The following is a 57671-nucleotide window of genomic DNA, read 5'->3' on the forward strand; positions in this document are numbered from 1 at the left end:
TCGATATCGACGGGAGGAGCCGCGATGAAGGCAATGATGAAGCAGATGGTGGCGGAGAGCAGGGTGGGGATCATCAGGACGCCGAACCAGCCTACATAGAGGCGGTTGTCGGTACTGGTGACCCATCCACAAAATCGCTCCCACAGGTTACCGCTTTCGCGTCTTTGTAGAGTAGTTGTCATAGTTGGATAAGTGCTGAATTAACTTGCTTGAATGTATTGTGATTAAGCAGCTAAGGGAGCCAAAACTTGACTGCCTAATATATAGGTTTAACCTAACTTCTTTCCTTAATGCCGTTAAATAATGTTTACTATTTGAGAGCGCTCAGTCAGAGGGAAATGAACTTCTGTAAAGAGATTTTAGCCTCCCGGCTTAGGTTATTTCTGTGCCAATAGTTTCAACATTCAATTAACCGTTTAGGATGGCGATCGGTCTTTTTAGAGGCAATCATAAAAATATTCTGAAGCGGATACCTATAAGCTTTGGGTAACGAATGGGTAGGTTAACCCTAGCCTCAAAGCCAGAAGTTAGCGAAGATACGTTTAGAGATAAAAACAAATAAAAACCGCTAGCGTCTTGTATAAATTAGCTAGCATTTAATAAATAGAAGCCCTGGTCAAGTTGATCGGGGCTTCCTTGTTTTAATAGAACTCCCTAGAGAGTGCTCTAGAAATCAAAGTAGATGTAGGGCAGACTGCCTTGAGGCGCTAACATCCAGACCAGGAAGAAGAACAACGGCACCAGCAGAAGCTTCAGCGGCCAATTAATTTGTAATTTTAGACCGCGATTGAAGGCATAGGCAACGCCCATTAAAGCCACAATTAACCACAACAGTAAGGCTATCTGCGGTCGCTCCATTTTTAACCCTTCCAGATAAATCTTTTGGGTAAATTGAGCATCTGCTGCATGGCCCCAGAGATGTTGCACGACCCAAGTGGAGTCCTTCAGGTTAGGTAAGCGGAAGAAGATCCAGGCTATAAACACCATCAGTTGCGTGATTAGCCAAGCAATGACTGCTCCCGGAATACTAAGCCAAAAAGCTTTGAGGCTAGGTGTGCGATCGCTATAAACCTGGGTCAGCCGATGTACGACCAAAGCGAGGCCGTGGATAGCGCCCCAAACCACGAAACCCCAAGCGGCTCCATGCCAAATTCCCGCAATCAGCATCACAATCATCAAGTTGAGGCAAGTGCGCTGTAACCCTTGCCGGGAGCCACCCAGTGGAAAATAAAGGTAGTTTCGCAACCAATCGCCCAGCGTCATGTGCCACCGTCGCCAAAAGTCGGCAATGCTGGTGGAGAAGTAAGGGAAGTCAAAATTCTGCGGCAAGTTGAAGCCGAGCAACATGGCGCTGCCTCGGACAATATCCACGTAGCCGCTGAAGTCTAAATAAAGTTGCAGCCCATAGGCAAAGGTCGCTAACCACAAGTCGCCGCTACCTGCCCGCTGGATATTACCGAAGCAAAGATCCACAAAAGTGCCAATATTGTCGCTCAAAAGCCCTTTCTTCACTGCGCCACAAGCAATCAGCCAAACTCCTTCCACGATCTGATCGGGCTTAGGAAACTGCTGCGCCTTCAACTGGGTAGCAAATAGGTGAAATCGAGTAATTGGCCCAGAAATTAACTTGGGAAAAAACAGCTTATAAGCCGAGAACTTGAGAAATTGCTGGGTCGCAGGAGCGCCACGATAGACATCGACTAAATAGGCGATACATTCAAAAGTAAAAAAGCTCAGCCCTAACGGTACGACTAAGTTTTCGTCTAGCCAGCTAGCATTTTGCTGAGCGGCGGCCCAATTGAGGCCACCCCCCACACTAGAGAGCAAGAAGGGCACATACTTAAAGCCCACCAGCAATAAGACATTGGCGGCAATCCCGAACCACAACAGCTGAACTCGGCGACGATTCCAATCCTGTTGGGCAAACTGCCAATCTTCAATCCGCCAGTCTGGTGGCTCACCGATCGCCTGCCCAATGCGGAAATTTAGCCACAAACTTGCAAACAGTAGGGGAATATAAACCACCTGCAAGGAAGCATAGAACACCAGGCTGGCAATCAGCAGGGTCCATAATCGCCACCACGGTTCTCGCACCGACCAATAAATGCCAAGAACGAGGATCAGAAAAAGTCCGTAAGTCAGCGAGAGAAACGTCATGGGTAGGAGCAGAACTAGCTGGACCGAGAATAGACAGAATCATCTCGTGAGGGATTGCCATCCGAGATTGATTAGTTTAGGGGGTGTTAGAGGCTGAAGTTTGCAATCGCGGCCAAGGAACCAGAGGGTCTTGAGCCAAACGGTTCGAGACTTCGTAGGCACCATAGCGATTTAGGTGGCTAGGGTCAGAAAAATAGTCATTTTCAGCCGGCCAAAGCTGACTCAAATCTCGAAAGACAAATCCGTTCTCGGTGGCGAGTCGGAGCATCTGCTGCCGAAACTGTTCTTCATGTTCCATCCGCACCGCATCCAAGTAGTCTTTGGTCAGAGGTAAGTTCACAAAGACTAAAGGAATTTGCTTCGCCTGCGTAAATTGCACTAAAGACGCGAGCGCTTGTGCCTGCTTGCCTTTCAGCTCAAAAGAGTCATAGTCGCTATCGTAGTCACCCGAAACTTTGGCGTATTTCTGGTAATAGGTAGCAGGATTAAACCGCAGAGACAGCGGCAAGAAGCCATCAAAGTCGATCGCGTAGAGGAGTGAATCTGTCTCAACTCCTTCGGCATTGGGTGATGCTGATTTTGCCCCAAACTGGCCCTGAGTTGCCAGCAATTGCTCTAAAGTTGGCTCCGGCTTTAATACACCCGCCCACTGTTGGTGCAACAACTGTTTCAACTGGTCGCGCTGAGCATAGGTCGCAGAAAAAGCGCCTAGGGATTCATTCATCCATTGGTTCAAGGCTTGATAACTAGCCGCTAAAGAAGTGCCCACCGTTTTGTTGGTATCGGCGGGAGTTCCCGCTGGAGTTGCAGTACTCAGGTTGCTCGTTGCGACTGTAGTTGCAGCGGACGATGCAGTACCACTGGGTGTATCAGGCACTGTACCCGCTAAAACTTGCCGATACCCCTCAGAAGCCGCGATCGCATTGTAGGTAATATCAACTCGGCCACTGTTAAAGGCTCGGGCACCATCTGCCCACACAATCAACTTCGGCATCTGGGCAGGCGTGAGCACCTGGCGCAAAATCACATCTACCACTTGAGCCGTGGCCCCGTTCACGCCAAAGTTAAACACACTCAAGCCAGCATAGCCTTGAGCCGCCAAAGCTTTCTGTAAGGCGGCTGGATCAACGCCTCGCAAGGCTCTAGAACTCCCGATGATCAGGATATCGGGGGGGCCAGATTCCGCAAGACGCTGGTAGTAGAGGGCTAACTTTTCATCTAGTTGCCGACTGTTGAAGGTTGGATAAGGCGATCGCGCTGCGGCCAAAATCGCAACCGAGGTGGCAGTCGCTTTCAGCGGTTCGGCAGGTAAAGGCTTGGCGGCAATACCAGTCTCATCTGCCAAGGATGCTGGTGGAATCGACTCGGTAAAACCAGACGCATTAAAGGCTGTTTTATCCTCCCCCGGAGATTTCTTTAATGATGCTGGGGGTTTAGGCACAGCCAAGGGTGGGCGAGGTTTACTAGCAACAGACTTTGCGGCTGTAGATGCTTTCGTTGACGCAGTTTTGGGCCGAGCATCTACCGAAGCCACATTCGTTCTGACTTGGAGAATTTGACCCAAAACCCAGTCTGCTTGCAGGGTTAACAACAGCCCTAAGGTGCCCCAAACGACAGCGACTGCCGCGCCTTTGTAGCCTGCTTGTTGCCCTAAAGGTTGGTCGCTAGGCAAGAACAACTGCGATCGCAGCAAAAGTTGTTGTAGCCTGTGAGTCACCCGCTGGGTCGTTTGGCTCAGGGCTGCTTGTAAAGCTTCGGACGTTAGCTCTGGGCGGAGACCAATTTCATTCGGTTGGGTTAATAACTCATTGACATAGGCATCAGAAGCGGCAAACTCTGGGGTTGCCTCTGGCACGAGGCGATCGCGGGTGGCAAAGTCAGCGCCATAACTCCACAAGGGGCGCTTTTGACCCGCCCGACGACCATAAACTCGAATTCCCGACACATTCGGAATCTGGAGTTGCCGCACAAATTTAGCGACGGCTGGCCCCACCTGCTTTTGCTTGGGACAAACGGGCGCATCGCTCATGATGTGCAACAAATCCTCTCGATCTAGGACTTGAATGCGTACCCCTCCAGTTGCTAAGCGCCAATCGAGGTTAGGGTTCAGCAGGCGACTCAGCAAGAACTGTAAGGCGGGGCGATCGCCTTGTTGCGCCAATCCCAACGCTGACTCCGCCAAAGCCCCATGTTGAGCCGCAGGCAAGTTGAGCCAGTCTACCCAAGCAGGCGCTTCCTGACCCGCCACCTGACCGTAGAGAGTGGCAGCGTGAATACCCTGTGGGGCTAGGGCTTCTAGTAACGTTGAAATGGTGGGAACAACCGTTGCTTGGCTCGGTGCTCCACTCGCTGGCGTTGCCGATGAATTAGGTGAAGAGGGAGGTTTGGCACTTTTGACACTACAGAGTAAATGCAGCGTAGATTCTTTTAACTCGGCCACCACTTCAACTTGATCGGCAGCCAGGGGACGATTCAGCAGGCGGGCGATCGCTTGCACGTCCCCCCAACGCGCCCACTCTTTCAGCATTTCGTCAGGTGGAGTCAAGTCAACCTGCAACCGCCAATCTGGACGCGGCTCGCCACTGACTTGGCTAAAAACTAGCGCATCGCGAAAACTATCCAGTTCCAAGCCTCGAAGTTTCTGCGCGATCGGCTCTGCCAGAGACGCTGGATCGGGGCTATAAGGTGCTTCGCAAATAATCCAAAGCCGCTGGTTGCGGTGCTGGCTGTCTGTAGCCGCATCAGGCGTACAGGGAATTGCCTTAGCTGTCACTTCAACGGCAACTCCCATTGCCCCCAAGGTTTCACTCAAATAGCGAGCGATCGCATCAGGGCGACCTTGCTTAGCTAAAGTACGATTGGGGACTAGGAGGGCTGTGCCCGCTGCCGAGGTGGAGTGAGGAGGCGCGGATGGGACTGGAGCTTTGGGTTGAGTTGCTGTGGCTGGCGAGCCTGGAGGTCTATTAGATTTTTGAGTAGTTGGACCCGCTTTAACTGCTGTTGTAGTTGAGTCAGACGTAGTTGAATTGGAGCGGGAGCGGATAGGGGGTTGTCGTAAGGTAAAGCTAGAGAGGTCAGGAGGCGGGGGTTGTAGATGCTTAAGTTGTTCTAAATGGCGATCAAGCTGGTTGAGGTAAATTGGCTCTGACCAACTGGGGCGATCGCTACTAAAGCCACGACCATAGAGAAAAATCTGGTAAATCGGATGGGGGTCGGGGGGTAGCAAGGCCGCTAAATCTGCTTGTGAAAGTGCCTCCACCACGCGACTCATTACCACTACTGAGTCGGGAGCTTGGTGCCCTTCACATAAAATATGTACGAGATTGCCCCGAAACCTAACTTGAACCTGCACTCCTTGCAGATTAATCGCTCGGACAACCCACTGTGTTATGACGGCCTGACGACCTGAAGCCCGTTCATTTACATTCAACATCAAAGCCCCAACCCGTTGGATTGATTCAACTGAGCAAGCTTGCCCTTTACGAATAGCACACCCTGGCTGCGTTACACCCCTCAGACAGATGCGATCGCTCTCAGAAACGCTATACTGACGAAGACTATCTCATCCTGAGACGCTGTGCAAATACAGCTTAGTCTGCGATTACCAAGCAATATTAAGCTCCCCAAATGACTGGGGATCGGTAGAAAGCTTTACATCTGGTTTGTCTAGCCTGACTACAACAGGGTGAGCTTTGACGCAGCGTAGCACATGCTAGCTAAGACGAGTAAGAAGACTATTAAGCCGCCTCAACCTGACAATTTTCCAACTAAACGCTTGATTAGCAGTCTGTAGGCCTTGCTATGCCATCCACTTCAAAGCGACCTAACCCGGATCAATCCAAATCCAGCCCTTGGCTTAGTCTAGCTACCGTTCCTTTGCTTGCATTCTTGTTAAGCGGTAAAGCCTTAGCAGAGTGTGTGCAAGAGTTGGGGCAGATGAGTGAAGAACTATTTAGGGGCGATCGCCTACCTAATATAGACTTTCCGGTCACTCATACTTCTAACTCCGAAATTTCCGAGTAACTTTAAGTCACTCGAATTTGCTACTATTTTCTAGCTCTGAATCTAATTTGCCCCAGTTGTACTGCCTGAGCCTGGTCTCAATCATCACTTGAGACTAAATCTCAAATACTTCTGAACCGGGTCTTAGTTAATTTCTGACGTTGTTTTTGCGAACTGCCTCAGAAGTTACGAGGTGTAGATTCCAGAATTGACCTAACTAAGCGACGAATTGGGACAGAGTCAGGCTTTATTGACGCTAAAACCCCCCAAAATTAGAGCTTAACCCATAAAATTGTTGAGTATTTTCACTGGGCTGGAACAGACTCTATGAGTTCAACCTTCCATTCGTCAGATGATGCCTACAGCTCTGTAGCCATGTCAGCACCAGAGGCATCACAAACAATGGCTGTGAGCGCTACCTCAGAGCTGTTTCCGCATCAAAAAACGGCATTTCCCCTCCGCGAACGCTTAAAGGTCGTGGAAGACTTGTGGGAATCAGTGTTGCAGCAAGAGTGCGGCCAAGAGCTGGTGGACTTGTTAAACCAATTGCGAGCTATGTGCTCACCAGAAGGACAAGCCGCCAATGCCTTAGAGCCAGAAGTCTTAAAAGTAATCGAAAAGCTCGACCTCAACGAAGCGATTCGAGCCGCTCGGGCTTTCGCGCTGTACTTTCAATTAATCAACATTGTTGAGCAGCACTACGAGCAGCGGGGACAGCAGCAACAGTATCGAGCCGCTTACGAAGGCGGTGGAGCGCAGAATGGCGATCGCTCCCAAGATTTAATCGCTTCACTCATGGGCGAACCCCTTGATCAGCCTGCTGCCGAGCCACAACTAGATTTACAAGCCAATCTTTTAGAAAAGAGCTTGCAAGAAGCAAATCCACCTCGCCGGGAGATGGGGACATTTCACGGGCTATTTCCCAAGCTGCGAGAACTGAATGTGCCACCACAGCATATTCAAAGATTAATTGACCAGCTAGATGTGCGGCTTGTCTTCACCGCTCACCCAACTGAGATTGTTCGCCACACCATTCGGGATAAACAGCGACGGATTGCCAAAATTCTGCGCCAGCTCGATCGGATTGAAGAAGCAGGTAATGCAGCCAACTTAGTGTCTTCTTGGGAACTAGAGGCGCTACGAGAACAACTCACTGAGGAAATTCGCCTCTGGTGGCGCACTGACGAGTTGCACCAGTTTAAACCCACAGTTTTGGATGAAGTGGACTATACGTTGCACTACTTCCAAGAAGTGTTGTTTGATGTCATCCCTCAGCTCTATCAACGCTTCAAACGCGCCCTTGATACTTCATTCCCCCACCTGCGTCCACCCCAACACAGTTTTTGCAAGTTTGGTTCTTGGGTTGGATCAGACCGCGATGGCAACCCATCCGTCACACCTCAGATCACTTGGCAAACTGCTTGTTATCAGCGCAACTTAGTCTTAGAAAAATACCTCCAGTCGGTGCGGCGGCTGACCAACTTACTTAGCCTCTCGCTGCATTGGTGCGATGTTTTACCCGACCTGCTGGAATCCCTAGAGCAGGACCAGATGCAACTGCCCGATGTCTATGACCGATTGGCGATCCGCTATCGGCAAGAACCATATCGGCTCAAGCTGGCTTATGTACTTCAGCGCTTGGAAAATACTCAGGCCCGGAACTCCCGCTTGCAGACAGGGGATTACCTGCAAAACGAAATCTTAGAGAGCCAGCCTGCAAATACCTATCGCTCTGGAGCCGAGTTTTTAGCAGAACTGCAATTAATTCACCGCAACCTGACTGCGACTGGTCTGAGCTGCCGCGAGCTAGAGAATTTGATTTGTCAGGTGGAAATTTACGGCTTTAACTTAGCCCACCTGGATATCCGTCAAGAAAGCTCCCGCCACTCGGATGTGTTTAATGAAGTCGCGGAATATCTGCAAATTCTGCCCAAGTCTTACAACGAGATGTCGGAAGCTCAGCGATCGCTTTGGCTCGCGACTGAGTTGCAGACTAGACGACCGCTGATTCCCGCCGAGTTGCCCTTCTCCGAAAAAACCTGCGAGATTATTGAAACCTTCCGCGTGGTGCGGAAATTGCAGCAGGAGTTTGGCCCGGAAATTTGTCAAACCTACGTCATTAGCATGAGTCACAACGTTAGTGACCTGCTGGCAGTACTGTTATTGGCCAAAGAAGCAGGACTTTATGATCCAGCGACTGGTGTTGGCACCCTTCAAGTAGTTCCCTTGTTTGAAACTGTGGAAGACTTGAAGCAAGCTCCCTCGGTGATGTTGGATTTGTTTGAACTGCCTCTGTATCGGGCTTTTCTAGCAGGGGGCCACGCAGCAGCGACTAGCCCAGAGGAGGTGCACCCGATGCTGCAAGAAGTCATGCTGGGCTACTCCGACAGCAACAAAGACTCTGGCTTCCTCAGCAGCAACTGGGAAATTCATAAAGCTCAGCAAGCGTTGCAGCAGATCGCTGAAACCTACGGCATTCATCTGCGGATTTTCCACGGTCGGGGTGGCTCGGTCGGTCGGGGGGGTGGCCCTGCTTACGAAGCAATTTTGGCCCAGCCTGGTCGGAGCGTGAATGGTCGGATCAAGATTACCGAGCAGGGAGAGGTCTTAGCTTCTAAGTATTCTTTGCCAGAACTAGCGCTCTTTAACTTGGAAACCGTCACCACCGCGGTGATTCAAACTAGCTTGCTCCGTAATGGGTTTGATGACATTGAACCCTGGAACGAGATTATGGAGGAGTTGTCTCGGCGATCGCGGATTCACTATCGCGCCTTGATTTACGAGCAGGCTGACTTTGTTGACTTCTTCCACCAAGTCACCCCTATTGAAGAAATTAGTCAACTCCAAATCAGCTCTCGTCCGGCGCGACGGGGCGGCAAAAAAGATTTGGGCAGTTTGCGAGCCATCCCTTGGGTATTTAGCTGGACCCAAAGCCGTTTCCTAGTTCCATCTTGGTATGGCGTGGGCACTGCTTTAGAGCAGTTTTTACAAGAAGAGCCAGAAGAACATCTCAAGCTGTTGCGCTACTTCTACTACAAATGGCCCTTTTTCAAGATGGTGATTTCTAAGGTGGAAATGACCTTGGCCAAAGTGGACCTACAAATTGCTCATCACTATGTAGGAGAGCTGTCAGAACCAGAGGACCGAGCCCGATTCGAAACTTTGTACGAACAGATCGCCAAGGAATACCACCTAACGCGAGATTTGGTCCTGACTATCACAGGTCATAAGCGCTTACTCGATGGCGATCCAGAGCTACAGCGATCGGTGCAGCTTCGCAACGGCACGATTGTTCCGCTGGGATTCTTGCAAGTGTCCTTGCTCAAGCGTCTGCGCCAGCATCGTACTAGCTCCACTACGGCCATCATCCGCTCTCGCTATAGCAAAGGAGAACTGCTACGCGGTGCTCTACTAACTATCAACGGCATTGCGGCGGGCATGCGAAACACAGGCTGATCTAGGTTGACTAGCAAGCTGGCTTAGAATAAAACCTAAGTCAGCTTAATCAGCCCATCCACTAGTCTTGTAAGAGGCGCTGATGTCTCCTAGGCGTACCCTAATTTGCACGTTTACGGCGCTAACGTCCGGCATTTTTGGTGCGTATATGGGAGGGCAGCTTAGTCTGGCCGCACAGAACCGAACCTGTGAAACTCAATTTTGGGGACCTAAACTTGTTTGTCAAGCGGCAGGTGCTCCTGGAGCTATGTGGCGAGGTAGTCTCACAGGCCTTTGGACTGGGGCAGTTTTGGGAGCTTTTGTGGCTGGGCTAGCAACCCGCAAAGTACCAGCAAGCCCAACGCTGATCATTCATCCATCCAATCAGCCAGTTCAAAGTGCCACAGAGGGAGCCTCAGTTGTACCCGCTATTACTTCTGAACCCGCTACATTAGCAACACCTGCTGCTCTCACCTCGTTGCAAACAGAAGTTTTGTACTGTCTCTTGGCGCTTCTCACCACCAAGCAAATCAGTTCTGAAACCCTCAGATCTGAGACCGATCCAGACACGGCGATCGCATCACCCAACCTAGTAGAGCTGAAAACCTGGGCGGAAGACATAGCGCGATCGCAACCGGATACCTATGATGCAACCCAGCTTCCTAGTCTCCAGTCAGTCACCGTGGATGAAGCTCGGCACTTGTTAGTTGAAGCTGGCTTTTCAGTTCAAGCAGTAGACCAAGCTTGGCAACTCCTACAAGCCTCAGGCCAGATGCCTCCTCAGGCGTGAAACATAAAATCAGTTTGCCCGCTTCATGTTTGCCCGCTTTATAGCTGTTGCTCTAGAACCAGTGCCCTAAAACCAACGCCCTAAAACTAGTCAAACTTCCTGTCTAGCGATCTAGGTCATTTTCTTGAAGGGGTAGACAGTCAAGGCAGGGGTTTAAGATGCTATTGAGAAACCTGATGAAGTACCGATGCAATTCTTCCTTGTGAAAGCGATTCAACCTATTTTGCAGCGTTGTCTAGGCATCATTCTGCTACTGTGCTTGGCATGGCTATGGATCATCCTGTGGGCGACTCCCGCTTGGGCTCAGGTTGATACCGTCAACTACAACAATGCCAACTTAAACAACCAAGACTTTTCCCATGCCAACTTAGTTGGCAGAACTTTTGTCGCTGCGGAAATGCGAGAAATTAATTTTCAGGGAGCCGATTTAACTAACGCCATCATGACGAAAGGCGTGCTGCTCAATGCCAACTTAAGTGGCGTTAACTTCACTGGAGCCTTGGTCGATCGCGTCTTTTTGCAAGGCGCGGATCTTTCCAATGCGATTTTCCAAGAAGCCATTATGACCCGCACCAGCTTTGAGGGGGCAACCATCATTGGGGCAGACTTCACCGATGCTGTGCTCGATCGCTACGAGATTGCCCAGCTCTGCAAACGAGCTGAAGGAGTCAACCCAGTCACGGGAGTAGCGACGCGTGATAGCCTAGGCTGTCGCTAGCGGTTGCCCTGCCCACTGAGCCATTGCGGGCCAATTCAACACATCCTCTAGCAGCGATTGATATCCCGCTACATTGGGGTGAAGGCCATCCTCGCACAGGCGCGATCGCCACCAGTCTTCACCCCGATCTAGCCAATGCTGAAAAACGTCCAGATAGGGGATTTGGCGCTCTGCACAGGCCAATCGAGTCACTTCTTTGTAGCGCACTTGCTCGCTCTGGCTGTAATAAAAGCAGTCTAGGAATGGCATCTTGGCTTCATCGATTGGCACCATGCCAACAAATAAAACTGGGCACAACTGCTTTGCTTGGTCTAGCAAATTGCTAATCTCAGTTTGGAATAGCTCAAAATCGGTAAAGTTACGTCCCGTAGGTCGCCCCAAGCGGGCAGAATCGTTTACTCCGACGGAGAGAATAATTAAATCTGGAACGCGGTTTCGTAGCTCCCCACGATGGCGAAACTCCCCATCTAACCGTTGGATTATTTGCTGGACTCCATCGCCCCGCACACCAAGGTTATAAAGTACATGACCTGGGCTATCCGGGAGCATCCAACTGCGGCGTAGGCGTTCTACCCAACCACCCCCAGCTGGATCGCCAAATCCGTACACAATGCTGTCACCCAGGGCGACAATCTTCTGAGGGTGATGCTTAAAGACAAGCCCGCGTTGTTGCTGAGAAATAGGAGATTCAAGGGTTCGCATGCGATCGCCTGAACGCTGAATCGGACTTTATCATTCAAACAAAAACTTTGCAAATCTTGATGCATCTATAGAAGCAGACACAAATGCAACTTTTAAGGATCAAACAGCGTCTTGGAGACTCCTGATAGACTAGAGATTACTCTCCCAACTTAGAAATTCTATGCACAAGCGTTCTGTATTCGATACCACCCAAATCATGCGACGGGCTGAAGATTTGATTGGGGCCGCTTCTAATCGTTATCGGATCACTGTGCAAGTTGCCAATCGGGCGAAGCGTCGTCGGTTTGAAGATTTTGACAGCATTGATGACCCCAAGATGAAACCCGTGTTACGGGCGATCATGGAAATGTCGGATGAGTTAACTCAACCAGAAATTATTGGCGAGTGAAAAGACGAAATCGAGTTCTAAAGTTTATTGCCACTGTTCTAAGTGTTGCGGGCTTAACTGCGATCGCCGCGGTAATGAGTTTGGGCAACCATAGCTTGCTCAATCCATCCCCTGCTTTCTCTCAAAGCCCTGGTTTCTCCCAAAGCGTCGTCAGAGTTGATGATGCTTGGCAGCAAGTCTATAAGCAGATCCCTAACTTGCCCCGTGAGAACCAGTACACCAGCACAGAAACAGGTAAAGTAGACCCCAACAACACGTTGGTTCGACGCTTAATTCGCTATCACATCTATGTGAAGGGGCGACCCCCTGGATATCGCTTGGACTGGAAGCTAACCTTGGCTGATTACTTGGGTGCCAACAGCCTGATGCAGGAATCTCAGTATCCAGGGTACGACACCTTAAAGACTAATCCCCTAGAAGGCGATCGCGTAGCTATTGGTCGCTTAAATCGAGTCCAACGGAATGCGTTAGCTCAAGCTTTGACTAATGTGTTTAGTCCTCGGGCTAGTCAAGCGGCTCAACCCAACCCGAACCCAGCGAGTAATGTTCCATCAGGCTCAACTCGGCCTCAAGGGACCCCGACTTCACCAAGGCTCCCTCAACCAAAGCCAGGAGATGCGCGGTTGCTCTTGCCTTAGCAGTTAATGCAATTTAATTTAAGCGGGTAGTTGAGTGGATGTACGTCTGCTGAACTACCTTTACTTTTTAGGCTTAGTTTCTGGGCAGATACCACGGCATTTAAATGGAACGATTAGTCAAAAGTGGACCCGGTTGGCGACTGGGCTGGGACCCTAATGCTAAGGAATTTCAAGGGCTAGTCGGTGGGACAGACTGGGCCATTGAGTTAACCGAAGCGGAATTAAACGATCTCTGCCGCCTAACTGAGCAGCTTGCTGGCACCATGCAGCACATGGCTACAGAATTAATGGATGAAGAAAAGATTAGCTGTGAAGCGGAAAGCGAGCTCTTGTGGCTAGAAGCCGAAGGTTATCCCCATACCTACAGCTTGCGTTTCATTTTACAAACTGGACGCCGGGGAGAAGGCAGTTGGCCTGATTCGGCAGTGCCCGCTCTGCTGCAAGCTATTCAAGTCCTGAAAGTTTTCTAATTTTTTGTGCCGAATTGGGAAGTTATGGTATAGTCGTAAAGCACGACGGGGCGTAGCGCAGCTTGGTAGCGCACTACTTTGGGGTAGTAGGGGTCGTGGGTTCGAATCCCGCCGCTCCGATCGCATAAGGCCTGCTCATTAAATTGAGCGGGCTTTGTTGTTTTAAAACATTTTTTGGTAAAATCTGATTCTTCACACAGCTGGTCAAACTTCTAAGCAGAACGAGCTTCTAGATTTAAAGACTTAGGGTCGAGTTAGCAGAAAAAGCAGAGGGCGATCGCATTGTTAATTTGACAAGGAATATGTCTCTAATATTCTTCTGATCGCGGTTGTAGGCTATCTCTGCTTGAGTCAGTTTTTTCTCTTCCTATAATGACTAGGGATCTTCATCTAGGGGATTTATCCTTTCCTGCCTGCGTAGATTGAGGTTGCTTGAGGAGATAGTACGGAAGAACGGCTCCTTTATAAGACTTAGCTTGTTGAAGTTGAGACCAAGCTAATCTTTTAGCTGGTCTATCAAACCTGTATCTATCAGGTATCAAGCCTTTAAACCCTATTTCCCTTTGCAAACCTGGCCATGCAAATCGCACCTGTTCTAGGTTCGCTTCTACAAAGGATACTCCTCGTAAGTTTGCTCCCATAAGGAACGCACTTTGTAGATTCGCTTCTCTAAGGTCAGCTTCTTGTAAGTTCGTCCCTATGAGATCCGCGTTTTGTAAGTTCGCCTGTATTAGGTTTATCTCCGCCAGGTTCGCAAACCAAAGTCGTGCGTCTTGCAAGTTAGCTCCTTCAAGCTCTGCCTGCTTCAGATTTGCCCCCGTTAGATGCGCGCTGATAAGGCACGCTTGCACCAGGCATGCTTGGTATAGGTTTGACCTCAAAAGAGTTACCCCTTGTAGGTCTGCCCCTTGTAGCTTTGCCTGTCTCAGATTGGCTTCACAAAGCTTTGCCCATTGCAAGTTAGCACTGCAAAACTTCGCTTCTTGCAGATTCGCTCCGGTAAGTTCTACTTGTTGTAGATTAGCGTCTGAAAGCTCTGCTTGCTGGAAGTTGATTCCCGCAAGTTCTGCCTGTTGGAGACTAGAGCCTGAAAGGTCTGCTGATCTCAGTTGAGCGGTAGGAGGAAGGTGTAAACGTCGCAAGTCTACTGCTCGCAAATTGAGGCGATGGGGTTCAAGCTTGTGCCCATAGGTATGCTTCCGTCGAGCAAGTAAAGTCAGCACAGCCTGAATGTCAAGGGGCAGCGGTGGAATATTTGGTTGGCTTGCAAAGTTATCACCCTCAACTTTTTGAAGCGCTACTTGAATAAACGAGGTCGACTTCTTTTCAGTTTTAGGTGGGTAGGGTGACTTTTCTCGTGCGTAAGCAGTAAGAGTTTCCATTACTTGCCAGTAGTACTTTTCCTCCGCATCCTTGGCAATTTGCTCCAACGCATAAATGCCGCCAAGCCGAACGTGGATATTATCACTTCCCAGTTGCTCAATGGATTTGCTGAAGCGCTCCGCTACTTGTTTTTCTTGCGTAGCCTGATAGTTGAGCCAGGCAATAAAAGCAGTTGCAGCAGCGAAAATACCAACAACTCCTTGGATCAACCAACTTCGGGTAGCGTTCTCAGCATCAATTCGTGATTTTTCTAGAGCAGCAATTTTTTCAGGGTCGACAGGTTTGGATCGAGGCATCGAAGCTTTTGACGTTGGTGATCGCAGCGCATCAATCTGTTGTTGTAGAGGTTCTACCTGCCACTGTGGAACTTTCCAGAGTGCCCAAGGCATAAGAATAATAACCACACTTCCTATCGTCAACAAAATGAACTTTTGGGAGGGTAGAGATTTGGACATCCAATTAAAGCTGCCTTGAGTCCATGCATTTTCTCTAGATACAAATGTATCGATGTTGTTTTCGGCTGATCCTAAAATTAGAAGTACCACAGCCGTAAGGCGGAACAGCGATCTCAGCATGACAACGCGATCCCTGGTGGGGCATCCTGAATGGGTATTTGGCAGAACTTCTCGTCTTAAGCTTTTTGTATGTCTTTGACTTTCGTCTTTTATTCGGTGTTGGGTATATTCCTATTTGCTTTAGCCTTCTTTGTCATTTTTTGGCCAGTGTTACTACTGCTCAAGCATCTGGGAAAAGGCATTAACACCCGATACTTCATTACAGCACTCCTTACTCTCATTATTTCCGGAGTAGGGGTAGCCGCAGCCGATCTCCGATTTCTGGTGCCTCTAGTGATAGGCATCCCTGTCCTAACACTAATGTGGTGGGGCGATCACAGAGCTGAAGCGAGACAGCGATCGCGTCAGTAAACGTAAAACGTAGTAGGAAAGCGATTCGTACGGGTTCAATTTGTGAACGCCCGGTTTTATGGTCGCTTGCTTCCTCGCAATCTCGCTTTGACCTCACGAACAGCAACCGCTGCAAGTACACCCACCACAGCCACTATAGAGCCAGCAAAAAGTTGGGCGATCGGCCACATGGATGCTCCATCTCCTTGGTAGGGGACGAAATACTCGTTGTAGAGTAGCCACGCCAGCAGCCCAAACCAAGGAATTGCACCTCCCAGAATAACGGAACGGTACCCCTGGAAGATCCAGCCACAAATGCCTCCGGTGAGGGCAGCTAAAGAGATCAGCATTAACCACATGAATGGAATATACCCTCAAGATTGCATCAAGCCGTTTGGCTATATTTTCAATGGTGCTCTACGAAAAGAGCGTTTTAGCAAGCAGACATCCTGAAGCCTTGTATTGGAAAGCCCCTATTCAGCGACTAGAGCGTGACAGACGGTAAGGAAAGCGCAGGGCTGAAGCGAGGCAGCGATCGCGCCAATAAATGTAATAGGAGAGCGATGCCTACTTTCGGGAAAAACCATGCTGCCTAACTGATTAAACCGTGAAGGTATAAAATTTGCTCAAAGAGCGCAATTTTTACGCGATTTTGCTAACTATAGTTCGGCCAGTTCAGTGAGTACAACGAAAAAAATTGAACGCACAATATAGGAAGTTCGAAGCTTTACAGGAACTTGATAGAGATAGCGATGACAATCACTGAACTTCACAATTCAACCACTGTTAAAGAGCGAATCTTGATTGTTGAAGACAATGAGCTGCATCGCTTAATTACTCACGACTGTTTAGAGGCTGAAGGTTACACGGTTCTGAGCCTACCGGATGGCCTCAACTTCTTTTCAGCCTTAGCTGAGTTCCAACCTGAGCTGCTGCTTCTCGACCTGAAGCTACCTTGCATTGATGGATTGACTTTGCTTCAGCAATTAAAATCGTCTGTCTGGTCTGCTATTCCCGTCATCGTTGCCTCTGCCTACGCCTTCCAGAGCGAGAAGCAAAAAGCGATCGATTTGGGAGCATGTGCGTATCTCACAAAACCGATCGCTCTAGAGAATTTGGTGAAAACAATTGAAGTTGAACTGAAGACCGCTTACTCAATCATTTAACTAGCGGTTACGGCTCTTGTTGATCAATAAAATCTTCTACAATCTCATTGATTTTTGAGTAGTTTACTGGGATTTTATCTGCTAGCTCGCTGAATTTAGTTGCCAATTCGCTGAATTTTTTAGACAGACTTACTAGCGTTTGCAGATCATTTCCAAGGCCATTTTGAGCTGCTAGATAAGCCTCTCTGAATTCTTCCGGTGTCATATGGGTCAGATCTCTTCAAGTAAGAAAAAGTTTGCGCTTAACAACTCAATTCTCTCTTTACAGACCCCGAAACTCCCCTAGCCAAATGACTCAACCTATATCAGCGATTGCGCCTAACCACAGGAAATTAGCTAATTACTCTGACAAAAGACTCTACGGAAATTCTTATTAAAAACTTTTGGCTTTTTAGTAGCGATCGCCTAATCACATTCAATTAATCTTCATAAGCAAAAGAGGCAAAGCCTAAGCTTTACCTCTCTTACCTTAAAACTTATAAGCTACAAAACTAATTTAGTTCGCAGCTACAGTCAGTTTGGGTTCTGCACTAGTCTGACCATCAGGCTGGATTGACTGCCCTTCAATGAAGGAGCGCAACATCCAAGCCATTTCTTCGTGCTGTTCCATCAAACCTGTGAGGAAGTCAGCAGTTCCCTCATCATGGAAGCTTTCGGAGCACTGGTCTACATGGTCACGCAGATTACGAATCACCTGCTCGTGGTCACCGACCAAGTTAGAAACCATTTGCTCTGCTGTAGGAACGTCACCCCCATGCTCTTCAATGGATGCGTTTTCTAAGAAACCTTGAGCAGTTCCAACCGGGTAGCCGCCCAACATCCGGACGCGCTCAGCCAATGAATCAATGTTTTCGGTCAGAGCTTGGTAGTGCTCTTCCCACATTTGGTGTAGAGAGCGGAATTGAGGACCAACTACATCCCAGTGGTATTTCTTAGTTTTGATCAGAAGCAAATAAGCGTTAGACAGATCACGATTCAACAATCCAATCACGCCTTGACGCTGTTCTTCGGTCAAACCAATATTTAACTTACGCATTTTTATTTTTCTCCACGCTTCAGCTCTCTTTCTACTGCAACAAATCCACACAATTGCAGCATCAGTCAAATGAGAGATTGTTGAGCTGGCGTAGGTTCTGAATCTTGGAGGATGCTAAAACAAAGGTGTTTAGGGCTTAACTGCAACCACAGGACTCACCTTAGCGCGATAAAGCAGCTTCGCCTCTTGACGATAACCTGTGTAGCGGACTCGGACGCGATCGCCAGGTTGAGCAGTTCCTTCCATCAATTGATGCTGAGTTGGATCGTAGGGCAGTTCCATTCCCACTTCAGCGATCGCCTCGATTCCCCACTGCTGTAACAAAGTTTCAATCGGTCGCAGTAATGGTAGCAGTCTGACCGCTGGTGCTTGAGGGTTTTGTTGAGCTGCATAAGCCGCTGTCGGCCATTGCAGAAGCCAAGATTCGATCGCCTGCAAAATAGATTGTTGAAACTCTTGCCAAAGCGCCTCTCGTTGTTGAGCCAATTGCGCTTGCGATCGCTCATATTCCAACTTCACGGCTACCAGTTCCGCCTCCAAACCCGTTTCACTGACTGTCGGCGAAACAGGGCGTACCTCCGGCTCTAGGGCAACCTGAGAAAAAGTGCTAATCAGCTCAGGCAAGGAGATTTTTAGAGCTTGGCTGAGCTTAATCAAAGCTTCGGCTCGCATCTGAGTAGCTTGTCCTTGCCGCAGTTGCCGCACCTGCCACTCTGACACGTCGGCTTTTTGAGCTAATGCTTTAAAGCTGGAAACACCCATCGGTTGCATAAGCGATCGCAACTGATGGGTGTAGTCTGGAGAGTTCGCTGGGATCATCCTACTTACACTTCAACGGGTAGCTTTGAAGTAATACCATCTCATTTTCTACCCATTCGTGAGTCTGAAGTTGATGACGTCCCAAGTAATGATTCGAGATCTTACTGATCGAGTAGGCTTCTCAACATCCAAGCTGTTTTTTCATGAATTTGCATCCGCTGCGTTAGCAGGTCAGCCGTTGGTTCATCATTAACCCGCTCCGTGGCTGGAAAAACAGAGCGAGCAGTGCGAACCACAGCTTCCTGACCCTCTACCAAAAGACGAATCATTTCGTCGGCAGTGGGGACACCCGGAGTTTCTTCAATCGAGCTAAGTCGGGCAAAATCGCTGTAGGTGCCAGGAGCAGGAAATCCGAGGGCACGAATTCGCTCAGCAATTAGATCCACAGCCAAAGCTAATTCGGTGTACTGAGTCTCAAACATGAGGTGAAGAGTCTGGAACATGGGACCTGTCACGTTCCAGTGGAAGTTATGAGTTTTGAGGTAAAGCGTGTAAGTATCTGCGAGCAGACGGGAAAGTCCGTCCACAATCTCCTTGCGATCGGCTTCACTAATACCGATATTGATGGCGATACCTTTAGATTGGGCTTGCATAATATCTCCGTAGGTAACTCAAGGATTTTGTTAGCTAACCATCCAGCTTGCAACTAGATTATGCCAGTTAGATAGTCATCGCTAAATGTCAGGGTTAATACAAAAGGCAGTTTACTCGGTTGCTACTTTCAGCTTTAGGCTAAGTGCATCTGCAAAACTGAGCGAGGCGCACGACGAACGTTGCAGCGGATTGTTTCATGACCCAAGCGACTACAAGCCTCAAAACGGTGGCAACCCGAGAACCCGTAATACTCGCCCTCAACTTCTAAAACATCAATAGGTTCTCTTAAGCCTTCTGCCTCAATAGAAGTCATCAAAGCGACAACTTTAGCAGGGTCGTTTTGTCGGAACAAAGGACGACGGATTTTTTGGATGGGAATATTTTCAATTCTGGCCATCGGCTGCGGCGGAGAGATAATTGCTTATGTCCTAAATCATACTCATTCCGACTACGATTTGCAACATTTTTTATAATTTCTCTTGTCGCTGCGACTTGCTGAGCAGCTAGACAAGAGATTGTTAAGCCTGATGAAAATTACGGATCTTTTTCCCTGTTTTTTTCGTCGAACTGCCGTATTCTGTCAAAGAAGTCTTCTTGCGATGCCGCGACCTGTGAGCCAACCGCTTCAACCCATTGCTTCCTCTAAAGCTAAAAACCCCAAGGATCAGAGAAACCCACTGCGTCTCCCTTGGTTTGAGTTATCTGGTATGGCGATCGCTGCTTCCTGCTTAGCAGGCTTAGGAATCCAAGCGGGAGTCTCTGCTGCGCCTCCAGAACCAGAGCTACAACTTGGCGTTGTGCAACGATTTGGCACCAAACCCACCGATGAATTGACTTTGCAAGCCCCAGCGGGCGATCGCCTGACCTTAACTTTTACGACAGGCCCCATCCGCCAAACCCTGAGCACTACCAAGGTAAAGATGGATGTGGTGATGCAGCCACTGCCAGAACCTCAAGTCAATGAGCGAGTGGTCCTGAGTACTCACCGCAGCTTCGAGAGTGCTGAAGACAGCGCTGCCAAGTGGCAGGCTCAAGGGATTGAAGTTGAAGTCGCCCAGCCGGAACGCTGGCAAGTTTGGGCCAAGCGGGATGTGTACAGTTCCCCGCTCCTGCGGCGTTTACTACTGCAAAGCTTGCAAGACCAAGGTAATGCGACTGCGTATATTGATTCACAAGTTCTTTCCCAAGTCCCGAAAGCCTCGTTTATTGTAGATGGCTACCGCTACACCCGGGATCAGTTCCAAGTCAGTAGTAGTAGCAGTTTGGTTCAGGTCACACCAGGCAGTAAAGAGAAAAACAAAAGTCCCGAACAAATAGCCAAAGAACAGCAAACCAGTCGGCTTTATGCCGGGACAATACGCCTGCAACCCAACTCCTACGGCACCTATACCCTCGTTAATCAAGTTCCTATCGAAACGTACTTGCGAGGCGTTGTGCCGCACGAAATTGGGGCAGGAGCCCCCCAGCCTGCGGTCGAAGCCCAAGCAATTTTGGCTCGTACTTACGCCCTACGCAACTTACGCCGCTTCGCGATCGATGGTTACGAGCTTTGTGCCGATACTCAATGCCAAGTGTACTGGGGATTAACCGGAACTGTACCTGAGGCCGATCGCGCGATCGCAGCGACTCGGGGCTTGGTGCTGACTTACCAAAACGAACTCGTGGACGCTTTATACTCCTCGACCACAGGTGGAGTAACCGCGCCCTTTAGTGATGTCTGGAATGGAGCCCCTCGGCCTTACTTGCGAGCCGTGATCGATTCAGCCGCTAACATTTGGGATTTGTCGCAGCGTAGCTTAGCCAATGAGCAAAACTTCCGGACCTTTATTACTCAGCGTAAAGGCTTCAATGAAGAGGGGTGGGATATGTTCCGCTGGCGCGAAGAGGGCAGTTTAGCTCGGCTGACCACAGATCTGAAGCAATATTTGCAGAGCAATAAACATCCCTTAGCCGACTTTACAGCTATTCAACAACTCCAGGTCACCGAGCGATCGCCTGCGGGACGAGTGTTGAAGATGGTGGCACAAACGGATCGAGGCGCGATCGAGTTAGAAAAAGATGACATTCTTAACGCTTTCTACCCACCCAACAGCACCCTCTTTTACTTAGACCCCATTTACGGAGCCAACAAAGTTCTCAAAGGTTATGCCTTTGTGGGAGGAGGCTTGGGACACGGCGTAGGGCTAAGTCAAACTGGCTCCTATCGTCTAGGTAAGTTGGGCTGGACTAATCAGAAAATTTTGAGTTTCTACTATCCGGGCACTCAGATTCAACCGATTAGTCAAGCGCTGACCTTTTGGCGCATTCCGTCTCCCCAAACAGCTCCTAGAAGCTAAAAAATAAGGCAGGGAGTGCAAGTTGCACTCCTGCCTACTCCCTCGACCAATATCATCTAAGTTCCTCTTTTAGCAAAAAGGTTTAGAAGCTTGGTGAGAGCCAGAGAGAACTCAACCAATCAGCATTTCTCTCTGGCCCTACAAAACGAATTTTTTAGTACAGTTCTTCTTCTTGGTGGGTCAGGATGGTGCAATCAGAGGTGGGGTAAGCCACGCAAGTTAGCACGAAACCAGCTTCAATTTGGTCGTCATCCAAGAAGGACTGATCGCTTTGATCAATGCTGCCGCTGGTGATCTTACCAGCACAGGTAGAGCAAGCACCAGCGCGACAGGAGTAAGGAAGGTCAATTCCCTGCTCTTCTGCGGCGTCAAGAATGTACTCGTCATCAGGAACTTCAATAGTGGTGTTGAGCCCTTCAGCTTCGTTGATCAAGGTGACCTTAAAAGTTGGCATGCAGTAGTCCTCTCTGTTCAATGAATCGGCACGTAAAGCCTGTAGAAAGGCGACTTCAGGCATCTTCCTGAGTAATGGCTTCCTTCATCAGCTTCACTTCTAGATACTACGGGAAAAATTAAAACTTGTAACACCAAATCAGGTGTTGGGTTGAATGGGATTCGTAATGAAATTTGGTCATTTGATCTACTTATACTTATGGGACGGGTAAAGGCTTGACTAAATGGCTTTTACCGGTTCCTTTCTCAGCCTATTCATTAGGTTTATAGCTTAGAAGTAAGATGCTATGAGGGTTTAGCGGTTGACAAATAGAATTCTATTAGTCCCAAAAATCAAGCAATAAATTAGTAAGAACTATCTGTTTTATTAGAATTCATTAACTACGCTAGTTAGTCGGGTTGGAGCTAAAACTATCTACCTGGATGAGAACAATTCGGTAATCTATAGATTCGCCATCTTGTTCATTAGTACTGACTTGGATTTGTAGTTGTGACCACGCATTTCTTCAAAGATATGGCTCCATTTCCCCTCAATGTGGGGTTGGTTGGGACTGGCTATGCCGCAAAGTTACGAGCAGAGGCATTTCAAGCAGATTCGCGATCGCAACTAGTAGCAGTAGTGGGCCACGAGCTAGAAAGAGCCGTTGCCTTTAGCCAAAATTACCAAGCTGAGGCGTTGGACAATTGTTCAGCCTTACTCGATCGCCCAGACATTGATTTAGTGGTGATCTGTGCGGTAAATCGAGATCACGGAGCGATCGCCCGAGCGGCTCTAGAAGCAGGCAAGCATGTTGTGGTTGAGTATCCCTTGGCTTTGGATGTAGCCGAGGCAGAGATGCTGATTGCCCTAGCTAAAACCCAAAACAAACTACTGCATGTCGAGCATATTGAACTCTTAGGTGGCTTGCATCAGGCCCTACGGAAATCTTTGCCACAGATCGGCTCTGTCTTTCATGCCCGCTACGCCACAATCAATCCCCAAAATCCCGCGCCGCAAAAATGGACTTACCAACCAGAACTGTTTGGCTTTCCCTTTTTGGGTGCTACTTCCCGGATTCATCGCTTAACCGATTTGTTTGGCACAGTTACAACTGTGAGTTGTCAGGCGCGTTACTGGAGGCAACTTGAAGTCGATCAAGACTCCGGTTTCTATCAAGCTTGCTTGTGTACCGCCCACCTGAATTTTGCCAACGGGGTGCTTGCTGAAGTCACCTATGGTAAAGGAGAAACTCTATGGCAATCGGCTCGTACCTTTGAAGTGCAAGGAACCCAAGGAGCTTTAGTCTTTGATGGCGATCGCGGCACTTTGATTCAAGCTGCTGGCGAGCAGGTGGTTGAGGTGGGCGGACGACGGGGTTTGTTCGCGAAAGACACAGCCAATGTTTTAGATCATCTCTATAAAGGCACTCCTTTATATGTGTCTCCAGATGCCAGCTTGTACGCTTTGAAAGTGGCAGACGCAGCGCGGCGATCGGCAGAGACGGGACAGGTAGTGGCAGTAGGGAGTTAGCAGGTAGCACTTAGCAGTAAACGCTTGGCTGGTTTCCTGATTCCATGTTTAACGCTATCGACACTCTGCGTGACCGTTAGAGCTTACCTTGGGGCTGGGGGCCTCTGCTTCGTGGAATCCCTGCACTTCTGCAAGGGTGTAGAGGGGCCTACCTTTGATTTCCTCGTAGATGCGGCCAATGTATTCGCCCAAGATGCCAATGCTAACCAGTTGCACCGCACCCAGAAAAAAGACCGCCACAATAATGGCCGCGTAGCCAGTCAAAGGTGAACCTGGGGCAAAAAATCGCCAGTAAAGCACCAAAATTGCCATACAAAGCGCGATCGCCGCAGAAAATAGCCCAATATAAGTCGAAATCCGCAGCGGTACTTTGGAAAACGAAACCAACCCATTCACAGCTAGCCCCAAAGACTTGCGGAAGGTATATTTCACATCTCCAGCAAAGCGAGGGTTCCGCTCAAACAAAATTGCGGTTTGCCGAAACCCGACCCACGATCGCAACCCTCGAATATAACGATTGCGCTCTGGCATCGCATTCAGTACATCCACCACTTGACGATCGAGCAAACAAAAGTCTCCCGTATCGGTGGGGATTTCGACATCGGCTAACTGCTTCAGGATACGGTAAAAAGCATAGGCCGTGAAACGCTTAAACCAACCTTCGCGTTGGCGCTGCGTGCGTTGGGCATAAACCACTTGATAGCCTTGCCGCCATTTTTCCACCATGTCGGGGATCAGTTCTGGTGGGTCTTGCAAATCTGCATCCAAAATCACCACAATTTGCCCACGGGCAAAGTTTAGCCCCGCCGTCACCGCGATTTGATGGCCAAAGTTGCGAGCCAAGCTCAAGTAGCAAACCCGCGCATCACGTTGGTGTAGCTCCCGCAATAGTTCCCAGGAGCGATCGCGACTGCCATCATTAATCAATATCAACTCCACTGGCCCATCCATGCGGTCCATGATGCTGCTAATGCGGCGATACAGCTCTGGGATGGTAGCTTCTTCGTTATAAATAGGAACTACAAAAGAATAGTGAGGGCGCATGATCCGTCTCTAGCCTGCCAGTACTTGCACGCTGACCTTGTCATGAATATACCCTTAGTTGCTATTACTCTGAGCGATCGCCCCGCGTTGATTAACCACAGACTCAGCAATAGATTCAGGAGATTGAGATGAATACTCCTAAACTTGCAGAAATTCGAGCCTTCCTCAGCCTTTCTGACAAAATCGGCACAGCCGGACAACCGAGTGTCGAGCAGTTCGTAGCCATTAAAGCCGCAGGTTACGCAACTGTGGTGAATTTAGCGCTACCCACCTCAACCAATGCGCTGCGAAACGAAGCAGAAATCGTTACGAGTTACGGGATGGAATATATTCACATTCCAGTTGATTGGGAAAAACCGCAGGTTGAAGATGCTTTGAATTTCTTTGAGGTAATGGCAGCTAACGAAGACAAAAAAGTGTTTGTCCATTGTGCTGCCAATATGCGGGTTTCAGCATTTATGTTTTTATACCGCACCCTTTGCCAAAATGTTGCTCCTGAAGCAGCACTCCAAGACTTACAGCAAATTTGGACTCCAGCACCGCAATGGCAAGCTTTTATTGAGCAAGTAACTACTCAATACCGGAGAAAAATTCTCTAAAAAACTATTATTTGCACCTTAATTTTCCTATTCCTTGAATTTATTCGTAGTGCAGGCATTCTGCTTGCTACAGACAGGAAAATGAGGTTTTGCGAAAAGCCTTTAATTCAGCCTGTATTTATATCTTCAGGGTTAATCATGCTTTAGAAATAGCGATCGCGTGTGATTTTATTGAGGCGATCGCTCTCTCTTCTCTTCAAAAGAAATTAAAACTAAAAAGAAATCTTCACCTCGGCAAAAGGAGGAGAAAATACTATGAAGAAAACTTCAATCGCTCGTTGGACAACAATTTGTCTTCTGTTATGGTTTGCGATCGCTTGTTCCACAAATCGTTCTGCAAATAGTTCGGTGGAGACTGCACAGAACTCCCAAAATCAGGTTCCAACTCCAACCTCAACTCCTGAAGCAGAGAGGATTCCTAGTGGACCGTCTGAGCCCTCCCCGCAAACTGCTAGTTATGACACCACATATGATCCTAAAACAGTGCAAGGCTATGGCGATGGGTCAGACCAATCCTCCTTTATTGCCCAAATTAGATATAGCAACGTGCCTCTATGGGTTAGAGAATCCTTTTTTAAGCAAAAGTTGAATGAACGTTATGTCATGGTCTTTAGAGACATCAGGCCTTTATACCTGCGAGGAGACTTTAACGGCGACAGCAAAATTGATATTGCCTTAATGCTGCAAGAAAAACCAGTTCAAAATGGCTTGAGTTCTCCTTTAATAATGGCAATTTTTCAGGGTGGTACAGAGCAGGCAACTATCATTGATGATCCCGACAAGTTGGGTGCCGATGATATTTGGGCAGTTGTTCCTCAGGAAGAAATGGCTAAATATCCGTCAATCTCAGCGCTAGGAGAAGGAATCTTGATGGCAAAAGCAGCATCAGCTAGCCGCACGATCTATTGGGATGGTAAAGAATACAACTCTCTTCAAACTTCAGATTAAAGGCGTGAATTACTCTAAGTTAACGACCTAGTAGATTGGGAATGCCTTCGCAGCCGCCCATGATCGTATTTCTAGTTTTGGAGCCGCCCCAAGCACAGCAGTAGCAGCGTTGATCTTCTGACAGCTTTACTCCTGTGAGATCGGCGTTTTCTACGACTGCCCCTGTATGCAGGCCAGCGCGATAGTCAGGAGCCTCGGTGCGGCTGCGAGGCGTGGCAGTATCAAGGTTGCCATAGAACAGACGGGTGCCTTCTAGATCAGCCTTTTGCAGCTTGGCTTCATACAAAATTGCTCTGGCTAAGTTGGCTTTTACTAGGTCGCAGTTGTTGAGATTTGCCCGGACTAAATTGGCTTCGCTTAAGTCAGTCCAGCGGAGATCAGTCCCAGACAAATCTGCCCCAGCCAGCATCACCCCTAAGTCAATGACTCGGACCCCGTGAATTCGGTCTTCTTCGTAGCCGCCAACCCCATCCAAAATGGCTCGGCCCAACCGACGATCGCGCCTTAAGGGACTTAGTAGCTTGGCCCGCGAGAGAAACCGAATAATTTTGGCTTTTCCACCCGCATCCACACTGCTAAAGATGGCAGCCGTACGGCCCTCCGCGATCGCCCGTTCCTGTGGCCAATCTTCTAGCAACCCTTGGTCATCCAACACCAAATCTGAAATACCTTGGAAATAGGTGTCAATGGTTTGCTGTTGAGTAATAAGGTTCTGCTGGATTGTCAGGTCTTTGGAAATCACATACTGTCGCCAAGCAATATAAACCGCTAAAACCGCAATTAAAATCTGCCCTAACGCGCCAAAAACTTCGCCTAACGCTCCAACCGCATCCCAATTTAACTGATTGATCCAATTATTCAGGCGCTGATTGAAGCCAGTAAGTTGATAAAGACCCACCAGAGCTGCGATCAGTCCTACGGTGCCGATCCAAATCGATTGCTCTTGTCGGGGAAATAACTCGGCGATCGCAGGTTGCCAAACAGGCCACACCACCTGCAAAGACAGCAGCAAAGCCACCAAAGCCCCTGCCCAACCAAACCAAGCATTATCCAATCCAAACCCAATCAGCATGATGGCGATCGCGGCCAAGATCATGACGGAAGTAGCAGCAGTAGTCGCTGGCGAGCTACCCGGAATCCCTTTCTGAGACTGGGTATGCCGCACGACAGGCTGCCGCGACTTTTGTAACGAATTACTCGTTAGTGCCCCTAATGATTGGTTAGCCGCTAAGTTTTCTTGGTAAAGCTGATTACTCGCCGCACCATTAAGGCTGTTAGCGCCAGAGTTAGAGTCAGGTGAGCCGGGTTCCGGCGCAGACATAGGCGAGTGAGACTGAGATGAGTTGGGATTGCTGGTCATGCTGTTCAGTATGAAGCCTCAAAGACTCTGGGCATGGCTACTTGTATCCAAAATAGTAGCCAAATTTTAGGAGGGACGCGATCGCATTCGTGTTTATAAGCGAAAGCGAGGGCATACCTTCGCACACCCCCGCTGCTAATTAATCAATGCTTCAAGTGGTCGGAATTAAATTCCAGATCCGGTTCCGGGTAACGGATCGAGAACTATACCGCCGATGGCAACTGGAAGCATGGCGGTTTCGGTACCACTACTAAAGGCACTACTACCACCTATACCACTCGCGGTTAAGTCGATGGTCTCGCCATTTTGGCCATCTGTGAGATCCCAAGCGTGGAATGTAAAGGTGGCGAGGCCAAGAAAATTAGGTTCTGGCTGGAAGCGAATCAGTTCTTCGCCAGCTAATAACTGAGCTGACTTTTCTGAAACTTCAGAGATATCCGTCCAATTACTGCCATTGTCAAGGGAATACTGCCAAGTGCCGCTGGCATCATTCGCTTCTGTGATGGCAATGCCTGAGAGGGCGCCTACGTCCGAGTCCGTGACTTGGGTACCCAATAACTCAAACACCATATTACCGGGACTGTCGGTGGCAGTAGGGGCGATCGCAGTTAATAGAGGTGCAGCCTCAGGATTGAGCACAGGCGCATCATTGACTGCATTCACCCCGATGCGAACGGTGGCAGAGGCCGTAGCATTATTGCCATCTTTGACGGTGTAGTTGAAGCTATCACTACCGTTGAAGCCAGGTTTAGGCTGGTAGGTAAAGACCCCTTCCTCGCTAAAGGTGACAGTGCCTTGATCAGGCGTGGTAAACGAGACGAGGGTAAGCGGAGTATTTTCGACATCAGTATCGTTCGCAAAGGCGTTGAAGCTGGCGATCGCTGTGTCTTCATTAGTCGTCACAAAGTCATCTAGGGCGATAGGCGGAACATTCGTGTCCTTAACCACCGTGAGATTGACATTGGCTACTGCTGTCGCACCCACACCATCCCGGACAGTGTAGGTAAAGCTATCGCTGCCACTAAAGTCTGCCTTGGGCATGTACAGATACGTGCCATTGCCAAAACCCATAACACTGCCATTTGCCGGTTGCGAGAAGCTAACGATCGCCAGTGGTTCTCCTTCCACATCAGAATCGTTCGTCAGTAAGTTGGTGGCATTGAGCGTGAGCACTGTGTCTTCATTGGTGGTAAACGCATCATTGCCAACAATGGGAATGTCGTTGACCGCATTAACGGTAAGCGTGACCACAGCTACTGCCGTTGCATTATTGCTGGTGCCATCTGTAATGGTGTAAGTAAAGCTATCGCTGCCACTAAACCCAGGCTCTGGGGTGTAAAGGTAGGTATTGCCGCCTCGATCGACTAATTGCCCTTTGGAAGCAGCGGTGAAATTAGTAATCAGCAGCGGGGTGCCATCTGCATCTCGATCGTTGAGCAGCAGATTGTTGGCAGTAATAGTCAGCGTGCCATCCTCATCCAAACTAAAGCCATCTGCAGTCGCGATCGGCAAATCGTTAACTGAAGTCACGCTGAGAGTCACCGTACTACTAGCGGTGCCACCATTGCTGTCGGTAACGGTGTAAGTAAAGCTATCGCTGCCGTTGAAGTTGGAGTTGGGTGTATACAGATAAGTGCCGTTATTGTTACCCACTAAACTGCCGTTCCCAGGTTGGGTAAAGCTAGTAATGAGCAACTCTCCAACCTCTGTATCGGAGTCGTTGGCGAGTAAGTCTGTTGCGTTCAAAGTTAAAGCCGTGTCTTCAACTGTGGTCGCGGTATTGCTGCCGACAATGGGCAAGTCATTGACCGAGTTCACTACTAGGTTGGCTGTAGCGATCGCCGAACTACCATTGCTATCGGTAACGGTGTAAGTAAAGCTGGCGCTGCCGTTGAAGTTGGGGGCAGGGGTGTAGAGGTAGTTGCCGTTGTTATCTCTGGCTAAACTGCCACTTGTAGGTTGAGTAAAGCTTGTAACTGTCAGCAGTCCATCTTCAACGTCCGAATCGTTCGTGAGTAAGTTCGCTTGGGTAAAGCTGAGGGATGCATCTTCATTTGTGGTGAAGCTATCAGATCCAGGGGTCGGGGTGTCATTAACAGCTCCAACCGAGATCGTCACCGTTGCCGTAGCAGAACCGTCGAGGCCATCAGTCACAGTGTAGGTAAAGCTCTCTGTGCCATTGAAGTTGGCGTTGGGCGTGTAGACGTAAGTACCGTCACCATTCCCTACTACCGAGCCATTCGCAGGTTGGGTAAAGCCAGTAATGAGTAAGGTTTGGCCGTCAGGCTCAATGTCATTAGTAAAGAGAAGATTACTGCTAATCGTCAGTCGGGTATCTTCGCTGGTGGAGATCGTGTCGTTAGTTGCGATCGGGATATCCGGTAATGGATTCACTAAGACATTCACCGTGGCGATCGCGGTACCACCAAAGGCATCAGCCACTGTATAAGTGAAGGTATCACTACCGTTGAAGTTGAGGTTGGGTGTGTAGCTGAGGGTGCCGTCCTGATTGATGGTCACAGTGCCGTTTGCGGCTGGACCGACACTGGCGATCGCGATCGCATCACCATTGCTATCACTAATATTCAGCAAGCCATTGACGGTAATCGCCACATCTTCGTTGGTCGTGATTGCTTGATTGCCGACCACAGGAGCAGCATTCACGCCCAGACGGTTTTCCGCTTGGCCAAACAAGGCAAAATGCTCGAAAGCGCTTTTGAAGATTCCTGCTGCCACCGCTTGGGCAACATCGGCATAACGCGCCAAGTAAGCCCTCCCGTCAAAAGCTGGGCTCGGACTGCGATTTTCCCCTTGTCCAAACAAGGCAAAGTGCTCATAACCACTGTTGAAAGCACCTGCTGCTACTGCCTGAGCTACATCGAGGTTTTGGGCTAAATAGTAGTCGCTATCAAATAAGGGAATGGGGTCACGCCTCTCCACTTGCCCAAATTGCAGAAAGTGGCTCACTGCACTTGTAATCGTTCCTGCTGCCACAGCCTGAGCTACGTCAGGATTGGTGCTGAGGTAATAGTTGGTATCGAAAAACGGGCCGAAGCTCCGACTTTCTCGTTGCCCGAACTCCAAAAAGTGGTCATAGGCGCTGCTAAAGATGCCCGCTGCCACAGCCTGAGCCACATCAGGATTTTTCGCCAAATAGTAGTTGCTATCAAACAGAAAAATCGGCTCACGTCCCTCTGTCTGCCCAAACTGCACGAAATGATCAATGGCACTAGGGATAGTTCCAGCAGCGATCGCTACACCAACATCCGGGTTAGTACTGAGGTAGTGCTTGGTGTCAAAAAAAGCACTAGGATCCCGCCCCTCTAAACGACCAAACCGAGTGAAGTGATCCAGACCACTAGTGAATGCATCTGAAGCGACGGCTTGCGCTACATCAAGATTCGTCCCCAGATAATAGCTTTCGTCAAACAGCTCAGCGAAGTTTAGGCTCATAGAATTCCTCTACTCAAAGGACATGGACGGTTTTGGGCGGAAATCTACGGTATTCAAACTACGGAAATTAAAGTTAAATTTATTACCAAAGCAAACTGCTTTACAGTATTCCTTATCACTCTGCAAGAGTATCAATGCTGGTTAAAGTACCATACCAGCTAGATTTAACAATCTTTTTGTTTTTTTGATGAAGTCTTCTTACTTGCAACACAAAACCCCAGGAAGACACAATGAACAAGGCCAAGGGACAGAAAAGATATGAACAGAATTTTGGGATGGACAGCAGTTGGTGTCGGAACTTGTAGTGCCGTCTTGTGGCAAACCGTGACAATAGCAGCACAACCGCTGTACCTGGCCTACCCACCGAATAACCATGAGACCACTAGCGATCGCATTTTCTTAATTGGCACCGCTCCCCCCGATGGAGAAGTGCTGGTCAATGATCGCCCAATTCAACGCAGTACGGCAGGGCATTTCGCTCCTACGTTTCCGCTGCAAGTTGGTGAGAATTTATTCACCCTGCGCTACCAAAGCCAAACCATCCAACTCAAGGTGACTCGTCAAGCCGCTCAGTCAGAAGTGCCTACTGGATTGAATTTCGCCAAAGATTCTTTGACTCCTGCTGCGGATATTGCACATTTGCCTGGAGAATCGATTTGTTTTGGGGCGATCGCGCCACCGCAAGCTCAGGTCAGCGTCAAGCTCGGCAACCAAACGATTCCCTTACAAGCTCAAACGCAAGCAGTAAATTTGCCAGAAAACTCTGCGGTGCTGACGCAGCAAAACCAACCCTCTGTCGGCTCCGCGATCGGGCAATACCAAGGCTGCACGATCGCGACTACACCAGGAAATTTAGGCCAACCGCAATTTCAACTCAGTTCCAAAGGGGCTAGCACAATACAAGCTGCTCCTGGCAAAGTCACTATTTTGGCCCCGAATCAGCTAGAAGTGGCAGAGGTGACAGCCGAGGCAGGCACCGCTCGCACAGGCCCCAGCACTGACTACTCTCGTCTCACTCCCTTGCCGAAAGGATCACGAGCTGCGGTGACAGGCAGAGAAGGAGATTGGTTGCGCCTAGATTATGGCGCTTGGATCAACCAAAAGGAAACGCGACTGGCGTCCAGCGCAGTGCCACCGCGATCGCTGATCCGCAGCATTAGTTCTCGTCAAGTTCCAGGCTGGACAGAGGTGGTGTTTCCCTTGCAAACCCCTGTGCCTGTGAGTGTGCAACAGGGCGATCGCACTTTTACCCTCAATCTTTTCAACACCACCGCCCAGACGGACACTATCTATGTCAACCCCGATCGCCTAATTTCTCGACTGGATTGGCAACAAGTTGCTCCAACTCAGGTACAGTACACCTTGCACCTGAAGTCAGATCAACAGTGGGGTTATAAACTGCGGTACGAAGGCACCAGCTTGGTCTTGTCCTTGCGCCATCCTCCCCAAACATCTCAGAAATCTAAAAACCGATCGCTACAGGGCATCACCATCCTGCTCGACCCAGGACATGGCAGCCCCAACGATTTGGGGTCAAAGGGCCCCACCGGATATCCCGAAAAAGATGTGACGCTGGTTATTTCTAAACTGGTACGAGAGCAATTGCTCAAGCGGGGTGCCACCGTCTATATGACCCGCGAAGGCGATGAAGACCTATATCCCCAAGATCGGGTAAACCAAATTAACAAACTAGAACCCGCGATCGCTCTCAGCCTGCACTACAACGCCCTCCCAGACAACGGCGACGCGATCAAAACCAAAGGTGTTTCTACATTTTGGTACAATCCTCAAGCCAACAGTCTCGCTGTGTTTCTGCACGACTATTTAGTAGAAAAGCTCGATCGCCCTTCCTATGGAGTCTATTGGAATAACTTGGCTTTAACTCGTCCTACCGTCGCTCCTTCTGTCTTGCTCGAATTGGGCTTCATGATTAACCCAGAAGAATTCGAGTGGATTGTCGATCCCAAGGCGCAGCAGAAATTAGCTGAGGCGATTGCGACTGGGATTACCGAGTGGGTGCAGTCGAGCAAATAGTTTGGGATTCAGCGATCGCTCTTTGGCTAGGAAGGGTAGCGATCGCTGAACGAGGTCACTCAATCATCGCAGCATCAATTGCTTACCATGGACCCCAGATTGCAAAGGTGATACCTGGGGTTTGCATATTTACAAACATCGTTTGGCCATCGGGAGAGAAGCAAACTCCAGCCAGTTCTGATGTATTAAGGGCATTCCGAGCAAACTTATAAAGACTGCCACTGGGGGTGACACCTAGGATAAAGTCTGTTCCGTCGCCGTCTTCGCAGAGGAAGATATCTCGGTTTGGCACAACAACAATATTGTCAGGATTGTCTAAGACACCAGAGTTATTGGGTTCAATATAAAGCTCGACAGTATTGTTAGCGGGTGAATAGCGCCAGATCTGTCCATCTCCAGAACTACCACCGCTTTTACAGGTGAAGTAAACATAACCACCGCCGTAAAAGATCCCCTCTCCACCAGAGAATCTCGCTGCGCCTTTGTTAAATCCCTCTGTTCTAACGGTATCCGTTGAGGGGTCGGGATTCGCGATCGTCACCCAGTCCACTGCTCTAGCAGTATTTTTGGGGAAACCCGTGGCGGTATTGATTCCGGAGGAACCCGTGATCCTTAAAGCAGATAAAGTGCCGCCAGCACTCAAGTTGGTTCTTTGGTTGGGAATGAAGCGATAGAACAGCCCATCTCCTCGGTCTTCCGTCATGTAGACATACCCTGTGTTGGGGTCTACAGCAGCAGCCTCATGATTAAAACGTCCCATCGCGGTTAGCGGCACAGGTGTCACAAACGTGGTTGCGCTGCTGGGAACTTCAAATACGTAGCCGTGCCTCTTGGTATTGTTGGTTTCGAAGGTTTCCTCGCAGGTTAGCCAAGATCCTGAAGGGGTTGGACCGCCCGCACAGTTACGAATCGTTCCTGCCAATACGCCTCGATGCGATAGCAGAGTCCGAGTGGGACTCACCACCAACTTAGTGCAGCCGCCCCTCGCATTGGTGTTGTACTTCCTGGTGTTGGGAGCGCTCAAGCCATTACTAGAGGTAGGAGCGAGTTCATGGTTCCGGATGAGAACCGTATTGCCGTTGGCATCTGTAAAGGCACCCATCCCATCATGACCACCAGGTACTCTGTAACCATCGGTCATGGTTTGTCCAGTTTCAGAAAGCCTGCGATAGGTAAAACCAGCTGGTAAATCTAAGACTCCATTCGGGTCAGCCACTAAATTACCGTAAGGCCCAGCAGCGATCGAGGGCTTAGCATAAAAAGCTTCCAAAGGAGATAACAATACAGCACCCGCAGCCGATGTCCCTGCCAGGGCAAAAAATTTACGTCTTGATAGATTCACTACAGCCTCTTTGAAATTCTGAAAAGGTTGTTGCCAATAGGCAGTTTGATTATCTAGTGAAGATAGAAATTCTTAGTTTAACTAGAGGCTAAGAAAAGCTTATAAAAAGCAAAAAACTAAGTTAGAAAATATATGAATTTCTAATCACCAACTTATTATTAACAATTGCAAAGATTAAGTTAAAATCTCAAAGGTTAGATTAAAAATGAATCTTATTTACAACAAGTCTCTTGCGTTTATGCTTATGTTTGCTGTACTTATAAAGGTTCAACATGAAATATTTCAATGAAAAACCTGAGACTTCTGACAACCTCTAGTCTATTAGTAAATACTCTATTAACGAGTTTAGTAGGAAGCTATAATCACTCCGTTCTTGCCTCTCAGCAGTTTGACTACTCTACTGTCCCAAGCACTGATGCGTCAGTGTGTTATATGAGAACGACTAGTGGTTCAACCCTCAATCTCGATCGCCTCTGTGGAGAAAGAACGGTTGAAACAACTCAAACTAGAGATCAGCAATTTCTTGAAGAGTATTTAGCTCTTTTGGCAAGTTCTCCCACACTTAACCCACAGTTAAGGCAAGTAGCTCAAAACAATCCTCGCCAGATCCTTCAGGCTGCATCAGACGTGTGTAATGCGTTAAGAACAGGGACCGAAAGCACTTTCTGGAAAAATAAAACTTCAGTTGACAGAGATATTTTAGTGAATTTATCGACTGAGTACTATTGTCGTGACCTTGCCGATTAGTAGCAATACTTGAGGAGTAATTTAGTGGCCCTAAAAAGCTCCTTTGTTCAACCAATTTATTTAGAAATCAGCTAAAAAATTGCCACCTGAAAATCTTTACTGTTTCCAAGTGGCAACGATTCGCCCAAACATTAACGCAGGTGAGATGGATAAACGCGATCGCTCTCTAAAATGCCAATTCTAAAACATTAAGAGAGAGCAACTAACAAACCTAAATTAAGCTCGGCTCCAAGGTCCCCAAATAGCATAGGTAATACCAGGAGTTTGAACATTTAAGAACATGGTTTGACCATCGGGGGAGAAGCAAGCACCCGCTACCTCAGAGTCATTGAGAGCGTTACGAGCAAAGTGATAAAGTTCACCGTTGGCATTGACTCCAACTACAAAGTTGTCACCAGAGCCATCTTCACAGATGAACAAATCGCCGAAGGGAGAGACCACAATATTGTCTGGAGCTTGTAACTCAGCTTGCTGAGTAGACTCGACAAACAAGGTTAAAGTACCACCGTCTTCAGCGGTTGCACCAGGCACATACCGCCAAACTTGACCCAATCTAGCAGGGCCACCATCTGTACAGGTGAAGTACAGCTCGTTATTGCCAAACCAAATGCCTTCGCCACGGCTGAAGGTAGCAGCCCCCTTCGCACGACCCTGGAAGCGAGTACCAGTAGGAGCAGCGTCACTGACTGGATCGGGTTCGTCAATAGTGACCCACTCAGCCGCAAGAGGTTGGCCTACAGGAATCACACTGGTAGGCCGATTTCGGGTGAGCACACCTGTTGGGAAATTCTTCAGCTTAAGTGCCTGTAGAACACCACCTTGTTGTAGTTCGCCAGGTTGATTCGGGATAAAGCGGTAGAACAGGCTATCCCCGGTATCTTCGGTTTCGTAAACAATTCCAGTGCGAGGATCGATCGCCACGGCTTCGTGGTTAAAGCGACCCATTGCCTTTAAAGGAATTGGAGTAATGGCTCCTGTTGCGTTAGCAGGCACCTCGAAGTTGTAGCCGTGACGCTTAGAAACTAAGCCAGGATTTTCTTCGGGGGTAGAAGTGTTCTCTTCGGAGGTGATCCAAGAACCCCAGGGAGTTACGCCACCTGCACAGTTGCGGTATGTGCCTTGAATAGAAGGATAGTGACGGATGAGTTTGCGATCGTTACCAATCACTAGTGTAGTGGTGCCACCTTTGCACAAGGGGTCATACACAGGTGCATTTAGGTCAGAAACTTTGGTAGCAGAAGTGGGGCTGAGTTCATGATTCCGGACCAAGATGGTAGTACCTCTGGGGCCTGCAAAAGCACCCATGCCATCATGTCCTCCAGGCACCAAAGAGTTATTGCTCATGACATCTCCGGTTCGGGAGAAAGCTCGGTACTGGAAGCCACGAGGTAAGTCTAGTAAACCATTCGGGTCGGGAATCAGCGGGCCATAGCCATCGCCAAATACAGATTGACCATTCGCTTTGCGAGCATAGAGCGCCTGCAAAGGCGACATCATTACCGTACCAGCGGCACTAGCACCCGCCAGCGCAAAGAATTTACGTCGCGATAAAGCCATGTTCTACTCTCAGTTCTCAGCATGCGTCATTAGCTTAAGCAACGAATCTCATCAACTGGCAAAGGATAGATTAATCTTGGGTTAAGCAATTGCAGATTTCAATTTTTTTGCTGTATTGTTTAACACCTTTTGGCAAGATCGCTGCTGTCAAGTTGCTTTACGGAGCTACTAGTGAGCAACTAAGTTCTGCTCAACAATTTCTTGCTGAAAGCTGAAGAGATTGGGGTCTTTGAAGTCAACACTTGCCCTCAGCCAGTGGACATCTGGTGAGCCAAATGTTTCAACCCGAGTAAAGTTCTCAATGCGGCTTTGGCTGCGCGAACCAACTAAAGGCTTGTCAATGCGGAAATAGTGACTATCTCCATGCACTAAGACCACAGGCTTTTTGAAGGCGACAGTTTCAGCTTCTAAAGTCGCGAGAAAATCGTTGTACCCGGTACGGTTGGGATCGGTAGGAGCTAACTCAAACCCAGGATTGGCTTGAATAACCAGCATGATGCCTTTGCTGCCATTGCGCTGGGCGATCGCGAATCCTTCTCTTAACCAAGCTAAATTTGCCGCATTGCGCTCTTGGTATTCAGCATCGGCTTCTGGAGTGCGACCGAAATTATTGTTGCTCCCTGGAATATTCAGTCCCACAAACACAATGTTGTTGGAGATCCAGCGGACGTTTTCGCGAAATTTGCTGTATTGCGGATCGTTACTTTGGCGAGTCAGAGCGATCGTGCGTTTACCTTGACTCTGGTCACCTCGAAAGAAGATTTCCCGCAGTTTAGCCAACCGTTCTAAGGGGTCGTAGCCGCCATTGTTCGCGCGGTGGCAATCGGTCCACTCATTGTCTCCCGGCACAAAAATGAACGGATGCACAAAGGTATTGAACAAGTTGTAGCGCTGATAGAACGTTTCATCAGTGCATAGAGTCGAGCCACTCTTAAAGTCACCATCGTGAACAATGAAGGCGAGCCGTGTCTTGTTCATGTCCTGAATCAAGTTTTGGAACTTGCCTTCCTGCTCAGGGTTGTAGGGTAAGTCGCCGATCAGGCCAAAGTCAAACTTTGTGGCCGCTACACTTTCGTTGCCAAAAGGCTGGGCTTCTAACCAAGAGACCAGTCCTACAAGCAGCATTGACAACAAGGCAACCCAAATGAACCGACGGCTTCGACGCATGTTCCTTCCCTCCCACCAAGAGATGACCCTAAAAGTAGATAGCCCCACAAAAGCCAGCCTGAGGTACTACCTTAGAGTGTTTTCTTCAACGAGAGGGAAAGAAGGTATTAACGATGCGTTAAGAGTCTAGGCAGTAGCAGAAGCGAAATGATAGGGACTTGTGAGCTTATCGAGCTGCTGCACCAACAAGCTGAGGAACAAACCCACATCTGTGACCACTCCAACGGATTCGACAGAACCGCGATCGCTGAGTTTGGTAACCACGGCTGGGTTAATGTCCACGCACACCATCTTCACGCCTGCGGGAGTCATGTTGCCCACCCCAATCGAGTGCAGCATGGAAGACAGCATCAAGATTAAATCGGCTCCTTCGATCAAGCGAGCATAATCCGCCTGGGCTTGCAGCAAATCCATCTGAGTGTCGGGTAAAGGCCCATCATCCCGAATTGAGCCAGCCAGGGAGAAAGGCACGCCGTTGCGGACGCATTCGTACAATACCCCACTCGTCACTACACCTTGCTCTACAGCCTGAGGAATGTTGCCACAGCGCCGGATGGCATTGATCACCTTGAGGTGATGGCGATGACCACCGCGCACCGAAACCCCTCGCTTCATATCCACACCGAGGGAAGTGCCCATCATCGATTGCTCAATGTCATGAACGGCGATCGCATTACCGCCCAGTAGCGCTTGCACATAGCCTTGGCGAATCAGGTGGGCTAGATGCTCGCCTCCGCCTGTATGAATTACCACTGGCCCCGCCGTAACTACTACTTTGCCACCCTGGTCTCGGATTTTGCGTAACTCCCAAGCAATCTGCTCTACCACAAGCTCGACGCGGCGTTCGCTGGAAACCCCTGCTCCCATGAAGCTGAACTCTTGCACATTTCGTTGCTCGCGGGATTCTGTTTTCCGGACTGTGCGAATTCCTTCCACGCCGACAATGACGCGATCGCCTACGGCCAAATCTCGCAGCAGTTTGCATTCCGCAACTGGGCCTGTGGGAGTTGCATGCAACACGAGTGCCGCATCCATCCGCTGTTTCTGCACCTTCACCCACTGGCACTCCACGCGCACTTCTGTGGGGTAAATCGTAGTGACATAGAAGTCATCTGGAGCCACTCCTGCTTGAGTCACCACTTCATAGCTGATATCGCAAGCTTCTTGTGGAGGTGGCACAGCGCCCAAATCGATTAACTGCGTCATGATCGTTTCCATGACTTCATGGGAAGGAGCCGACACTTTGACTTCTGCGGAGGAAGTACTCTGTCGCTGTTCTCCCAAGTTGAAGTTGAGCACTTGAAAGCTGCCCCCTGCTTCCACCACTAAATCTAAAGCGCGGTTGATCAAGCCAGAGTCAAGTAAGTGACCATCTAGGCGAATCACACGGCTCTCCACCGTAGCCCTGGCATGAACTTCAGCTCGCACAGGTTCGGTGACACGCAGCGTTAAGCATTTAGCTGCACCCCCCGCTTTGAGAAATTCGGTTAGAGGTGTTTCCAGCACTTCAAAGCCTTTGTCAGCCAGACTTTGCTTCAATTCATCACTGGCTTTGTTCAAGATCACGCGATGGTCAACATTGACGGCGTTGCAGGCGAAGTTCACGGCATCGGCTTCGGCGATCGCAATCCGCTTCTCCTCAGGCACCCGCATTTCAATCACGCGATTGGAGTAGGCATCGAAAGCAGGAGGATAGTAGAGCAGATAACCTTGGCTAAGTGGGCAGAAGCAGGTATCGAGGTGATAGAAGCGCTCGTCCATCAGTCGCAGCGACAGCACTTCAATGTCTAACCACTTGGCTAAGTAAGGATGCGAATCTAGTTCGGAGCGGAAGCCGTATCCTGCCCACAACCAGCGACCCTCGCGATCGAATAGGGCATCTCCCGCCCCCTCAAACGGCAGTTCTTTCGGCAGTTCATGGACAGTGTAGCCCTTCTCAACAAACCACTGCTTGAAGAAGGGTTCTTCGCCTTGCCGTTCTTTATGGAAGAATCGACTCAACACTACGGTGTCGCCTAAGACCAAACCCCCATTGGCCGTAAATACGATATCGGGGACACCGACTTGAGGTTGGATCAAATCAACGATCGCGTATTCTTTAATCAGATGAAACAACTGATCCCATTGCTCTGCAGCGCGATCGCGAGAAGACTTGTGAACATTTCCTTCCATCCAAGGATTAATTACATAGTCCACCTCATAGTGATCCGGCGAACACATTAAAAAACGAATTGAGGAAACCATAAATCCAAAGCTCGAATGAGGAGTTGATGCAAAAACTTTAGCGAGCCTACAAGATGAAAACTGTGGTCAAACTTGCAGCTAAATAACGCTTCTCAGTCTCTAAATTCCCGTAGCAACGAGACTGGAGTCTATCTTATTATTCCTACGACCTCAGGTATTGACAAAAAAGCCAGTCTTGTAATAGGTTCCTGACTTTCTGACTGTTTCTCTCTCCAGCCTAGATCATCAAAAGTGTCTACCTACAACCGTATTTATGCGATCGTGCGTCAAATCCCCATAGGAAAAGTTGCTACTTATGGCCAGGTAGCAGAGTTAGCGGAGTTATATGGCAAAGCTCGTTTGGTAGGATACGCACTTTACCGAGTTGATAAAAATTCAGATATCCCTTGGCATCGCGTGATCAATGCCAAAGGCGAAGTTTCAGAATCACCTCTGCGCCTTGGTTCTGATTATGTGCAGCGATCGCTCTTAGAAGCAGAAGGCATCGAATTTAATGCCGAAGAAAAGATTGATTTACGGAAATATCGGTGGCAACCCACCATCCTCTAGCAACGTCGGTGCTCGGTCGGAAAAATTGATGACGCTTCAGGTTGGTTTAAAGCTGGCTGATGCAGCGATCGCAGCTCTTTCCAAACGTTGTAGCCGTTGTCAGAATTGGTGATTACAATTTGCTGGCCGTACTCCGATAACCCATAGGCCAAGGCATAAGTTTGGTTTTGGCAGGCTGCTGGAAATGACGCGACATAGCTATACAACTGGCCTCCACTTCGCATTCCCTGTCTCAGACAACCATCAGGGCTAACGAAGGTGAAGTAATGAATCAGAGTTTCAGAAATCGTCAATGGAGACATGGAAGTGTGAGATGCAGAGTTAAAGGCAGTTTAAGCAAATGCCTCTGGCTCTACAAGTAGACTTTTGCAAGATTCACGGTCTCTTAATCCAACCAAGCTGAGCGGGGTTCCTTCAGACGATTTTGGTCTTGCAATATTCAGATCTACGAGGGTCAACCAAGCTTTCAACTGTAGCTTTACTAGGAATCACAGCTTGCTGAATAAAGACTTCAAGATCACTAAATGTCATAAATATCTAAACCAACAAAAATGCGATCGCCTGTGATTAAACCAGAAAGCGATCGCCTGTGATTAAACCAGAGAGCGATCGCCTTGTCTTTATATATGCTGCAATTGCGCTGCAATCTACGAGCTGTGTTACTCTGGCAACCCAATCAATTCCCCAGCACCCGAAACCACTTCACCGATCGCATAAGCCGCAAGACTTTGCGAGGTAAACCACTGGATCGTTTGCTCGGCTTGATCAGGCGGCACAACTACGACCAAGCCAATCCCCATATTGAACGTATTAAACATGGCAACTTCGCTGACTTCTCCGGTCGTTGCCAACCACTGAAACACAGGTAAAACAGGCCAAGAGTTGGAGTTGAGGCGGACTGCTTGGCCTTCACCGAGACAGCGGGGGAGATTTTCTGGTAAGCCACCGCCCGTAATGTGAGCCAAACCATGAATCGTCAGTCCAGCCTGTCGTGCCGCCAATACGGGTTTGACATAGATCTGGGTCGGGGTGAGCAATGCCTCTGCTAAAGTTTGTCCCCCTAGTAGTTCCGGACGGTCATCCCAGCTAAAGCCGCGATCGCTGATGATTTTGCGAACCAAGCTGAACCCATTGCTGTGTACCCCTTGACTCGCTAAACCGATCGCCACATCCCCAATTTGCACTTGAGAACCATCTAGCAGTTGGCTTTTCTCCACCACACCGACGCAAAAGCCTGCCAAATCGTATTCTCCTGGCTGGTAAAAACCTGGCATTTCTGCGGTTTCTCCCCCCAGCAGCGCACAGCCCGCCTGACGGCAACCTTCACTAATTCCAGATACCACCTGAGCTAACTGCTCTGGCTCCAAATGCCCTGTCGCTAAATAATCCAGAAAAAATAGCGGTTCGGCTCCAGAAGTCAGCACATCATTGACACACATCGCCACCAAGTCAATCCCGACCGTGTCGTGACGATTTGCCACCTGAGCAATCTTTAATTTAGTACCCACGCCATCGGTGCCAGATACCAAAATCGGCTCATGATAGCCCGCCGGAATTTGAAATAAACCGCTGAAACCACCAAATTTTCCCAGTACGCCCGGTCGATAAGTGCTCTCGACCATGCCGCGAATTTGTTGCACAAAGGCTCGGCCTGCTTCGACATCAACCCCAGCTTCTCTGTAATCCATGAAACGACGTACTTCCCGTGCTAGTTGCAGGATGTATTCTACTCGCCATTGGTCTTGAGAATTTAGTCTTTCAAAATTGCTCCAAGCTAAAGTTCTGCGATCGCTAATTAGAGACTAAAACAGGTAAAAAATGATTCATATCTAGTATGAAGTTTATATAAAGTTTTGATGAAGCACACTGAAACAGCATAAACCTCAAAACCCCCTTCACAGAAGCATTTCGTCAATTTTTTCGATGTAAAGTTTTAATAAAAATCCAAACGGCTTCCGTAGCACCCTGATCCCCAGGGCCAAAACTTCGTGTTACTCTGTTGCAGTTCTATGACAGAAAGTAAATACGGAACGAGTACGAGTTGCACTAACCCATTAGACCCTGTTGTTACAGCTCATTTGCAACCTATCAATCTCGATTTTCCAGCGCCCTTTACATGGATTTATGAATCAACGATTTCGGAGTAGTGCCACTGTTGCCCTGTTGTTGGCTGCTTTATCTACACCCCTGTTAGGTTCTAATGAGCTAGCAGAAGCCATCGAACCCAGCACTGAGACCAACCTAGCGAATAGCAAGCCCACTTCAGGCCCCCCTCAGGTAGCGCCGCAATCTCCAGTAAAGCTGGCACAGTTACAGCCAACTCAAACGGCCCAGGTCGTCAAAGTTGGAGAACGTCAGTCTTCCACCACCGAGGAAAACACCCTCGTTGCCAAAATCCAAGCCCATGAAGTGGCAGGCCGTAAAGCTGCAACTCTTTATGTCCGAGATATTCCGGTTTTGACTTTCCTTACAGACCCTGAAGCGGAACCAGGAACTGAAGTTGCAGGCAGCCAAAGTTTAACCATCACTCAACCTGTCAAAGTAGCAGCCCGTCAAGCTGTGTCCCTAGAAGCTGAAGCATCCAAGCCAGTTGCATTGACCAAGACAGGCGCGATCGCTACGAACTCACCCCTAGATAGTGCTACCTCACCCAGTGCTGACGACCCCCTGTGGCGAGCGACTGCGGTTGCGGCCCAGATTAATCAAATGAGCTGGAATGGCTTGGATGCCGACAAGATTACCGTCAGTTGGGATGGTGAACCTAGCGTGACAGGCGAACCCCGCGATCGCTACTTGATCAAAGCAGACGGCAACGTCCTAGTCACCCTAGATGCAACCGCAATCACTAAACTACCTGACACCACTCGCGATTTGGCTAAAGATGCGCTTCAAGCCACCAATCGGCTAAGACGTTTGCTCGGTAACGCAGCTCCCTTGCAGGAAGTTTCAGGTCGCCCCGTGGTACGTCGTCAACAAACCGTTGCCTTCGGTTCTGTCCAATTTCAAATTAAAGGTTGGGCCTCCTGGTATGGCCCTGGTTTTGACGGCAATCGTAGTGCTAGCGGTGAAATTTTCAACCAAAATGCTCTCACAGCTGCTCATCGTGACCTACCTTTTGGCACTAAGGTGCGAGTCACCAATCTAGACAATGGGCGAACAGTAGTCGTACGTATCAACGATCGCGGTCCCTATGCCTTCGATCGCGTCATTGACCTGTCTGCTGCTGCGGCTCAGGTGTTAGGTCTAATTCATAGCGGTGTGGCTCCGGTGCGTGTTGATGTTTTAGATCAGCAAAAAACTGTCACAGCTAGCAATTAAACCGACACAGACTGGAGATGAATCCCTAAACTAGTAGGCGGAGCTTTGGTAATCAACCTAGGGGGATCGGTGCGCCTGTTTACGACGGTAGCGGGATTGCGGTGCTATCTGGAGCTACATCGATCTCAACAAGACGGGTTGAAGCTAGATCAGCCAATTAGCGATGCATCGTCTTTGGCACCTGCGGCAACCGTGGGTCTAGTGCCGACAATGGGAGCTTTGCACCAAGGCCACTTGAGCCTAATTCAACGGGCGCGCCAGGAAAATGCTCTCGTCATTGTGAGCATCTTCGTCAACCCGTTGCAGTTTGGGCCTACGGAAGATTTTCAGCAGTATCCTCGCACCCTAGAAACGGATCGGCGTTTATGTGAGCAAGCTGGAGTCGATGCCATCTTTGCCCCTACTGCTGAAGAGCTGTACGGTTCAGCCTATTGCCGTCAGCAAGAACAAGTGACTCAAGTCCTACCCCCACAGTTTATGACGGCTACTTTATGTGGTCGCTTCCGCTTGGGACACTTTCAAGGAGTGGCCACGGTAGTCACAAAGCTACTACAACTCGTCCAGCCCGATCGCGCCTATTTTGGCCGTAAAGATGCTCAGCAACTGGCAATCATTCAGCGACTCGTGCGCGACTTAAATATTCCCGTTGAAGTTGTGGGTTGTGAGACGGTGCGGGAGGCAAGTGGATTGGCTCTCAGCTCTCGCAACCAGTACCTCTCCGAGCAGGAACGTGAGCAAGCGGCGGCAATATATCGAGGTTTGCAGCGAGCAAAACAGCAATTTCAAACGGGTGAGAAAGACACGAATGCACTAATTGATGCGGTCAAGGTAGAATTGGCAACTGTGCCGATCAAACCTGAATACATTGAATTAGTGCATCCCATGACGATGGCTCCCTTAGATAAAGTTGACGAAGCAGGATTGCTGGCGATCGCAGCCCGCTTAGGCTCAACTCGCTTGATTGACAATGTGGTTTTGCAAGACCGTCAGCCGATTGTGGCGATCGATGGTCCCGCTGGAGCAGGGAAATCGACGGTGACTCGTCAGATAGCTCAGGCTTTAGGGCTGCTTTATTTAGATACGGGAGCCATGTACCGCGCTTTGACTTGGCGGGTGCTGCAATCGGGGATTGACATTCAAGATGAACCCGCGATCGCAGAACTGGTGAGCAAGTGCGAGATTCAACTCGTGCCGGGAGAAACTCCGCAAGAGCCAGTTAGAGTTTGGATTGATCAGCAGGAAGCAACAGAGGCCATTCGTGATCTAGAAGTCACCTCTAATGTCTCAGCGATCGCCGCTCAACCTGCCGTCCGAGAAGAACTGGTGAAGCAACAGCAGCGCTATGGCCGTAAAGGTGGGATCGCGATCGAAGGTCGTGATATTGGCACCCACGTTTTCCCAGATGCAGAACTAAAAATCTTTTTGACTGCTTCAGTTCAGGAACGCGCCCGTCGTCGCCAGCAAGATCTAAAAAATCAGGGCAAGGGCGACATCAGCTTAGATGAACTAGAGCGGATGATTTACGAGCGCGATCGCAAGGACAGTACTCGCACTTTGGCCCCCCTCCAAAAAGCCGTAGACGCGATCGAAATTAATACCGATGGTCTCACGATTGCTGAAGTGCGCGATCGAATTGTAGCGCTATATCACGAGCGTGTTTCCACCACCAATGCTTAGAATTGGCCTCTGATTTAGCTTGGCAAAGCAAGCAATTCAACATTAATCAGGAGGGGCATTTATGTCTGCCACTCCTCTTTTTTTGTTTCTTACAGCGTTGTGTTTATTGCCTCTATTCCAATAGCCAACCAAACACAGCTCCCACGTTTAAATTCAACTCACTTGCAAAGGATGGAACTGGGAGTTTTTGCTCTGATGCATCAAAGACTTCTGGTTGCTGTTTTGGAAGATAAACAAACACGGTTTGCTCATCTGGATCAATCAGCCAACCCATTTGAGTTCCATGATTGAGGCAATGCAGAATATTTTTAGTGACTTTGGTTTGGCTTTGATCAGGTGAAAGGATTTCAATTGTCCAGTCAGGCGCGATCGCAAATGTATTGGCAATCTCGCCATTTTCAGCGCGCGGAATTCTCGCCCAAGTAAAGACAGACACATCTGGAACAGTTGAGCGATCGCCAAAAGTGAGGCGTAGCTCTGAGAATGCCCGTGCAATTCGTCGAGATTTCAAAACAGCATTAACAGTAGTAGAAAACTCGGTTTGAATCGTGCTGTGCTTACCCTGCGGCATTGGTTTTTGAATGATTTTCCCATCAATATATTCACTAGCAGGTTTTGTTTCTGGCAGCTTCAGAAACTCCTCTAAGTTTATGGATTTAGATAGGGTCTGGGCCACGATATCTCCTTACACAAGGGAGTAGGATGAGTTTTGCATACTTGGATAGGCCGCCAATGCAGGATTATTCATCTTGCTCCATTTCCTTAGTAATATTAGGGAGCCAAGACTGTTTAAAGATCGAGGTCCAGTCATACTGAGGAATCGGCAAAAGTTTAGTGCTGCTAGCAGTAAGTAATAAAAAGTACTTTTGAAATATATTTTCAAGAATCGAAATAGCGTCATCTAAATCCTGAAAAGTACTGAGTGATTGAACTTCAGATACTTTTTCGTAATGTGCAATCCTTCGATCAATAAACTCTTTATGGAGAGCTTTAATTTTTTCCAGTTGTCGCAAGTCAATCTCTAAAGTCTTTTCAGGAAATACATTTAGATCTTTACCCGCAAGAATGTCGAACGCGTTATGCCCCAGAGTGTGCATATCCTTCGAATAGAGAGCAAGATGTTTTTCTCTAGTCAATAATGTACTATTGATTTGCAAATCACGCAAAAGCTTAATAAGAGAAATACAATCTGAGTGGTCGTCTAATTGCCTTCTAATTCCCATAAATGTTGCGTCTACATAATTCCTTGTGAGCCAATCATAAAAGAGATTAGAGTTGTTGATGGCTGAATTTTCAACAACAATTTTTCGTGTTTCTGCATAGATATAGTTTGACTGCACAAGTCTGGTTATCTGCTCTCGAAGAATTTGTACCCACCTATTCCACTTTTGAATTTTCTGTTCCATAACTATAGTAAAAGGTAATAAAAAATAGGAGCTAGCTTGAGAGCTAACCCCTATCTATATGTTACAAAGCAATCTACTGAGCGATCGCCAACCAGATTGTTCTACTTTTTACTGCACTGAACTCAATACTTTTTCAGTCGCAGCATCAGGGTTTGCTTCTGGGCTATCTGCTTCAGAAGGTGGAACCACTTGCCAGAACTTAGCCAAAGACTCTGACCAGTTCGCCAAAATCGCTTTCGCTTTTTGGCTACCTGTCCGTTCTGCATGAGCCTCAATCAGGTCACGTAGTTGTTGTTCGCCAACAGGAGCAATCACCCGTTGCACTTTCACGATTTCGGGGTTGACCTTGGTAGGGAAGCTGCCATCTTCATCCAAGAAGTAAGCGAGGCCACCCGTCATGCCAGCACCCACGTTGCGGCCCACACGGCCAAGAACAACAATAGTGCCACCCGTCATGTATTCGCAGCAGTGGTCACCCGCCCCTTCGATCACCGCTTGACCTTTGGAGTTGCGGACTGCAAAACGTTCACCTGCTTGACCGTTGGCAAACAGAGTGCCGCCCGTCGCTCCATAGAGGCAAGTATTGCCTACAATCACATTCTGAGAAGGATCGTAGGTTGCAGCGGCGGGTGGCTTGATCACAATTTCGCCGCCATGCATGCCCTTACCTACGTAGTCATTCGCCTCGCCTTCTAGATTTAGCGTCATGCCCGGTAGGTTAAAGGCACCAAAGCTTTGGCCTGCACTGCCTTTGAAGTTCAGAGTAATTTGACCTTCAAACCCAGAGTCGCCATACTTCTTCGCGATCGCCCCAGACAAGCGAGTGCCGACAGTCCGGTCAGTGTTGATAACCATGACCTCTTTCGTCACGCTACCCTGATTCGCGATCGCTGCTTGAATCTCAGTATCAGCTAATAACTGATCATCAAGCACAGGACCGTTGCTATGTACTGCCTCGTGTTGTAACCAAGCTCGGTTTTCGCGAGTATCAGGCAGTTGAGTCAAGCAATTCAAGTTCAGCGATTGGGTCTTGGCAAGGTTCGCCCCTTCACGTACGGCAAGCAGATCTGCCCGACCAATCACCTCATCCAAGGAGCGGTAGCCGAGTCTCGCCAGTAGCGATCGCACTTCTTCCGCGATGAAGCAGAAGAAATTGACCACATGCTCAGGCGTGCCCGTAAAACGCTTCCGCAGTTCTTCCCGCTGCGTCGCAACACCCACGGGGCAGTTGTTAGTGTGGCAGATCCGCGCCATGATGCACCCTTCAGCAATCATCGCGATCGAGCCAAAGCCAAACTCTTCTGCACCCATCAGCGCTGCGATTAGGACATCCCAACCCGCCTTGAGGCCACCATCCACGCGCAAAATCACGCGATCGCGCAGTTGATTTTCCATCAGTACACGATGCACTTCAGTCAGACCCAGTTCCCAAGGACCGCCCGCATGCTTAATCGAGCTGAGCGGAGAAGCGCCTGTACCGCCGTCATGACCGGAAATTTGGATGATGTCAGCGTTGGCCTTAGCCACACCCGCCGCAACTGTCCCGATGCCAATTTCAGCTACCAGCTTCACCGAAACCTGAGCCGTGGGGCTGATCTGGTGCAGATCAAAGATTAGCTGAGCCAAGTCTTCGATGGAGTAAATGTCATGGTGAGGTGGGGGAGAAATCAGGGTCACTCCAGGCTTGGAGCGCCGCAACATCGCGATGTAAGGGCTGACTTTTTTCCCAGGTAGTTGACCACCTTCCCCAGGCTTGGCACCTTGGGCCATCTTGATCTCAATTTGCTTGGCGCTAGCAAGGTACTCTGGGGTGACGCCAAAGCGACCAGAAGCCACCTGTTTAATCGAGGAGCTAGCGGTGTCTCCATTTCTCAGCCCTTTCAGGTGGGGCAAAGTGGGAGAGTTGCCGTTTTCATCCACATCGTTGAGGGTGTGGTAACGTACCGGATCTTCGCCGCCTTCACCAGAGTTGGATTTGCCGCCAATTCGGTTCATCGCGATCGCCAATGTTTCATGAGCTTCCCGCGAAAGTGCGCCCAAGGACATGCCCCCGGTGCAAAAGCGTTGCATAATGTCAGCGACCGACTCCACTTCCTCCAAAGGAATTGAGGGGCGATCGCTCTGGAAGTCGAGCAGATCCCGCAGGGCCGTAATCGGACGGTTGCTGAGGTGTTGCTGGTACAAGTCGTAATGGTCGTGGCTCTTGTCAGCCACCGCTTTATGCAAAGTTTTGACCATTTCCGGGTTGTTCATGTGGTACTCACCACCCGGACGGTATTGTACAAAGCCGTAGTTTTCTGGTTTCTTGGCGGTCAGTTCAGGGAAGGCGCGGCAATGGAAGGAAATTACTTCATTGGCTAGCTCCGCAACACTGAGGCCACCCAACCGAGAAGTTGTACCAGAGAAACCTAGATGCAACAGATCGGAGCCGATCCCAATCGCTTCAAAAATTTGGGCACCGTGGTAGCTGGCCAACAGTGAGATTCCCATCTTGGAAAGAATCTTCAGCAAGCCCGCTTCTACGGCTTTACGGAAGTTGTCTTGAGCACCATTTAGGGTCGAAACCTCGATCTTGCCACGCTGCATCATGGCTTGAGTCTTGGAGTCAGCCCACCAATGCCGTACGGTTTCCAGAGCTAGATAAGGGCAAATTGCGCTGGCCCCATAGCCAATTAAGCAAGCGAAGTGATGCGTGCTCCAGCACTGGGCTGTATCCACAACCAAGGAAGCTTTCATCCGCAAACCTTGACGAATTAGGTGGTGGTGAACTGCACCCACTGCTAGTAAAGGTGGAATGTAGCTGTGATCTTCAGTTAATTGAAGACCATTTTCCTGGTTGCGATCGCTCAAAACCAGAACTTTTTTACCTGCGCGAACCGCTTCCACTGCTTGCTGGCAGAGAGCATTTACCGCACGTTGTAACCCTTCTGGCCCTGCGGAAATGGCAAATAAAGTAGACAGTGATGCTGTTTCAAACCCAGACTGCTTGATTTGCTCTAACTCCACCTCATTCAGCACTGGAGATTCTAGCTTTAGCTGACGAGCCGACTCTGGCTTGGCTTCTAGCAAGTTACCGCGCTCACCCAACTGCATGGTCAAAGACATGACCAAACTTTCCCGCAGGGGATCAATGGGTGGGTTAGTGACTTGGGCAAAGCGCTGCTTGAAGTAGTCGTAGAGCAGACGGGGCTTCTCAGATAAAACAGCCAACGGAATGTCATCACCCATCGAGAAGGTGGGTTCTTTTCCTTGGGCTGCCATCGATTCGATGATCATTTCCACATCTTCAGAGCTGTAGCCGAAGGCCACTTGGTGACGCAGCAGCATCTGACCGTCCATTTGGGCGGTATCGGCAAAGGGTTGAGCCTGCAAATTTTGACGATTTTGCTCGAGCCACTCGCTATAAGGATGAGCCTGAGCCACCCGTTGCTTGATCTCCCAGTTCTTCAGGACTTCATGGGTGCCCAAATCCACCGAGATCATTTGTCCAGGGCCAAGGCGTCCTTTTTCTACAATCTCTGCTTCCGGCAGGTCAACCACACCCGCTTCCGAAGCAACTACTACAAAGCCATCTTTGGTGATGCTATAGCGAGCGGGACGCAAACCATTGCGGTCTAGAGTCGCGCCCACTTTTTTGCCATCACTAAACACCAACAGCGCGGGGCCATCCCAAGGCTCTTGGATGCCGCTGTAGTACTCGTAGAAGTCAACAATCTCTGGATAGTTAGCCAAGTCTGGCTGATTCTTGTAAGCCTCTGGCACCATGATCATCAAAGCTTCCACTGGGCTACGCCCTGACTGCACCAGCAGTTCCATGACGTTGTCTAGAGTCGCGGAGTCACTGTTGTCTGGGTTGACCACAGGCTTGAGGTCTTGCAGGCGATCGCCCCAAGTCGTGTGAGCTAAATCGGCCTCCCGCGCCATCATCCAGTTGATGTTGCCGAGCAGAGTATTGATTTCACCGTTGTGGCCCAAAAGCCGCATCGGTTGTGCCAGGGGCCACTTAGGTAAGGTGTTGGTGCTAAAGCGACGGTGGTACACCGCAAATACGCTTTGGTAAGCAGGCTGCTTCAGGTCGGTGTAGAAATCTCCCAACACCGCCGATCGCACCATTCCTTTATAGATAAGGGTGCGGCTAGAGAAGGAGCAGACATAAAAATCTCTCAACGAGTCATACTCGCTAGGCCCGGAAGATTCTTGAAGGGCGATCGCAACTGCCTGCTCAATCCGCTTACGAACTAAGTACAGTTTGCGCTCTAACTCATCCCCAGTTAGGCTCTCAGCCTGTATCAATACTTGCTCAATTTGAGGTTGGTTTTCCTTCGCTTGAACGCCCAACACTTCAGGCTGAACCGGAACCAAACGCCACCCTAACAACGTTAGAGATTCTTCCTGAACAACTTTTTCTACAATCTGACGAGCTTTGGCCGCAGCAGAGGAATCTTGAGGCAAAAAGAGCATGCCTACCCCTGTGCGCTCAGGTGCAGCGGCTGGCACTCCCATCTCAGCAAGAGACTGCTGCAACAATTCCCAAGGGATAGCAGTCATCAACCCTGCGCCATCTCCAGAATCTTGGTCGGCACTACAGCCACCACGATGTTCTAAACATTCTAGAGCTGACAACGCCTTAGCCACTAAAGAGTGGGTAGCTCGACCTTGGAGATCCGCAATGAAACCAACGCCACAAGCATCTCGCTCCTCAACCAACCAACGTTGGCCGGAGTAGCCTGCTTCTAATCCCTGATTTAATTGCTGGTTCAAATTCACACTCACGTTATCCATGGGATGGCTCGCTTCGTTCATTGGCTAAGGCTGGGTAAAGTCCTCTGGAGTTAAAAATTAGTTTGATTGGGCGCAGTCGTCGCTACAGCAAGAAGCTGCACATTAATTACGAAGCCACGATCAAAGGCAAAGTCCGTACCCTATTAAATTTAAGAACGTACTTAACCCTCCGGCGGTTCATGAGCTTGAGGTAAGTCAAGACACTACCTTTACGGGTTTGGCTCCAAACCTGCGCTTCCCATCAGCATGGCTGGCAAACTTCAAAAGCTATTTAATTCAACCCCTTGGCCCCACTTAATTTGTGTTGGTGACAGGTAAAATTCTTCTCGCGAATCCAAGTTACTGGTGCCATGAAACAGTACCTAACACCCCCGTCGCTAAGGGTTTTCTAGGGAGCTGGAGTAAAAATATTATAGAAGGTATCTGAATCTGACAATCCCTAACCTCTACCGTATCCGTTACGGGTTTACGGGTTGTCAGACTACATGCCTTTTCTTGCCCAGGCTGGTTCCCTATTTTTCAAGCAACTTTAAAGACTACAGCAGAGCTTGTATTAAACACAACAATCTCATGCCGACTGATAGTCCCATATCTTCATTATGAAACTTGGTACCAAAAACGAAGTCACTATTTCCTGATAGAGGGACTCAGGTGTCTGCTGATTTGAGTAAGAACTCAGTCATCCTTACGGAAAATCAAGAAGTAAAAACTTAAGGATCAAAAAACTGTGAGCTTCGCGATCGCCCTCTAAAATTCAGTCGTTGAAGTCAGAATTTGTCTCGGCAGTGCTCGTTTAAAGTTTCAGGACTCCTCAAATCATCGTGCTTAACGCTAAAACCTTCGCTCAGCGGTTGCTCGCCAAACCTGCTCCTCGGTCCCTCCATCTTCCTTCAAGATTTTTACTTTCACCCCTGCTAGCGTTGTGCTACCTCCTAATGGGTGCCTTTGTAGACAGAGTAGAGAGTGGAGCTGTACCCTCTGCGATCGCTCAACTCAGTCAAGCAACTCCGGTGACTCCGCGATCGCCCAGTACCTCACCAACCTCTTCATCTGCTCAATTGTTACAGCAGGGAACCCAAATTTCTCTCAATGGTCGCATTTGGCCCGTTGCTTGGGGGCAGTGGCAATCTAATAGTAATCAAATTCGTACAGGAATTAGTGACACAGGCTTACTGCGTACAACTGGGGTGGATTTGTTAAACACCAATGACCCTCTACAACAGCCCGTGCAGTGGTACTCTAGCCCCACTTCGAACTCACTCAACTTAGCCGTCCGTCACAGTCAGCAATATCGCTATTTAGATATTACGGAGCTAGCAACTCGCACTGGTTGGCAAGTAAGAACATCGGGCAGTACGCTTCTTATCAATGCCCCCACATCGCAACTGACCTCTATTCGGCAAGGCCGTCAGCCTTGGGGCACTCGCATTGTTGTAGATCTAGACCGTCCTACCCCTTGGCAAGTCGATCAGCAAGGCCAAGCCTTGACTGTAACGCTCAACGCAGCTGCTGAACCAGCTTTAATTCAGCGTTTCCAGCCCAGACCTATACGCCCCATACCTAGCAACACCCCAGCCCGCCCTATTGCCACTCCCCCAGGAACTCCACCTCGGTCAGGTATTCCTCTAAAACTGGAAGTTGTTCAGAACCAACTAGCATTGCGCCTGGATATTCCGGTGGGTTTGCAACCACAATTCTCAACTTTATCCCAGCCGAATCGGCTCATCATCGACCTTAGACCCGACGCTATGATAGAGCGCAATATATTGTGGGCTCCAGGGCTACGCTGGCAACAGCAGTTTCTTACGCTGGGTAGCTCTCGTTTTCCTGTGGTTTGGCTCTCGGTGAACTTGCGTCAGCCCGGATTGAAGCTAGGGCCAATCTGGAGCAACCCCAGTTCTCTCGTCGGCATTGCTCCCCTCGTGCAAACCGCTCAGCGTTGGCAAGTCGCCGCCGCCATTAATGGGGGCTTTTTTAATCGCAAAACCCAGTTACCACTTGGTGCCGTTCGGCAAGATGGCCGTTGGGTATCCAGCCCAATTTTGAACCGAGGGGCGATCGCTTGGAATGAGGCAGGAGACGTAAAAATCGATCGCCTGACGCTCCAAGAAACGCTTAGCACTTCCACTCAGCAACGCCTACCCGTTTTGTCAGTCAACAGTGGCTACGTTCAGGCAGGCATTGCTCGCTATACCTCGCTTTGGGGAGCTGCTTACACACCACTGACTGACAACGAAATCATTGTCACCGTTCGCAACAACCAAGTAACCGCTCAACAGCCTGGTGAGGGGGCAAATAAAGGTGTCTTCCCAATCCCTAGTGATGGCTATTTGCTGACCTTACGGGCCAATCGCGCTGCTGCCAGTGCTCTACCCGTTAATACAGCGGTACGACTGGAGGGTGAAACTATACCCGCTGACTTTGATCGCTATACCCAAATTATGGGTGCGGGTCCATTGTTAGTACAAAATCGGCAAATTGTGCTCGATGCTAAAGCAGAAAAGTTCAGCGATGCCTTTGTTAAGGAAAGAGCGGTTCGCAGTGTAATCGGCACGAATGGGGAGGGCACCCTAATGATAGCGGCGGTTCACAATCGAGTCGGAGGGGTGGGTCCAACTTTGGCTGAAGTGGCTCAACTGACCCAACAAATGGGAGCGATCGATGCCCTCAACCTAGATGGTGGCAGTTCTACAACCCTGTATCTGGGTGGTCAAATTCTCAATCGTCCTCCTCAAACCGCCGCCCGGGTACACAACGGCATTGGAGTATTTATCCAACCCAGGCCATAAGTACTTCTAACTACACTTTTTTGAAAAAAGTTGAAGCTGCTTTGAAGTTCCCTGGCAGTGAGTAAAGACTTGATGTAAATTTGCCGATTTGCCTAACTCATGGGTGACATCAACCAGACCACATTTGCTATGTTTGCCTTCAGGCCAACCTTGTGGCTTCTAGGATTTGGAGATTTACCCTCTCAATCTTGACTAAAACATCCCTGTCCAGCAGTTCTTAAGGAGAGAAATCGTGGCCCAGCTTCAAGAAGTTCCTCAAGCGTCTACCTTCCCTACAGCCCCCCCTGTTACTTCCAAGGGAGTTGCTGCAACAGAATTGCGTCCCTGGGGTTCTTTCACGATCTTAGAAGAGGGCCGAGGCTACAAAATTAAGCGAATCGAGGTAAAGCCAGGGCATCGTCTCAGTCTGCAAATGCATCATCATCGCAGTGAGCATTGGATTGTAGTTTCTGGCACCGCTAGAGTCAATTGTGGCGATCAAGAGCTAGTTTTATGCAGCAATCAATCCACCTATGTACCGCAATGTACTAGTCATCGGTTGGAGAACCCTGGGGTAATTCCTTTGGTTTTGATTGAGGTGCAAAACGGTGAGTACCTAGGCGAAGATGACATCGTGCGTTTTCAAGACGATTACGCCCGTACAGCTTCGTGAATCAAGTAGCGTTCTAAGTTCTAAATTGAATTAACTTAAGCAAGCTGGCAGCGTTAGTAGGATACTATTAGCGCTGTAAATTCTTTTTAGAGCACTTACTCAAAAGTCACTAAAAAACTCGGTGAATGATGCTCCAGCTCAGCCAAGCCGCAATCAAGGAAATCTTGCGTCTCAAGCAGAAGTGCCACAAGCCAGATGCCGTATTCCGTTTGGGAGTACAGCCAAGTGGTTGTTCGGGTATGTCCTACACTCTAGAATTTGACGAAGAAGTCGGGCTTAATGACGCGTTGTATGACTGCAACGGCATTCAAGTTGCGATCGCTCGCTCAAGCCTAACCGTTCTAAGCGGCTTAAACTTAGATTACTCCGAAGACCTAATGGGCGGCGGCTTCCGCTTCCACAATCCCAATGCCACTCAAAGCTGTGGCTGTGGTAACTCCTTCTCTGTCAGCTAAACGTTACAATTTGACTTGATAATCGAACTGTTCCCTCAAAACCACTCAAGCACTGATATAGCAGGCAGCTCAGCAACACACGACCGTCGCTTGAGCCTCAAGGATTTGAGATTGTTCACCAAAAAATTGACATTGACTCCATTAACTCGGTAAGATTAGAATTTGTTGTTTGTTGAAGCAGCGAAAGGCCGCGCACGCCATAACTCATGCCCACTATCCAGCAACTCATTCGTAGCGAACGTCAGAAAGTTCAGAAGAAAACCAAATCCCCGGCTCTGAAGAGTTGCCCTCAGCGTCGTGGCGTTTGCACAAGAGTTTACACGACCACTCCTAAGAAGCCCAACTCCGCTCTGCGTAAAGTTGCCAGGGTTCGTCTAACTTCTGGTTTTGAGGTCACAGCCTACATCCCAGGTATCGGTCACAACCTGCAAGAGCACTCTGTAGTAATGATTCGAGGCGGTCGGGTCAAAGATCTGCCCGGTGTGAGATACCACATCATCCGGGGCACCTTGGATACTGCTGGAGTTAAAGACCGCCGTCAAGGTCGCTCCAAGTACGGTACCAAGCGTGCTACTGCTAAAAAGTAAAGCCCAAGCTTGTCATTCGTATCGGTTAAAGCTGAAGAAGCAAGTATTAGTAAGTTGCAAGCTTTGCTTGGAAGACTGGGCTATTGCATACGGCCTTAGAGAAGCTGGAAAAGTATCTCGGTCTTTTGGCTTGGCCAATTCTATAACAATGGTCGTATTGCTTCTTGCTTTACCGAGCTTGTTTTTGACTGAATAAATCTCGAATTGCATTCAAAATAGTAGTTCCGCAATCTTTTCTCTGAAGGCTCAATATGTCTCGTCGTACTGTTATTCAAAAACGTCCTGTTCCTCCTGATTCTGTATACAACAGTCGCCTAGTCAGCATGATGATGCGGCGGATTATGAAGAGTGGTAAGAAGTCCGTTGCTTCCCACATTGTTTATGATGCTTTCAAAACCATTGAGGAACGGACAGGCTCAGATCCCTTAGAGCTATTTGAAAGAGCAGTACGAAACGCAACTCCTTTAGTTGAAGTAAAAGCTCGCCGAGTAGGTGGAGCAACATACCAAGTCCCGATGGAAGTTCGCTCTGATAGAGGAACTGCTTTAGCTTTACGTTGGTTAAGTCAGTTTGCTCGTCAGCGCGCTGGCCGAACTATGGCTGGCAAGCTAGCAAATGAATTGATGGACGCAGCTAACGAGACTGGTAGCGCGATTCGTAAGCGTGAAGAAACTCACCGCATGGCTGAAGCGAATAAGGCTTTCGCCCACTATCGGTACTGATCTCCGAACCCTGGTTTCCGCAACAAAAGTATAGAATTCTAACAGAAGCGCAAATTTTTGCGGCAAAGACAAAGGAGGTAGCCGTGTCACGCACCACCCCGCTTGAACGAGTACGCAACATTGGTATTGCTGCCCACATTGATGCGGGCAAAACTACAACAACAGAGCGAATTTTGTTCTACTCCGGTGTAGTTCACAAGATTGGCGAAGTCCATGATGGAACTGCTATCACTGACTGGATGGAGCAAGAGCGGGAGCGGGGCATTACCATCACTGCTGCCGCAATCAGTACTGCTTGGGCCCGTCGCGACCCTAAAAACCCGACTAAGGCCTTGGCAGGCGAGCCTGAATATAAGATCAACATCATTGACACCCCAGGTCACGTAGATTTCACGATTGAAGTAGAACGTTCCATGCGGGTGTTAGACGGTGTTATTGCTGTCTTTTGTTCAGTGGGCGGAGTTCAGCCTCAATCTGAAACTGTATGGCGTCAAGCCGATCGCTACAAAGTCCCTCGAATGGTCTTTGTCAACAAAATGGATCGGACTGGAGCTAATTTCTTCAAGGTTTACGGTCAGATCCGTGATCGTTTGCGTGCCAATGCAGTTCCAGTACAAATCCCCATTGGTACTGAAGAAAACTTCAAGGGTCTCGTAGATTTGGTACGCATGCGTGCTCATATTTACAGAAATGACTTAGGAACTGACATTGAGGAAACTGAAATTCCTGCGGAAGTT

Annotated in this window: 48 protein-coding genes, 1 tRNA gene and 1 pseudogene (1 of these 50 running past the window's edge); 25 read left to right on the forward strand and 25 right to left on the reverse strand. The window is 49.1% G+C overall.

Going from position 1 to position 57671, the window contains the following annotated elements:
• The 3 genes and pseudogenes from NDA01_RS22010 to NDA01_RS22020 all read right to left on the reverse strand — a co-directional run.
• Window positions 1-182: pseudogene (locus NDA01_RS22010) on the reverse strand (photosystem II q(b) protein); the annotation flags it as partial.
• A gap of 484 nt (window positions 183-666) precedes the next feature.
• A complete protein-coding gene (locus tag NDA01_RS22015) occupies window positions 667-2157 on the reverse strand; it encodes an MBOAT family O-acyltransferase (RefSeq protein ID WP_190437169.1) in 1491 nt (496 codons plus the stop codon).
• 76 nt (window positions 2158-2233) lie between these two features.
• On the reverse strand, window positions 2234-5590 hold the full coding sequence (locus tag NDA01_RS22020) for a DUF1574 domain-containing protein (RefSeq protein ID WP_348229650.1): 3357 nt from the start codon (window positions 5588-5590) through the stop codon (window positions 2234-2236).
• Between the two features lie 368 nt (window positions 5591-5958).
• On the opposite strand from NDA01_RS22020, the gene NDA01_RS22025 reads away from it, so the two are divergent.
• The 4 genes from NDA01_RS22025 to NDA01_RS22040 all read left to right on the forward strand — a co-directional run bounded on the left by NDA01_RS22025 (window position 5959) and on the right by NDA01_RS22040 (window position 11102).
• Window positions 5959-6180, forward strand: coding sequence for a hypothetical protein (locus tag NDA01_RS22025; RefSeq protein ID WP_190437165.1), 222 nt, complete (start codon window positions 5959-5961; stop codon window positions 6178-6180).
• A 306-nt stretch (window positions 6181-6486) separates the two neighbouring features.
• A complete protein-coding gene (gene ppc / locus NDA01_RS22030) occupies window positions 6487-9615 on the forward strand; it encodes a phosphoenolpyruvate carboxylase (RefSeq protein WP_348229651.1) in 3129 nt (1042 codons plus the stop codon).
• An 82-nt stretch (window positions 9616-9697) separates the two neighbouring features.
• Window positions 9698-10384 carry a hypothetical protein gene (locus NDA01_RS22035; protein ID WP_348229652.1) on the forward strand — a complete coding sequence of 229 codons (687 nt, stop codon included), beginning with the start codon at window positions 9698-9700 and terminating at the stop codon, window positions 10382-10384.
• A gap of 187 nt (window positions 10385-10571) precedes the next feature.
• Complete coding sequence (locus NDA01_RS22040; RefSeq protein WP_348229653.1) at window positions 10572-11102, forward strand: pentapeptide repeat-containing protein; 531 nt, start codon at window positions 10572-10574, stop codon at window positions 11100-11102.
• Here NDA01_RS22040 and NDA01_RS22045 read toward each other — a convergent pair.
• Window positions 11088-11804: a GDSL-type esterase/lipase family protein gene (locus NDA01_RS22045; RefSeq protein ID WP_348229654.1), complete on the reverse strand. Its 717-nt coding sequence runs from the start codon at window positions 11802-11804 to the stop codon at window positions 11088-11090. The two genes, NDA01_RS22040 and NDA01_RS22045, sit on opposite strands and share 15 nt — an antisense overlap.
• Before the next feature lie 160 nt (window positions 11805-11964).
• On the opposite strand from NDA01_RS22045, the gene NDA01_RS22050 reads away from it, so the two are divergent.
• From NDA01_RS22050 to NDA01_RS22065, 4 genes are all read left to right on the forward strand, one after another.
• Window positions 11965-12192 (forward strand): DNA-directed RNA polymerase subunit omega, encoded by a 228-nt coding sequence (locus tag NDA01_RS22050; protein WP_190437156.1) that lies wholly within the window; start codon window positions 11965-11967, stop codon window positions 12190-12192.
• Window positions 12189-12830 carry a hypothetical protein gene (locus NDA01_RS22055; protein WP_348229655.1) on the forward strand — a complete coding sequence of 214 codons (642 nt, stop codon included), beginning with the start codon at window positions 12189-12191 and terminating at the stop codon, window positions 12828-12830. Before NDA01_RS22050 ends, NDA01_RS22055 begins: the two co-directional genes overlap by 4 nt.
• Before the next feature lie 104 nt (window positions 12831-12934).
• Window positions 12935-13300, forward strand: coding sequence for a DUF1818 family protein (locus NDA01_RS22060; RefSeq protein ID WP_348229656.1), 366 nt, complete (start codon window positions 12935-12937; stop codon window positions 13298-13300).
• Between the two features lie 46 nt (window positions 13301-13346).
• A tRNA-Pro gene (locus NDA01_RS22065) sits at window positions 13347-13420 on the forward strand.
• A gap of 266 nt (window positions 13421-13686) precedes the next feature.
• Here NDA01_RS22065 and NDA01_RS22070 read toward each other — a convergent pair.
• Window positions 13687-15087, reverse strand: coding sequence for a pentapeptide repeat-containing protein (locus NDA01_RS22070; protein WP_348229657.1), 1401 nt, complete (start codon window positions 15085-15087; stop codon window positions 13687-13689).
• 240 nt (window positions 15088-15327) lie between these two features.
• Between NDA01_RS22070 and NDA01_RS22075 the strand changes: the two genes are divergently transcribed.
• Window positions 15328-15609, forward strand: a complete 282-nt coding sequence (locus NDA01_RS22075; RefSeq protein ID WP_348229658.1) for a hypothetical protein — start codon at window positions 15328-15330, stop codon at window positions 15607-15609.
• Window positions 15610-15665: 56 nt separating this feature from the next.
• On the opposite strand, the gene NDA01_RS22080 is transcribed toward NDA01_RS22075, so the two are convergent.
• Window positions 15666-15938 (reverse strand): hypothetical protein, encoded by a 273-nt coding sequence (locus NDA01_RS22080; RefSeq protein WP_348229659.1) that lies wholly within the window; start codon window positions 15936-15938, stop codon window positions 15666-15668.
• A 402-nt stretch (window positions 15939-16340) separates the two neighbouring features.
• Between NDA01_RS22080 and NDA01_RS22085 the strand changes: the two genes are divergently transcribed.
• Complete coding sequence (locus NDA01_RS22085; protein WP_190551104.1) at window positions 16341-16754, forward strand: response regulator; 414 nt, start codon at window positions 16341-16343, stop codon at window positions 16752-16754.
• A 7-nt stretch (window positions 16755-16761) separates the two neighbouring features.
• On the opposite strand, the gene NDA01_RS22090 is transcribed toward NDA01_RS22085, so the two are convergent.
• From NDA01_RS22090 to NDA01_RS22110, 5 genes are all read right to left on the reverse strand, one after another.
• On the reverse strand, window positions 16762-16959 hold the full coding sequence (locus tag NDA01_RS22090; protein WP_190437134.1) for a hypothetical protein: 198 nt from the start codon (window positions 16957-16959) through the stop codon (window positions 16762-16764).
• Between the two features lie 291 nt (window positions 16960-17250).
• Entirely contained in the window at window positions 17251-17790 is a 540-nt protein-coding gene (locus NDA01_RS22095; RefSeq protein ID WP_190437130.1) for a Dps family protein, read from the reverse strand.
• Between the two features lie 129 nt (window positions 17791-17919).
• Window positions 17920-18609: a helix-turn-helix domain-containing protein gene (locus NDA01_RS22100; RefSeq protein ID WP_348229660.1), complete on the reverse strand. Its 690-nt coding sequence runs from the start codon at window positions 18607-18609 to the stop codon at window positions 17920-17922.
• 101 nt (window positions 18610-18710) lie between these two features.
• A complete protein-coding gene (locus tag NDA01_RS22105) occupies window positions 18711-19202 on the reverse strand; it encodes a Dps family protein (RefSeq protein WP_348229661.1) in 492 nt (163 codons plus the stop codon).
• Window positions 19203-19336: 134 nt separating this feature from the next.
• Window positions 19337-19600, reverse strand: coding sequence for a ParB N-terminal domain-containing protein (locus tag NDA01_RS22110; protein WP_348229662.1), 264 nt, complete (start codon window positions 19598-19600; stop codon window positions 19337-19339).
• Window positions 19601-19802: 202 nt separating this feature from the next.
• Here NDA01_RS22110 and NDA01_RS22115 point away from each other — a divergent pair, with 202 nt between their 5' ends.
• Window positions 19803-21539 (forward strand): SpoIID/LytB domain-containing protein, encoded by a 1737-nt coding sequence (locus NDA01_RS22115; RefSeq protein WP_348229663.1) that lies wholly within the window; start codon window positions 19803-19805, stop codon window positions 21537-21539.
• 154 nt (window positions 21540-21693) lie between these two features.
• Here NDA01_RS22115 and NDA01_RS22120 read toward each other — a convergent pair whose 3' ends face one another.
• Complete coding sequence (locus NDA01_RS22120; RefSeq protein ID WP_190437124.1) at window positions 21694-21993, reverse strand: ferredoxin; 300 nt, start codon at window positions 21991-21993, stop codon at window positions 21694-21696.
• Between the two features lie 489 nt (window positions 21994-22482).
• Between NDA01_RS22120 and NDA01_RS22125 the strand changes: the two genes are divergently transcribed.
• Window positions 22483-23502, forward strand: coding sequence for a Gfo/Idh/MocA family protein (locus NDA01_RS22125; RefSeq protein ID WP_431193488.1), 1020 nt, complete (start codon window positions 22483-22485; stop codon window positions 23500-23502).
• A gap of 54 nt (window positions 23503-23556) precedes the next feature.
• Here the strand turns inward: NDA01_RS22125 and NDA01_RS22130 are convergent, their stop codons facing one another.
• Window positions 23557-24546, reverse strand: coding sequence for a glycosyltransferase family 2 protein (locus tag NDA01_RS22130; RefSeq protein WP_348229664.1), 990 nt, complete (start codon window positions 24544-24546; stop codon window positions 23557-23559).
• Between the two features lie 128 nt (window positions 24547-24674).
• Here NDA01_RS22130 and NDA01_RS22135 point away from each other — a divergent pair, with 128 nt between their 5' ends.
• Window positions 24675-25145: a protein tyrosine phosphatase family protein gene (locus NDA01_RS22135; protein ID WP_348229665.1), complete on the forward strand. Its 471-nt coding sequence runs from the start codon at window positions 24675-24677 to the stop codon at window positions 25143-25145.
• 255 nt (window positions 25146-25400) lie between these two features.
• On the forward strand, window positions 25401-26093 hold the full coding sequence (locus NDA01_RS22140) for a hypothetical protein (RefSeq protein WP_348229666.1): 693 nt from the start codon (window positions 25401-25403) through the stop codon (window positions 26091-26093).
• Between the two features lie 19 nt (window positions 26094-26112).
• Here NDA01_RS22140 and NDA01_RS22145 read toward each other — a convergent pair whose 3' ends face one another.
• A complete protein-coding gene (locus NDA01_RS22145) occupies window positions 26113-27453 on the reverse strand; it encodes a pentapeptide repeat-containing protein (protein WP_348229667.1) in 1341 nt (446 codons plus the stop codon).
• Between the two features lie 165 nt (window positions 27454-27618).
• The gene (locus NDA01_RS22150; RefSeq protein WP_348229668.1) at window positions 27619-30906 is read right to left on the reverse strand and encodes a cadherin-like domain-containing protein; all 3288 of its coding nucleotides are present in this window, start codon (window positions 30904-30906) and stop codon (window positions 27619-27621) included.
• Window positions 30907-31164: 258 nt separating this feature from the next.
• On the opposite strand from NDA01_RS22150, the gene NDA01_RS22155 reads away from it, so the two are divergent.
• On the forward strand, window positions 31165-32940 hold the full coding sequence (locus NDA01_RS22155) for an N-acetylmuramoyl-L-alanine amidase family protein (RefSeq protein WP_348229669.1): 1776 nt from the start codon (window positions 31165-31167) through the stop codon (window positions 32938-32940).
• Window positions 32941-33022: 82 nt separating this feature from the next.
• Here the strand turns inward: NDA01_RS22155 and NDA01_RS22160 are convergent, their stop codons facing one another.
• Window positions 33023-34282, reverse strand: coding sequence for an alkaline phosphatase PhoX (locus NDA01_RS22160; protein WP_348229670.1), 1260 nt, complete (start codon window positions 34280-34282; stop codon window positions 33023-33025).
• Between the two features lie 285 nt (window positions 34283-34567).
• On the opposite strand from NDA01_RS22160, the gene NDA01_RS22165 reads away from it, so the two are divergent.
• Complete coding sequence (locus NDA01_RS22165) at window positions 34568-35029, forward strand: hypothetical protein (RefSeq protein WP_348229671.1); 462 nt, start codon at window positions 34568-34570, stop codon at window positions 35027-35029.
• A 216-nt stretch (window positions 35030-35245) separates the two neighbouring features.
• Here NDA01_RS22165 and NDA01_RS22170 read toward each other — a convergent pair whose 3' ends face one another.
• The 3 genes from NDA01_RS22170 to argZ form a co-directional block, all read right to left on the reverse strand.
• Window positions 35246-36586, reverse strand: coding sequence for an alkaline phosphatase PhoX (locus tag NDA01_RS22170; protein WP_190556914.1), 1341 nt, complete (start codon window positions 36584-36586; stop codon window positions 35246-35248).
• Window positions 36587-36754: 168 nt separating this feature from the next.
• Window positions 36755-37753: a metallophosphoesterase gene (locus tag NDA01_RS22175; RefSeq protein ID WP_348229672.1), complete on the reverse strand. Its 999-nt coding sequence runs from the start codon at window positions 37751-37753 to the stop codon at window positions 36755-36757.
• A 126-nt stretch (window positions 37754-37879) separates the two neighbouring features.
• A complete protein-coding gene (gene argZ, locus NDA01_RS22180) occupies window positions 37880-39997 on the reverse strand; it encodes a bifunctional arginine dihydrolase/ornithine cyclodeaminase (protein ID WP_348229673.1) in 2118 nt (705 codons plus the stop codon).
• Between the two features lie 231 nt (window positions 39998-40228).
• Here argZ and NDA01_RS22185 point away from each other — a divergent pair, with 231 nt between their 5' ends.
• Complete coding sequence (locus tag NDA01_RS22185) at window positions 40229-40546, forward strand: MGMT family protein (RefSeq protein WP_348229674.1); 318 nt, start codon at window positions 40229-40231, stop codon at window positions 40544-40546.
• Here the strand turns inward: NDA01_RS22185 and NDA01_RS22190 are convergent.
• From NDA01_RS22190 to purM, 3 genes are all read right to left on the reverse strand, one after another.
• On the reverse strand, window positions 40543-40848 hold the full coding sequence (locus tag NDA01_RS22190) for a hypothetical protein (RefSeq protein WP_348229675.1): 306 nt from the start codon (window positions 40846-40848) through the stop codon (window positions 40543-40545). The genes NDA01_RS22185 and NDA01_RS22190 overlap by 4 nt on opposite strands.
• Window positions 40849-41066: 218 nt before the next feature.
• Complete coding sequence (locus NDA01_RS22195; RefSeq protein WP_348229676.1) at window positions 41067-41222, reverse strand: hypothetical protein; 156 nt, start codon at window positions 41220-41222, stop codon at window positions 41067-41069.
• Window positions 41206-42234 (reverse strand): phosphoribosylformylglycinamidine cyclo-ligase, encoded by a 1029-nt coding sequence (gene purM / locus NDA01_RS22200; protein ID WP_348229677.1) that lies wholly within the window; start codon window positions 42232-42234, stop codon window positions 41206-41208. Before purM ends, NDA01_RS22195 begins: the two co-directional genes overlap by 17 nt.
• A gap of 436 nt (window positions 42235-42670) precedes the next feature.
• On the opposite strand from purM, the gene NDA01_RS22205 reads away from it, so the two are divergent.
• Window positions 42671-43864 (forward strand): septal ring lytic transglycosylase RlpA family protein, encoded by a 1194-nt coding sequence (locus tag NDA01_RS22205; RefSeq protein WP_348229678.1) that lies wholly within the window; start codon window positions 42671-42673, stop codon window positions 43862-43864.
• Between the two features lie 45 nt (window positions 43865-43909).
• Window positions 43910-45541 (forward strand): bifunctional pantoate--beta-alanine ligase/(d)CMP kinase, encoded by a 1632-nt coding sequence (locus NDA01_RS22210; RefSeq protein ID WP_431193489.1) that lies wholly within the window; start codon window positions 43910-43912, stop codon window positions 45539-45541.
• A 112-nt stretch (window positions 45542-45653) separates the two neighbouring features.
• Here the strand turns inward: NDA01_RS22210 and NDA01_RS22215 are convergent, their stop codons facing one another.
• The 3 genes from NDA01_RS22215 to gltB form a co-directional block, all read right to left on the reverse strand.
• The gene (locus NDA01_RS22215) at window positions 45654-46217 is read right to left on the reverse strand and encodes a Uma2 family endonuclease (RefSeq protein WP_348229679.1); all 564 of its coding nucleotides are present in this window, start codon (window positions 46215-46217) and stop codon (window positions 45654-45656) included.
• A 64-nt stretch (window positions 46218-46281) separates the two neighbouring features.
• Window positions 46282-46947, reverse strand: coding sequence for an AbiU2 domain-containing protein (locus NDA01_RS22220; protein WP_348229680.1), 666 nt, complete (start codon window positions 46945-46947; stop codon window positions 46282-46284).
• A gap of 108 nt (window positions 46948-47055) precedes the next feature.
• Window positions 47056-51729 carry a glutamate synthase large subunit gene (gltB, locus tag NDA01_RS22225; protein WP_348229681.1) on the reverse strand — a complete coding sequence of 1558 codons (4674 nt, stop codon included), beginning with the start codon at window positions 51727-51729 and terminating at the stop codon, window positions 47056-47058.
• A gap of 821 nt (window positions 51730-52550) precedes the next feature.
• Between gltB and NDA01_RS22230 the strand changes: the two genes are divergently transcribed.
• From NDA01_RS22230 to fusA, 6 genes are all read left to right on the forward strand, one after another.
• Window positions 52551-54518 (forward strand): phosphodiester glycosidase family protein, encoded by a 1968-nt coding sequence (locus tag NDA01_RS22230; protein ID WP_348229682.1) that lies wholly within the window; start codon window positions 52551-52553, stop codon window positions 54516-54518.
• A gap of 232 nt (window positions 54519-54750) precedes the next feature.
• Window positions 54751-55170: a cupin domain-containing protein gene (locus tag NDA01_RS22235; RefSeq protein ID WP_190556929.1), complete on the forward strand. Its 420-nt coding sequence runs from the start codon at window positions 54751-54753 to the stop codon at window positions 55168-55170.
• A gap of 125 nt (window positions 55171-55295) precedes the next feature.
• Window positions 55296-55625 carry a HesB/IscA family protein gene (locus NDA01_RS22240; protein WP_348229683.1) on the forward strand — a complete coding sequence of 110 codons (330 nt, stop codon included), beginning with the start codon at window positions 55296-55298 and terminating at the stop codon, window positions 55623-55625.
• A 206-nt stretch (window positions 55626-55831) separates the two neighbouring features.
• Window positions 55832-56212, forward strand: coding sequence for a 30S ribosomal protein S12 (rpsL, locus tag NDA01_RS22245; RefSeq protein WP_190437061.1), 381 nt, complete (start codon window positions 55832-55834; stop codon window positions 56210-56212).
• Between the two features lie 251 nt (window positions 56213-56463).
• A complete protein-coding gene (rpsG, locus tag NDA01_RS22250; RefSeq protein WP_190437058.1) occupies window positions 56464-56934 on the forward strand; it encodes a 30S ribosomal protein S7 in 471 nt (156 codons plus the stop codon).
• 83 nt (window positions 56935-57017) lie between these two features.
• Window positions 57018-57671 carry the start of an elongation factor G gene (gene fusA, locus NDA01_RS22255; RefSeq protein ID WP_190437055.1) on the forward strand. 1470 nt of this gene lie beyond the right edge of the window, so only the first 654 of its 2124 coding nucleotides appear in the window; its start codon is at window positions 57018-57020; its stop codon lies off the right edge, out of view.

It is taken from the genome of Trichocoleus desertorum AS-A10 (assembly GCF_039962155.1).
Taxonomy (GTDB): domain Bacteria; phylum Cyanobacteriota; class Cyanobacteriia; order FACHB-46; family FACHB-46; genus Trichocoleus.

Excerpts from the sequence above, each read along its gene's own strand:
- NDA01_RS22085 (WP_190551104.1), top strand. The coding sequence starts at position 16,341 with ATGACAATCACTGAACTTCACAATTCAACCACTGTTAAAGAGCGAATC.
- NDA01_RS22090 (WP_190437134.1), bottom strand. The coding sequence starts at position 16,959 with ATGACACCGGAAGAATTCAGAGAGGCTTATCTAGCAGCTCAAAATGGC.
- NDA01_RS22050 (WP_190437156.1), top strand. The coding sequence starts at position 11,965 with ATGCACAAGCGTTCTGTATTCGATACCACCCAAATCATGCGACGGGCT.
- NDA01_RS22020 (WP_348229650.1), bottom strand. The coding sequence starts at position 5,590 with ATGTTGAATGTAAATGAACGGGCTTCAGGTCGTCAGGCCGTCATAACA.
- NDA01_RS22130 (WP_348229664.1), bottom strand. The coding sequence starts at position 24,546 with ATGCGCCCTCACTATTCTTTTGTAGTTCCTATTTATAACGAAGAAGCT.
- ppc (WP_348229651.1), top strand. The coding sequence starts at position 6,487 with ATGAGTTCAACCTTCCATTCGTCAGATGATGCCTACAGCTCTGTAGCC.
- NDA01_RS22155 (WP_348229669.1), top strand. The coding sequence starts at position 31,165 with ATGAACAGAATTTTGGGATGGACAGCAGTTGGTGTCGGAACTTGTAGT.
- NDA01_RS22120 (WP_190437124.1), bottom strand. The coding sequence starts at position 21,993 with ATGCCAACTTTTAAGGTCACCTTGATCAACGAAGCTGAAGGGCTCAAC.
- NDA01_RS22025 (WP_190437165.1), top strand. The coding sequence starts at position 5,959 with ATGCCATCCACTTCAAAGCGACCTAACCCGGATCAATCCAAATCCAGC.
- NDA01_RS22035 (WP_348229652.1), top strand. The coding sequence starts at position 9,698 with ATGTCTCCTAGGCGTACCCTAATTTGCACGTTTACGGCGCTAACGTCC.
- NDA01_RS22115 (WP_348229663.1), top strand. The coding sequence starts at position 19,803 with ATGCCGCGACCTGTGAGCCAACCGCTTCAACCCATTGCTTCCTCTAAA.
- NDA01_RS22205 (WP_348229678.1), top strand. The coding sequence starts at position 42,671 with ATGAATCAACGATTTCGGAGTAGTGCCACTGTTGCCCTGTTGTTGGCT.
- NDA01_RS22080 (WP_348229659.1), bottom strand. The coding sequence starts at position 15,938 with ATGCTGATCTCTTTAGCTGCCCTCACCGGAGGCATTTGTGGCTGGATC.
- NDA01_RS22105 (WP_348229661.1), bottom strand. The coding sequence starts at position 19,202 with ATGCAAGCCCAATCTAAAGGTATCGCCATCAATATCGGTATTAGTGAA.
- NDA01_RS22220 (WP_348229680.1), bottom strand. The coding sequence starts at position 46,947 with ATGGAACAGAAAATTCAAAAGTGGAATAGGTGGGTACAAATTCTTCGA.
- NDA01_RS22100 (WP_348229660.1), bottom strand. The coding sequence starts at position 18,609 with ATGATCCCAGCGAACTCTCCAGACTACACCCATCAGTTGCGATCGCTT.
- NDA01_RS22015 (WP_190437169.1), bottom strand. The coding sequence starts at position 2,157 with ATGACGTTTCTCTCGCTGACTTACGGACTTTTTCTGATCCTCGTTCTT.
- NDA01_RS22175 (WP_348229672.1), bottom strand. The coding sequence starts at position 37,753 with ATGCGTCGAAGCCGTCGGTTCATTTGGGTTGCCTTGTTGTCAATGCTG.
- NDA01_RS22045 (WP_348229654.1), bottom strand. The coding sequence starts at position 11,804 with ATGCGAACCCTTGAATCTCCTATTTCTCAGCAACAACGCGGGCTTGTC.
- purM (WP_348229677.1), bottom strand. The coding sequence starts at position 42,234 with ATGGATTACAGAGAAGCTGGGGTTGATGTCGAAGCAGGCCGAGCCTTT.
- NDA01_RS22240 (WP_348229683.1), top strand. The coding sequence starts at position 55,296 with ATGATGCTCCAGCTCAGCCAAGCCGCAATCAAGGAAATCTTGCGTCTC.
- rpsG (WP_190437058.1), top strand. The coding sequence starts at position 56,464 with ATGTCTCGTCGTACTGTTATTCAAAAACGTCCTGTTCCTCCTGATTCT.
- NDA01_RS22095 (WP_190437130.1), bottom strand. The coding sequence starts at position 17,790 with ATGCGTAAGTTAAATATTGGTTTGACCGAAGAACAGCGTCAAGGCGTG.
- NDA01_RS22075 (WP_348229658.1), top strand. The coding sequence starts at position 15,328 with ATGTCTTTGACTTTCGTCTTTTATTCGGTGTTGGGTATATTCCTATTT.
- argZ (WP_348229673.1), bottom strand. The coding sequence starts at position 39,997 with ATGGTTTCCTCAATTCGTTTTTTAATGTGTTCGCCGGATCACTATGAG.
- NDA01_RS22170 (WP_190556914.1), bottom strand. The coding sequence starts at position 36,586 with ATGGCTTTATCGCGACGTAAATTCTTTGCGCTGGCGGGTGCTAGTGCC.
- NDA01_RS22140 (WP_348229666.1), top strand. The coding sequence starts at position 25,401 with ATGAAGAAAACTTCAATCGCTCGTTGGACAACAATTTGTCTTCTGTTA.
- NDA01_RS22150 (WP_348229668.1), bottom strand. The coding sequence starts at position 30,906 with ATGAGCCTAAACTTCGCTGAGCTGTTTGACGAAAGCTATTATCTGGGG.
- NDA01_RS22060 (WP_348229656.1), top strand. The coding sequence starts at position 12,935 with ATGGAACGATTAGTCAAAAGTGGACCCGGTTGGCGACTGGGCTGGGAC.
- NDA01_RS22110 (WP_348229662.1), bottom strand. The coding sequence starts at position 19,600 with ATGGCCAGAATTGAAAATATTCCCATCCAAAAAATCCGTCGTCCTTTG.
- rpsL (WP_190437061.1), top strand. The coding sequence starts at position 55,832 with ATGCCCACTATCCAGCAACTCATTCGTAGCGAACGTCAGAAAGTTCAG.
- NDA01_RS22040 (WP_348229653.1), top strand. The coding sequence starts at position 10,572 with ATGCAATTCTTCCTTGTGAAAGCGATTCAACCTATTTTGCAGCGTTGT.
- NDA01_RS22165 (WP_348229671.1), top strand. The coding sequence starts at position 34,568 with ATGAAAAACCTGAGACTTCTGACAACCTCTAGTCTATTAGTAAATACT.
- NDA01_RS22145 (WP_348229667.1), bottom strand. The coding sequence starts at position 27,453 with ATGACCAGCAATCCCAACTCATCTCAGTCTCACTCGCCTATGTCTGCG.
- NDA01_RS22135 (WP_348229665.1), top strand. The coding sequence starts at position 24,675 with ATGAATACTCCTAAACTTGCAGAAATTCGAGCCTTCCTCAGCCTTTCT.
- NDA01_RS22190 (WP_348229675.1), bottom strand. The coding sequence starts at position 40,848 with ATGTCTCCATTGACGATTTCTGAAACTCTGATTCATTACTTCACCTTC.
- gltB (WP_348229681.1), bottom strand. The coding sequence starts at position 51,729 with ATGGATAACGTGAGTGTGAATTTGAACCAGCAATTAAATCAGGGATTA.